Source organism: Collinsella aerofaciens, assembly GCF_020181355.1.
Classification (GTDB): Bacteria; Actinomycetota; Coriobacteriia; order Coriobacteriales; family Coriobacteriaceae; genus Collinsella.
The window spans coordinates 1,381,656-1,439,326 of the sequence record NZ_CP084004.1 but is presented as its reverse complement, the minus strand read 5'-3'; the positions used below and the strand labels follow the sequence as shown (position 1 = coordinate 1,439,326).

At 59.6% G+C, this 57,671-nt stretch carries 40 protein-coding genes, 1 tRNA gene and 3 rRNA genes (2 of these 44 cut by a window edge); 10 read left to right on the top strand and 34 right to left on the bottom strand.

The annotated features are described in order from the left end of the window. From LCQ44_RS06150 to uvrA, 5 genes are all read right to left on the bottom strand, one after another. Positions 1-836, bottom strand: partial view of an ABC transporter substrate-binding protein gene (locus LCQ44_RS06150; protein ID WP_225093363.1) — the 5' portion only. Its footprint begins 778 nt before the window's first position; only the first 836 of its 1,614 coding nucleotides appear in the window; its start codon is at positions 834-836; the stop codon falls past the left edge of the window. Positions 837-1,201: 365 nt separating this feature from the next. After that, positions 1,202-3,142, bottom strand: coding sequence for an excinuclease ABC subunit UvrC (uvrC, locus tag LCQ44_RS06145; protein ID WP_338149086.1), 1,941 nt, complete (start codon positions 3,140-3,142; stop codon positions 1,202-1,204). Between the two features lie 6 nt (positions 3,143-3,148). Continuing rightward, positions 3,149-4,729: a murein biosynthesis integral membrane protein MurJ gene (gene murJ / locus LCQ44_RS06140; RefSeq protein WP_225093361.1), complete on the bottom strand. Its 1,581-nt coding sequence runs from the start codon at positions 4,727-4,729 to the stop codon at positions 3,149-3,151. A 105-nt stretch (positions 4,730-4,834) separates the two neighbouring features. Next, complete coding sequence (gene ybaK, locus LCQ44_RS06135; protein WP_006236166.1) at positions 4,835-5,335, bottom strand: Cys-tRNA(Pro) deacylase; 501 nt, start codon at positions 5,333-5,335, stop codon at positions 4,835-4,837. 132 nt (positions 5,336-5,467) lie between these two features. Further along, complete coding sequence (uvrA, locus tag LCQ44_RS06130) at positions 5,468-8,347, bottom strand: excinuclease ABC subunit UvrA (protein ID WP_225093360.1); 2,880 nt, start codon at positions 8,345-8,347, stop codon at positions 5,468-5,470. 193 nt (positions 8,348-8,540) lie between these two features. Here uvrA and LCQ44_RS06125 point away from each other — a divergent pair, with 193 nt between their 5' ends. The 4 genes from LCQ44_RS06125 (at position 8,541) to LCQ44_RS06110 (ending at position 14,663) form a co-directional block, all read left to right on the top strand. After that, positions 8,541-10,694 carry an LTA synthase family protein gene (locus tag LCQ44_RS06125; protein WP_225093359.1) on the top strand — a complete coding sequence of 718 codons (2,154 nt, stop codon included), beginning with the start codon at positions 8,541-8,543 and terminating at the stop codon, positions 10,692-10,694. Positions 10,695-10,839: 145 nt separating this feature from the next. Further along, positions 10,840-11,670, top strand: a complete 831-nt coding sequence (locus LCQ44_RS06120) for an Mrp/NBP35 family ATP-binding protein (protein ID WP_117840028.1) — start codon at positions 10,840-10,842, stop codon at positions 11,668-11,670. Continuing rightward, positions 11,671-12,942, top strand: coding sequence for an NAD(P)/FAD-dependent oxidoreductase (locus tag LCQ44_RS06115; protein ID WP_225093358.1), 1,272 nt, complete (start codon positions 11,671-11,673; stop codon positions 12,940-12,942). It abuts the gene before it with no gap. Between the two features lie 80 nt (positions 12,943-13,022). Then, on the top strand, positions 13,023-14,663 hold the full coding sequence (locus LCQ44_RS06110) for an NAD(P)/FAD-dependent oxidoreductase (RefSeq protein ID WP_225093357.1): 1,641 nt from the start codon (positions 13,023-13,025) through the stop codon (positions 14,661-14,663). Positions 14,664-14,728: 65 nt separating this feature from the next. Here the strand turns inward: LCQ44_RS06110 and uvrB are convergent, their stop codons facing one another. The 15 genes from uvrB to recJ all read right to left on the bottom strand — a co-directional run bounded on the left by uvrB (position 14,729) and on the right by recJ (position 35,050). Beyond that, positions 14,729-16,969, bottom strand: coding sequence for an excinuclease ABC subunit UvrB (uvrB, locus tag LCQ44_RS06105; RefSeq protein WP_225093356.1), 2,241 nt, complete (start codon positions 16,967-16,969; stop codon positions 14,729-14,731). A gap of 51 nt (positions 16,970-17,020) precedes the next feature. Further along, positions 17,021-17,602 carry a lytic transglycosylase domain-containing protein gene (locus LCQ44_RS06100; RefSeq protein ID WP_225093355.1) on the bottom strand — a complete coding sequence of 194 codons (582 nt, stop codon included), beginning with the start codon at positions 17,600-17,602 and terminating at the stop codon, positions 17,021-17,023. Next, on the bottom strand, positions 17,595-18,236 hold the full coding sequence (gene coaE, locus LCQ44_RS06095; RefSeq protein WP_089573602.1) for a dephospho-CoA kinase: 642 nt from the start codon (positions 18,234-18,236) through the stop codon (positions 17,595-17,597). The genes LCQ44_RS06100 and coaE overlap by 8 nt, the downstream gene beginning before the upstream one ends. Before the next feature lie 193 nt (positions 18,237-18,429). Continuing rightward, positions 18,430-18,545: ribosomal RNA gene (gene rrf / locus LCQ44_RS06090) — 5S ribosomal RNA — on the bottom strand. A gap of 148 nt (positions 18,546-18,693) precedes the next feature. Next, positions 18,694-21,668, bottom strand: a 23S ribosomal RNA gene (locus LCQ44_RS06085). 400 nt (positions 21,669-22,068) lie between these two features. Next, positions 22,069-23,574 (bottom strand): 16S ribosomal RNA (locus LCQ44_RS06080). The 16S, 23S and 5S rRNA genes sit together here, the layout of an rRNA operon. Positions 23,575-24,112: 538 nt before the next feature. Continuing rightward, positions 24,113-24,472: a 50S ribosomal protein L20 gene (rplT, locus tag LCQ44_RS06075; RefSeq protein ID WP_022094123.1), complete on the bottom strand. Its 360-nt coding sequence runs from the start codon at positions 24,470-24,472 to the stop codon at positions 24,113-24,115. A 46-nt stretch (positions 24,473-24,518) separates the two neighbouring features. Continuing rightward, positions 24,519-24,710, bottom strand: a complete 192-nt coding sequence (rpmI, locus tag LCQ44_RS06070) for a 50S ribosomal protein L35 (RefSeq protein ID WP_006234422.1) — start codon at positions 24,708-24,710, stop codon at positions 24,519-24,521. Between the two features lie 32 nt (positions 24,711-24,742). Continuing rightward, positions 24,743-25,312 carry a translation initiation factor IF-3 gene (gene infC, locus LCQ44_RS06065; RefSeq protein WP_006234423.1) on the bottom strand — a complete coding sequence of 190 codons (570 nt, stop codon included), beginning with the start codon at positions 25,310-25,312 and terminating at the stop codon, positions 24,743-24,745. Positions 25,313-25,741: 429 nt separating this feature from the next. Next, a tRNA-Leu gene (locus LCQ44_RS06060) sits at positions 25,742-25,828 on the bottom strand. Between the two features lie 39 nt (positions 25,829-25,867). After that, on the bottom strand, positions 25,868-27,301 hold the full coding sequence (locus LCQ44_RS06055; RefSeq protein WP_225093354.1) for a transglutaminase-like domain-containing protein: 1,434 nt from the start codon (positions 27,299-27,301) through the stop codon (positions 25,868-25,870). A gap of 255 nt (positions 27,302-27,556) precedes the next feature. Beyond that, on the bottom strand, positions 27,557-28,423 hold the full coding sequence (gene fba / locus LCQ44_RS06050) for a class II fructose-1,6-bisphosphate aldolase (RefSeq protein ID WP_035137086.1): 867 nt from the start codon (positions 28,421-28,423) through the stop codon (positions 27,557-27,559). 201 nt (positions 28,424-28,624) lie between these two features. Beyond that, positions 28,625-29,302 carry an MBL fold metallo-hydrolase gene (locus tag LCQ44_RS06045; RefSeq protein WP_225093353.1) on the bottom strand — a complete coding sequence of 226 codons (678 nt, stop codon included), beginning with the start codon at positions 29,300-29,302 and terminating at the stop codon, positions 28,625-28,627. Positions 29,303-29,386: 84 nt separating this feature from the next. Next, on the bottom strand, positions 29,387-31,747 hold the full coding sequence (locus LCQ44_RS06040) for a RelA/SpoT family protein (RefSeq protein ID WP_225093352.1): 2,361 nt from the start codon (positions 31,745-31,747) through the stop codon (positions 29,387-29,389). A 15-nt stretch (positions 31,748-31,762) separates the two neighbouring features. Further along, positions 31,763-35,050, bottom strand: a complete 3,288-nt coding sequence (gene recJ / locus LCQ44_RS06035) for a single-stranded-DNA-specific exonuclease RecJ (RefSeq protein ID WP_225093351.1) — start codon at positions 35,048-35,050, stop codon at positions 31,763-31,765. Between the two features lie 274 nt (positions 35,051-35,324). On the opposite strand from recJ, the gene LCQ44_RS06030 reads away from it, so the two are divergent. After that, complete coding sequence (locus LCQ44_RS06030; protein ID WP_225093350.1) at positions 35,325-36,323, top strand: bile acid:sodium symporter family protein; 999 nt, start codon at positions 35,325-35,327, stop codon at positions 36,321-36,323. Between the two features lie 30 nt (positions 36,324-36,353). On the opposite strand, the gene LCQ44_RS06025 is transcribed toward LCQ44_RS06030, so the two are convergent. The 8 genes from LCQ44_RS06025 to LCQ44_RS05990 all read right to left on the bottom strand — a co-directional run bounded on the left by LCQ44_RS06025 (position 36,354) and on the right by LCQ44_RS05990 (position 43,335). Then, positions 36,354-37,151 carry a DUF4931 domain-containing protein gene (locus tag LCQ44_RS06025; protein WP_225093349.1) on the bottom strand — a complete coding sequence of 266 codons (798 nt, stop codon included), beginning with the start codon at positions 37,149-37,151 and terminating at the stop codon, positions 36,354-36,356. A gap of 3 nt (positions 37,152-37,154) precedes the next feature. Next, positions 37,155-37,832: a copper homeostasis protein CutC gene (locus LCQ44_RS06020; RefSeq protein WP_225093348.1), complete on the bottom strand. Its 678-nt coding sequence runs from the start codon at positions 37,830-37,832 to the stop codon at positions 37,155-37,157. A 174-nt stretch (positions 37,833-38,006) separates the two neighbouring features. Next, on the bottom strand, positions 38,007-38,720 hold the full coding sequence (locus LCQ44_RS06015; protein WP_006234438.1) for an ABC transporter ATP-binding protein: 714 nt from the start codon (positions 38,718-38,720) through the stop codon (positions 38,007-38,009). After that, positions 38,721-39,581, bottom strand: a complete 861-nt coding sequence (locus LCQ44_RS06010) for an ABC transporter ATP-binding protein (RefSeq protein ID WP_225093347.1) — start codon at positions 39,579-39,581, stop codon at positions 38,721-38,723. Further along, positions 39,571-40,650, bottom strand: a complete 1,080-nt coding sequence (locus LCQ44_RS06005) for a branched-chain amino acid ABC transporter permease (RefSeq protein WP_006234440.1) — start codon at positions 40,648-40,650, stop codon at positions 39,571-39,573. The genes LCQ44_RS06010 and LCQ44_RS06005 overlap by 11 nt, the downstream gene beginning before the upstream one ends. A gap of 9 nt (positions 40,651-40,659) precedes the next feature. Next, positions 40,660-41,541 (bottom strand): branched-chain amino acid ABC transporter permease, encoded by an 882-nt coding sequence (locus LCQ44_RS06000; protein ID WP_040358647.1) that lies wholly within the window; start codon positions 41,539-41,541, stop codon positions 40,660-40,662. Positions 41,542-41,680: 139 nt separating this feature from the next. After that, on the bottom strand, positions 41,681-42,868 hold the full coding sequence (locus LCQ44_RS05995) for an ABC transporter substrate-binding protein (RefSeq protein WP_006234442.1): 1,188 nt from the start codon (positions 42,866-42,868) through the stop codon (positions 41,681-41,683). A 215-nt stretch (positions 42,869-43,083) separates the two neighbouring features. After that, complete coding sequence (locus tag LCQ44_RS05990; RefSeq protein ID WP_225093346.1) at positions 43,084-43,335, bottom strand: hypothetical protein; 252 nt, start codon at positions 43,333-43,335, stop codon at positions 43,084-43,086. A gap of 251 nt (positions 43,336-43,586) precedes the next feature. Between LCQ44_RS05990 and LCQ44_RS05985 the strand changes: the two genes are divergently transcribed. Then, positions 43,587-44,930 carry a homoserine dehydrogenase gene (locus tag LCQ44_RS05985; RefSeq protein ID WP_225093345.1) on the top strand — a complete coding sequence of 448 codons (1,344 nt, stop codon included), beginning with the start codon at positions 43,587-43,589 and terminating at the stop codon, positions 44,928-44,930. 216 nt (positions 44,931-45,146) lie between these two features. After that, positions 45,147-45,896 (top strand): SDR family NAD(P)-dependent oxidoreductase, encoded by a 750-nt coding sequence (locus LCQ44_RS05980; RefSeq protein WP_195361634.1) that lies wholly within the window; start codon positions 45,147-45,149, stop codon positions 45,894-45,896. A 345-nt stretch (positions 45,897-46,241) separates the two neighbouring features. Here LCQ44_RS05980 and LCQ44_RS05975 read toward each other — a convergent pair whose 3' ends face one another. Beyond that, a complete protein-coding gene (locus tag LCQ44_RS05975) occupies positions 46,242-47,804 on the bottom strand; it encodes a cation:proton antiporter domain-containing protein (protein WP_225093344.1) in 1,563 nt (520 codons plus the stop codon). Positions 47,805-47,988: 184 nt separating this feature from the next. Between LCQ44_RS05975 and LCQ44_RS05970 the strand changes: the two genes are divergently transcribed. After that, positions 47,989-51,735: a phosphoribosylformylglycinamidine synthase gene (locus LCQ44_RS05970; RefSeq protein WP_225093343.1), complete on the top strand. Its 3,747-nt coding sequence runs from the start codon at positions 47,989-47,991 to the stop codon at positions 51,733-51,735. Positions 51,736-51,834: 99 nt separating this feature from the next. Continuing rightward, positions 51,835-52,770, top strand: coding sequence for a DMT family transporter (locus tag LCQ44_RS05965; RefSeq protein WP_225093342.1), 936 nt, complete (start codon positions 51,835-51,837; stop codon positions 52,768-52,770). 191 nt (positions 52,771-52,961) lie between these two features. On the opposite strand, the gene LCQ44_RS05960 is transcribed toward LCQ44_RS05965, so the two are convergent. The 4 genes from LCQ44_RS05960 to LCQ44_RS05945 all read right to left on the bottom strand — a co-directional run bounded on the left by LCQ44_RS05960 (position 52,962) and on the right by LCQ44_RS05945 (position 56,461). Then, positions 52,962-54,104, bottom strand: a complete 1,143-nt coding sequence (locus tag LCQ44_RS05960; protein WP_225093341.1) for a GGDEF domain-containing protein — start codon at positions 54,102-54,104, stop codon at positions 52,962-52,964. Positions 54,105-54,292: 188 nt separating this feature from the next. Beyond that, complete coding sequence (locus tag LCQ44_RS05955) at positions 54,293-55,315, bottom strand: 2-keto-3-deoxygluconate permease (RefSeq protein WP_225093340.1); 1,023 nt, start codon at positions 55,313-55,315, stop codon at positions 54,293-54,295. Positions 55,316-55,455: 140 nt separating this feature from the next. Then, positions 55,456-55,779 carry an AzlD domain-containing protein gene (locus LCQ44_RS05950; protein WP_225093339.1) on the bottom strand — a complete coding sequence of 108 codons (324 nt, stop codon included), beginning with the start codon at positions 55,777-55,779 and terminating at the stop codon, positions 55,456-55,458. Beyond that, positions 55,769-56,461 (bottom strand): AzlC family ABC transporter permease, encoded by a 693-nt coding sequence (locus LCQ44_RS05945; protein ID WP_225093338.1) that lies wholly within the window; start codon positions 56,459-56,461, stop codon positions 55,769-55,771. Before LCQ44_RS05945 ends, LCQ44_RS05950 begins: the two co-directional genes overlap by 11 nt. A gap of 137 nt (positions 56,462-56,598) precedes the next feature. On the opposite strand from LCQ44_RS05945, the gene LCQ44_RS05940 reads away from it, so the two are divergent. Continuing rightward, a complete protein-coding gene (locus LCQ44_RS05940) occupies positions 56,599-57,411 on the top strand; it encodes an HD domain-containing protein (protein WP_225093337.1) in 813 nt (270 codons plus the stop codon). Here LCQ44_RS05940 and LCQ44_RS05935 read toward each other — a convergent pair. After that, positions 57,408-57,671: the 3' end of an electron transfer flavoprotein subunit alpha gene (locus LCQ44_RS05935; protein WP_225093336.1), read on the bottom strand. The gene runs 942 nt beyond the window's last position; only the last 264 of its 1,206 coding nucleotides appear in the window; its start codon lies beyond the right edge, outside the window — the gene reads right to left on this strand; its stop codon occupies positions 57,408-57,410. The genes LCQ44_RS05940 and LCQ44_RS05935 overlap by 4 nt on opposite strands.

Sequence of the window (57,671 nt, the reverse complement as noted above, 5' to 3'; positions counted from 1 at the left end):
TTGTCGATCTTGCAGCCAGCGCTCTCGAGCTGGTCGACGGCGTCAGCGGTGACGAGCTCCATAACGAGCGTGGAGCCTTCCTGCTGGGCGGTAACGCGAGCGGTGGGGTCGGTCAGGATGCTGTACTGGATCTTCTTATCCTCGGCAGCATACTCACCGTTGTACTCGGGGTTGGGAACCAGGGTGATCTCGGTATCGGAGATAGAGTCGTACATCCAGGGGCCGGAACCGATCGGCTGCTTGGCGCGATCCTCCTCGGACTGAGTAGCCGGGGTAACACGGATGATGGCCAGACGATCCTTGAGCAGGGAGAAGTTGGGGACCTTGGTCTTGACCGTTACAGTGCTGGCATCCTTGGCCTCGATGGACTCGAAGGGCTGGAAGAACGGAGCATAGGTAGCGGAAGCGGCGCAAGCGGTGTAGGAGGCAACGACATCGTCAGCGGTGACCTCGGTGCCATCGGAGAACTTGGCGCCCTTGCGGATGGTGACCTCGAAAGTGGTGTCGTCCACAGACTTGGGATCGTCGGTGGCGAGCTCGTTGAAGGTGCTGTAGTCGTGGTAATCGATGCCGTAGAGGCCCTCGACGACGTGCCAGTTAGCACCCAGGCCCACAGCGGAGCCGGTGCTGGCGGGATCGAAGCTGGACGGAGCGTAAGCGGAACCAGCGGTGATCACGCCGCCGCCACGGTTGGCGGAATCGGTGGAGCCGGAAGCGGAACCCTCGTCGCTAGAGCTGCCACCGCAGCCAGTGAGACCAAGCCCTGCGACAGCAGCGACGCTGCCGGTGAGGCCGAGGAACGAACGCCTGGACATACCCTTGTTGATGATGGCCATGTCTTCTCCTATCAATAGAGAATCTTACTCGGGAGCACCTAGACTTGCCCCCGCGCAACTTGCGGACGATATATACCTTACCTACCGACGAACCCAACTGAGGTGCCGCGCTCGGCGACCGATACATACATACGCTTGAACGGTATTTACTACCGTTCACCGAATTCATTGACAAATGATTCGCCAGACAGTATGTATCGACGAGGTGAGATATCAGTCTTCGTCAACCCGCAGGATAGCAGGGTTGTTCACCATGACTAGTCAAACGTTTTAGCGTTAATAAAACCCGAAACCAGCATGCAATCATGGCGAAATAAATGGTTGAAAATCACGCAATCATGTATATCAGTAGTTTAGGCTCGTGTTTAGCTATCGGAATGGCCAGCCGCCGCCTCGGCGCGCTCGGCATTCCACGCAACGAGCGCCTCGTGGACCGCCTTGGCAACATCGGCAGGTATGCCGCGAACTTCCGCGATCTCTTGCTCGCTCGCCGCGCGCAAACGCTTCATCGAACCAAAATGGCGCATAAGGGCACGTTTTCTGGTGGGTCCCACGCCTGGAACGTCATCGAGTACCGAAACCGTCATGGCTTTATCGCGCAATTCGCGATGGAACGTGATGGCAAAACGGTGCGATTCATCGCGCACCTGTTTGATTAGATAGAGCGACGCGGACCCGGTCGGAAGCACGACGGGAGTCTCGTCCCAAGGCACAAAAACTTCCTCATCGGCCTTTGCCAAGCCACAAACTGGTATATCGAGCCCAAGAGCCTCAAGTTGCTTGATCGCAGCGGTCAATTGCGGCTTACCGCCATCGACAACGAGCAAATCGGGGCGCGAGCCAAAACGCTCGTCGGCCATGCGCTCGGGAGCATAGCGTCGTCCCAAAACCTCGGACATCGACACGAAGTCGTTTGCCTCGTCCAATTCGGCCTGAATTTTAAAACGACGGTACTGGCTCTTGTCGGCGCGTCCGTTGGTAAACACCACCATCGAGGCGACGGTAAAGGTTCCATGCAGCGTCGAGATATCGAAGCACTCGATACGCATCGGCGGCGCCGGCAGCGCCAGCGCGCTTTCGAGCTCCAGGAGCGCTTGATTGGTGCGGTCGTCAGCGTACCCCGTTCGCATCATGTAGCGCATGAGGGCATGGCGCGCATTTTTGGATGCCATATCGAGCAAACGGTGCTTTTCGCCACGCTGCGGCCTATGGAGATGGCAGGAACGCTCGCGCTTGCCTGCAAGCCACTCCCCCAGCGCCTCCGCATCCTCAAGCTCGACAGAGAGGTTTATCTCAGCTGGAATATCAGCCGTCTCGTCGTAATAGCGCTTAAGAAAGCCCGATTGAAGCTCCTCTTCGTCGACATCCAAACCCTTATCGAGAATAAACTCGCAGGTTCGAACCGTTCGACCCTCACGCACGACAAAGACGCAAGCGGCGGAGATGGTCTCCTCGCGATAGAAACCGATGACATCGATATCGACACTGGAGGGAAAAACGACTTGCTGACGGTCGTCCAGACCCCTGATGACCTCCAAACGACGTTTGACGCGTGCCGCGCGCTCAAAGTCGAGCGCCTCGGCGGCATCCGTCATCTCGGAGGTCAGCTCATCGACGACATCCTTGCGATGGCCCGACAAAAAGCGCTCGACACGCTTGACGTTCTTGGCATAGTCCGTAGGAGAAATCGCGCCGACACACGCACCTGGGCCGCGCCCGACATGGTAGTCAAAGCAGGGACGCCCGTTTTGCGCGCAAATCATATTGACGATGTCTTCCTCGCCCTTGTGGGACTCGACGATACGACGACAACGACGCCACTCCGCACAAGAAGCCGAGCAGATCGGGATCACCTTGCGCAGCGTGTCAATGGTCTCACGCGCCGCGCGGCTATCGGTATAGGGACCAAAATAACGCGTTCCCGGCTTATGACGCTCGCGCGTGTATTTGATAGCGGGATACAGGTCGCCCTTTGTAATGGCGATAAAGGGGTAGCTCTTGTCATCCTTGAGGTCGACGTTAAAGTACGGATGGTACTGGCCGATCAGGTTGCGCTCGAGTACAAGCGCCTCATGCTCGGTTTCGACAACGATGTAGTCAAAGCTCGCAACCAATTGCATCATGAGCGGTATTTTTTGGCGCTCATCCTGCAGCGTCACGTACTGGCGCATACGGGAACGCAGGTTTTTCGCCTTGCCAACGTAGATGACATCGCCCTTGGCATCTTTCCAAAGGTAACATCCGGGCTGCGTGGGAACGCGCGAAACCTGCTCGGCGAGTGTTGGAATGTTGTCGTGACCGGCCACACGCACCTACTTGCGACGAAGCAGCGCCGAGACCTCGGGCATCTTAAGAACGACGGCAAGGCCAAAGGTAACAGCAAGCGAGACGACACCCGCAACGCAAACATAGCCAAGAGTAATCAGAATCGAGCCGCCAAGTACCCCGACAAAGTGTTCAAGCGCCCACATGACGCCGGCGCCTGCGGCAGCCCCTAGGCCGCCGAGCAAAAGGCCAAAGAAACCGCCATACAGGATAGATTTGACCTGAAGGCCACGCAGGCGACGACGCAGCCACCACAGCGAACAGCCGACCAAGATCACGTAGTCGACAACATACGAAAGCGCGATTGCCGGCATACCGAAGCCCAGCACAACGCCAAACAGCAGAACCGAGCCAGCCTGGCCGATGGCGGAATACAGGCAATAGCGGCTATAGGGCTTCATGTCGAGCAAGGCAGAGAAGCTCTTCTGCATCAACACGACCACGCCGTAGAGCGGCAGCGAGAGCGCCAGGTAGACAAGGTACTCGGACACCAGCGCCACGCCGGATTCATCGAACTTGCCGGCACAGTAAATCATGTTGAGCGGACGTGCGAAGACAATCAGGTACAGTGCGAACGGAATCAGGAAGAACAGCATCTGGGCGACGCCACGCGAAATGCCCGTGCGAACGCTGTCGTAATCCTTCTCCTGTGCGTCATGAGAGAGCTCGGTATAGAGCGCCGTCGAAAGCGAGGCGGCAATCAGCGCGTAGGGCAGCGTGTACCACAGGCGCGCATAGGCGATGACGGAAGGACCCGTCTCGGGCTGGACCACCAGCGCGGCAGCGTTGGTGATAGAAGTCGAGACAAACATGCACACCGTGGCGAGCAGCGTCGGGATACCGAGCGCAATCGTCTGGCGCAGCGCGGGGTCCTTAAAGTCGATATGGATATGGGGATGCACGCCGTGCTTGCCAAGCGCGGGAATCTGACATGCCATCTGAACAAAGACACCGAGGGTCGTACCGGCCGCAATCAAGATGATGCCGGCACGTTCGCCAAACTGTGCGGACACGGGCGCAAAACCCATAAAGCTCGCAATGACGATCACATTGTTGAGGACCGGGGCAAACGTCGACCAGAAGTAGTCGCGGTGTGCGTTGAGAACGCCCGAGAACACCGAGCCCAAACCATAAAAGAGAATCTGGATGGCAAAGAAACGGAACATGAACGCAGCGGTATCCATGCTGCCGCCGTCACCCGAAAGGAACGATTGCGTCCAGATAAAGCCCGGGGCGAACACGGTCCCCAGCAACGAAATGCCACCCAGCACCAAAAGCAGAATGCCAAGCAGGTTGCCCACGTACTCGTTCGAGGCCTCGCGACCCTGCTCACGCCTCACGCCCATGTACACGGGCAAAAACGCCGTCACGAGCATGCCACCCATCACGAGTTCGTAGAGCATATTGGGCAGGTTGTTGGCGACCTGATAGGAGGACGAGAGTAGCGACATGCCGATAGCGGCCGCCATTGCCCACGTGCGGATAAAACCGGTGACGCGAGACACGATAGTCAGAATGGTCATAAGCCCGGCGGAACGACCAACCGTGGAGTAGTCCGACGAGCCCATGTCGTCAGTGTCATCTCGCGACGAAGAAACTTCGGATGAGGGTGTCTGAGGCGCAGATTCTTTTGCAAAATGAGCTCCGCGCTTTGATTCTTCCTGCGGCATCGCTCAGTCCTCTCTCGTAATCGCGGCAACCGTCGCCCCGCAAAATGCAATTAAATCATCGGGTGCAAGCTCGAGCTGATAACCACGCTTGCCTCCCGAAATAAAAATGGTATCCCAAAGGACACACGTCTCATCAATGAGCGTCCGGTAGCGTTTTTTCATACCGACCGGGCTGCAGCCGCCGCGAACGTAGCCAGTCGCCGCAAGCAAATCCTTCACATGCATCATGGCCAAGGACTTCTCCCCCGCGGCACGCGCGGCGGACTTTAGATCGAGCTCGTCGGCAACAGGGATACAGCACACGACATAGTCGTTGGACGGTGTCACGCAGACCAAAGTCTTAAATCCTTGACCGGGCTCCTCGCCAAGCTGCTCCGAAATCGCGACCCCCAGGCCCACCGACTCATCACCATCGTCTTCGTACGTATGTAGAACATAGGAAATGCCGGCGCTTTCCAGCTCGCGCATCGCATTGGTTTTTGGCGTCTTTACAGCCTTTGCCATGACATATCCTTTCCCTCGCATTCGGACGCGAGGATTAAGTATATGTCCAATTCGGCTGCATACGTCACTTCGACACAGCAAGCGCCATCGAATCACAAGGAGTCGATGGCGCCCATAAACTGAATCGCCTATTTATTGAGCATCAAGTTGAGCCTGACGCTCCCGGTCGCGCCTGAGCAACGGCGCCAAAAACTTGCCCGTATAACTCTGCGGACAGTCCGCAACCTGCTCCGGTGTGCCCGAAACCACAACGGTTCCGCCGCCGTTACCGCCCTCGGGACCCATATCGATCAGGCGGTCGGCAACCTTGATGACATCAAGGTTGTGTTCAATCACCAGCACCGTGTTACCCGCATCGACCAAGCGCTGCAGCACATCGAGCAGCTGGCGGACGTCCTCAAAATGAAGGCCGGTCGTCGGCTCGTCCAAAATATAGAACGTCTTGCCCGTCTGGCGTCGATGAAGCTCCTTGGCGAGCTTCACACGCTGCGCCTCGCCGCCCGAGAGCGTCGTGGCGGGCTGGCCCAGGCTCACGTAGCCCAAGCCTACATCGTACAGCGTCTGGAGCTTGCGCTTAATCTGCGGGATATTCCCAAAGAAGGCCAGCGCCTCGGTGACGCTCATGTCGAGCACGTCCGAGATGGTCTTGCCACGGTAGGTGACCTCGAGTGTCTCGCGGTTGTAGCGTTTACCGCCGCAAACTTCGCAGGGAACGTAGATATCGGGAAGGAAGTGCATCTCGATCTTGATCTGTCCGTCGCCCTTGCACGCCTCACAGCGCCCGCCACTCACATTAAAGGAGAAACGACCCGGCGAGTAGCCGCGCGCCTTCGACTCCGGCGTACTCGCAAACAGCGCGCGCAGATCATCCCACAGGCCAATGTACGTAGCAGGGTTGGAACGCGGCGTGCGGCCAATCGGCGACTGGTCGATATCGATAACCTTATCGATGCACTCGATACCCTCGAGCTTTTTGTACGGGCCCACAGGGCGCGTCGAACGGTGAATGGCATTCGTAAGGGCAGGCGCAATGGTGTCGGTAACCAGGGAGCTCTTGCCCGATCCCGACACGCCGGTAACAACCGTAAGCGTACCAAACTCGATCTTGGCGGTAACGTTTTTGAGGTTGTTGGCTCGAGCGCCCGTGATCTTAAGGCAGCCGCGACCGGGCTTGCGGCGTTCATCGGGAACCCGAATCATTCGCTTGCCGGTCAGGTAGGCACCCGTCATCGAATCGGGGCACGCCATGATATCGGCAGGCGTTCCCGAGGCGACCACGTGTCCGCCGTTCACGCCCGCGCCGGGGCCCATGTCGATCACATAGTCGGCGGCACGGATTGTATCCTCGTCGTGTTCGACGACGATAACGGTATTGCCGATATCGCGTAGGCGCTCAAGCGTCTTGATCAGGCGCTCGTTATCGCGCTGATGAAGACCGATCGAGGGCTCGTCCAGAATATAGAGCACGCCCATGAGACCCGCGCCGATCTGCGTTGCCAGTCGAATACGCTGGGCCTCGCCACCAGAAAGCGTCGCCGAGGCACGATCGAGGGTCAGATAGTCGAGTCCGACATCGACCAGAAAGCGCAGGCGCTCCAGGATTTCCTTGACGATACGGCCGCCGATAAACTGTTGGCGCTCGGTGAGTTCCAGGCCCTCAAAAAACTCGAGCGACTCGCGGCACGATAGGCAGCAGACCTCGTAAATGGACTTACCGCCTACGGTAACGGCGAGCATCTCGGGGCGCAGACGAGCACCATGGCAACTCGAGCACGGCTCCTCGCGGATGTACTTCTCCAAGCGCGCCTTGGTGTTCTCATTCGTCGTCTCGGTATAGCGCTCGTACAGGATATTGCGCACGCCCGAGAACTTGGTGTCCCACTGGCTGCGACGGCCGTCGAGCTTTTGGTAGTCGACCGAGATCTTCGTATCGCCCAGGCCATCCAAGAATGCACGACGCACGCGAGGGGGCAAGTCCTCCCACGGCGTATCGGTGCTCACCTTAAAGTGTTTGCAGACCGCAGCAAAAATCTGCGGATAGTAGTTCGAATTGCCAAACAGGCTACCAAAGACTCCGTCGGCAATGGACTTCGAGGGGTCCTCGATCAGCGCCTCGGCATCAACGGTTTTCTTAAAGCCCAAGCCGTCGCACTCAGGACATGCGCCATAGGGAGCGTTAAACGAAAAATCACGCGGCTGAAGATCGTCAATGGAGTGTCCATGCTCCGGGCACGCCAAGGCCAACGAATACTCCAGCAGCTCGCCCTCGGTCCCCTCGGGAGCATCACGATCGGGCAGCATGTACACGTTTACATTGCCGTGAGCCAGCGCGGTCGCCTGCTCAACAGACTCGGCGATACGGCCCAGAGAGTTCTCACGGATCACGATGCGATCGACCACGACCTCGATATCGTGCTTGAACTTCTTGTCCAGATCGATCGGATCGTCGAGCGAGCGCACTTCACCGTCGACACGCACGCGGCTAAAGCCCTCGGCGCGAAGGTCCTCAAACAGTTTGGTGTACTCGCCTTTTCGCCCGCGCACCACCGGTGCCAGCACAAACGCGCGGCGGCCCTCCCCCGCCGCCAAGACCTTGTCGGCAACCTGGTCGGTCGTCTGACGCTCAATGACGCGGCCGCATTCGGGACAGTGCGGGGTGCCCACACGGGCGAACAGCAGGCGCAGATAGTCATAAATCTCGGTTACGGTGCCAACCGTCGAGCGAGGGTTTTTAGACGTCGTCTTTTGGTCGATCGACACCGCCGGCGAAAGGCCGTCGATTGAATCCAAGTCGGGTTTGTCCATCTGGCCCAAGAACTGGCGCGCATAACTCGAAAGGCTCTCGACGTATCGACGCTGGCCCTCGGCATAGATAGTGTCGAATGCCAGCGAACTCTTGCCCGAGCCAGAAAGACCGGTAATGACCACGAGTTGGTCACGCGGAATGGAAACATCGATATCACGGAGGTTGTGCTCACGGGCGCCGCGAATAACGATAGAAGAATCAGACATGGAAGCTCCTTGCCTCCTATTGCATCGAATCATACTGCCGATGAGTTTAGCGCACTCGACGCGCACAGATGTTCGTAATACAAGATTCGCAGACCTTTAGCTTTGCGTATCGGGCGCTTTGTTTCTCGAAATGCCGTGGAAAGGTTACAGTAATCTAATACTGAACTTAATTTGCTGTAACAGAGGAACGTCCATGACCGAAGATATCCCCCTTGAAATCACTTCGAGCGACATGGCCAATCTGCCCATATTCATCGCCGTCCTTATCGTGGCCGCCGTCGTCGTGCGCGTGTATTTTTCAATCAAACGCAACGAAAAGCCACCCATTGCCCGCGTCTTTTGGTGCGCGACGCTCCTCATCCCGCTCGGCGTGGTAGCTGCATGGGTTACGAATCAATTGCTCGTAAATGAGGGCAGCTCCCTATGGGTCCTTTCTTATTCGGCGCTCGGTGCCGCCGCCGTCATGCTTCTTGTCGAGCCCTTGGTTTCGGGACTTATCGACCAAACCGACCTTGCGACGGGAACGGTTGCCTGTATTTGCCGTGACATCCTTGTCATCGCCGCTGTTTCAGCGCTCTCGTTCGTTTCACTCGAAATTGCCTGCAACGAAACGTTCTATCGCATTCCCGCCAACTCATTCGGGTTTTCCGTCGGGCTGCTCGCGACGGTTCTGCTCTCCCTTTATTTGCTGGGACAGCGTCATGGAGGCGTCATGGCCCTCGTGCCCGTCGTCTGTTGCATCCTTGGCATTGCCGAGCACTTCGTCATAACGTTTAAAGGCGAAGCCATCCTGCCGAGCGATATCTTGGCCCTTGGCACCGCAATGGAAGTGAGCGAGGGATACGAGTTTACCTTTACCGCCGGAATCGTAACCTCTCTCGCCCTGCTGGAGATTTCCCTGGGGCTTCTTTCGCTTATCCGACCGCGAAAGCTCCGTACGCCCACCCATGTCTTCCCCGCAATCGCCACTAACCTCTGCGCTTTTCTGCTAGTGACCGTTGTGGGGCTCTCGAGCTTTTCCAGCATCGACTTGGAGCAGGCGCTGGATTTTGGATTTGACCGTTGGCAGCCCATCACCACGTATGCGTCCCAGGGTTTTATCACTTCGTTCACCGAAATGGTCAACGAGTTGCCCATTGAGAAGCCCGAAGACTATACGCCCGATGAGGCGCAGGGCATCGAACAGGAGCTCGCCGCCGCCTACGACAGCACATATGGCTCGAGCGAGCAGCGCGCGGCGGCCGTTGCCCAGTTCAATGAAATCAAGCCGACGATTGTTGCCGTCATGAACGAGAGTTTTAGCGACCTTTCGTGCTTTGAGCAGCTCCAGGCGGCCGGGTACACCGGCCCCGCATTCTACAACTCGCTTCCCGACACACTTGTTCGCGGCACCATGCTCGCTTCGGTCGCCGGTGGCGGAACGGCGAACTCCGAATTCGAATTTTTGACCGGAGCGACAACGGCCTTTGTCGGATTAGGCAAAATCCCCTATCAGCTGTATCAGATGAATGGCGTCAACAGCCTGGCAAAGGACCTTAAAGAGCTTGGGTATACCACTACCGCCATGCACCCGCAAAACCCCGTCAACTACCATCGAGATAAAATCTATCAGCAGCTGGGCTTTGGAGACTTTCTTTCAATCGGCGATTTCGAAGGTGCGCCCTATTACCATGCCGGCGTATGCGACTACGCCACCTACGACAAAATACTCGACCTGCTTAGAACCGACGAAGCCCCGCAGTTCATCTTTGACGTCACGATGCAAAATCACGGCGGCTACGACTATGGCACCGTTCCCGCCGAAGAGCTGACAAACTATTGGGTCGAGGGAGCCAGCGAGGGTGCCAATAGCGCGCTCAACACCTATCTCACCTGCATCAACGCATCCGACCGGGACCTCGAGTACTTTATCAACGAGCTCCGCAATATCGGCAGACCGGTTGTTCTTGTCTTTTTTGGCGACCATCAGCCGAGTGCCGCAACGACTCTCAACGACGAGCTGTACCCTCAGGAAGATACGGCAAGCCACGCTTTCCGTATCTATCAGTCGACATATCTCGTCTGGGCTAACTATGAGATCGCCGGCAATACCGAGCTCAACGTCTACGATACCGTCGGGGCAAACGAGATTGCGGCCATTACCCTTAATAAGATCGGCGCCCCGCTCACCAACTATCAAAAGGCTCTGCTTGCAACAAGGTCAGATGTGCCCACCATCAATGTCGCCGGCTATCTCGGCGCCGACGGGCTGCGCTACGACTTGGAATCTGAAGACAGCCCATACGCCTCGACGATCGACAAGCTGCAGCGCATGCAGTACCTCGAGTTTGCTAGCAAAGTTCAGTAAGCCCGCCCATTCGCTTGGGCCCATCGTATTGTAAGCGCGCTCGGCCCAAACGCATCGCAAATGACTCCCGCTCGCAAACGAGGGTACAATGACGCTCGTGTCACATCACGGGGCCCCGGCCCCAACATTTACAAAGGAGTCACACATGGGTTGCGAGCACGCACAGGCCGCCGGCGGACAAACGTCGCCGTCGCAATTTGAGGAGAACACGCTGTCCGAGGTCAAACGCGTCATCGCCGTGCTTTCCGGCAAGGGCGGTGTCGGCAAGTCGTTTGTCACCGGTGCCATCGCCACCGAGCTTGCCCGTCACGGCCACAAGGTCGGCGTCCTCGATGCCGACATCACCGGTCCCTCTATCCCCAAGATGTTCGGTATGAGCGGACGCCACGTCCATGCCCTTGGCAACCTTATGCTGCCCGAAATCTCCGAGCACGGCGTCAAGGTCATGAGCTCCAACCTGCTGCTCCAAAACGAGACCGACCCCGTCCTTTGGCGCGGTCCGGTCATCGCAGGCGCCATTAGGCAGTTCTGGAGCGAGACCTCGTGGGGTCCCATCGACTACCTGCTGGTCGACATGCCTCCGGGAACAGGCGACGTCGCGCTCACCGTCTTCCAGTCGCTGCCCGTCGACGGCATCGTCATCGTCACGAGCCCGCAGGATCTGGTCTCGATGATCGTCGCCAAGGCGGTCAACATGGCCGAGAAGATGAACGTCCCCATTCTGGGAATCGTCGAAAATATGAGCTATATCGAGTGCCCCGATTGCGGCAAGAAGATCGAAGTCTTTGGCAAGAGCAAGCTCCCCGAGGTCGCCGAGCGTTACAACCTCGAGATCCTAGGGCAGCTTCCCATCAATCCGGCACTCGCCGAGGCCTGCGATAAGGGTGAAGTCGAGACCGCGCTGCCCGATGGCATGCTGCCCAAGGCCGTCTCTGCCGTCGAGGCCATTGCCCCGCACGAGACCGCCGAGGCCTAAGTGAACACAAACGCCTCCTATGACGTCTTGGTAATCGGCGGCGGGGCCTCGGGTCTCGCCGCCGCCATTACTGCCGCACGCGCAGGCAAAAGCGCCTGCATCGTTGAGCGCGATGTTGCCTGTGGCCTTAAACTCCTTGCGACCGGCAACGGCCGTTGCAACCTTTCCAACGAATCAATTGATTTCCAGCGGTACAACCACCCCGCATTCGTCGAATCCGTCATGGGCCCCCAACCCGAACAAGAGCTTATGGGTTTCTTCTCCTCGCTGGGTATCATGACAACCTCCGAGGAAGGCCGACTGTACCCGCGCTCCCTTCGCGCCGAATCGGTGCGCGACGCGCTTCTCAACGTTTGCGACCGCCTAGGTATCACCTTAATCTGCGGAGCCAACGTTGCCTCGGCGCACAAAGCTTCCGAAGGCTGGGCACTCCAAATAGACCGTCCAGCGCGGGTGCTCAAGGCAAAAAAGCACGACGACCGAAAATCGGAGCTCCGCTCGCTTCGGAAAGCGCTCGCCGATGTCCCTCGCAAGAACGAGGCCCTGCAGGCACATGCCGTAATTATCGCCACGGGCGGCAACCCCACCGGTATCGCCGATACGTTTCGCCTTCCCCTCACTTCGCTGCGCCCCATCCTCTGCCCCGTATCGGCAACGGTCGTTGGCGATCGGGCGGCACTCAAGACGTTGGACGGCCTGCGCGTCCGCGCCCGCTTGACGCTCGCCCGCAATCATAATGAGCTCTGGCACGAAGACGGTGAAGTGCTGTTTCGAACCTTCGGCATCTCGGGCGTCGCTGTCTTCAACCTCTCCCGTCGTATCCAGCGCGGCGATACGATCCTGCTCGACGTTTTCCCCGACCTCTCTAAAGACGAATTGCTCGAGCAGCTCAACCGGCGCATTGAGCTGCTCGGCGGCTTTTCACCCCGCGATCCCCGTTGGCTCGACGGCATGCTCGCCCCGCAACTCTCCCACGTCGTCTGCACAGCGTTCGAGCAGTGCCATCCAGGCTCCAACGATGTCATCCACCTGGTCTCGATTCTCAAGCACTTTAAGCTGTTTGCCGAGGGAACGACCGATGAGCGCTCGGCGCAGGTCACGCGTGGTGGCATATCTGTCGAGAGCATCTCGACACCCAGTCTACGCGTGCGCAGCGTTGTCGACGCCCCGCTTTACGTCTGCGGTGAAGCGCTCGACATCGACGCCGATTGCGGAGGCTTTAACCTTGCGTGGGCCTGGATCTCGGGCATTCGCGCTGCAAGCAGCCTGTAGCCGCGCAGTCTATAATCAAAAACGCATTCGGGCCGTCTGGGATACCGGACGGCCTCTTTCTTGCCTCTAAGGAGACCTCGATGATTGAAATCACCCAAGTCAACGCGTCGCTCGATGAAGCCGGCGATGAAAATGCCTGTCTCATTGTTGGCAAGCGAGTCGCCAAGCGCGTCCTACGTTGCAAGGACTCCGAGATCAAGTCCATCGAGCTCCACCGCAAGTCAATCGACGCTCGCAAAAAACGAGACGTCCATTTTATCCTGAGTTTTCTTGTTGAGCTGACTAGTCCCCACCTCGAGCGAGAAGCGGTCGACAGCGTTGCCGAGCGTGACCGCTCGCGCGTACGCGCGATAGAAGACGATGAGCCTTCATTCCCCTCCCCCGCCTCCGACGCGCCTCAAGAACGCCCTGTCGTTGTCGGCGCCGGATGCGCCGGCCTTTTCGCTGCGCTTACGCTCGCCGAAGCAGGTCTTAAGCCCTTGCTCATCGAGCGCGGCGACCCGGCATTTCGCCGCTCGCGGGCGATCGACCTCTTTCTAAAGGAGCGCATCCTCGACCCCGAGAGCAATATCCAGTTTGGCCTGGGCGGCGCGGGGACTTTCTCGGACGGCAAGCTCAATACGGGAACCAAAAATCCCGCCCATCGCCTTATCCTCGAAACCTTCGTCGAGGCGGGTGCGCCCCGCGATATTCTGTGGGATGCCAAGCCGCACATTGGCTCCGACATCCTTCCCACGGTTGTCACCGCTATATCCCAGCGCATCGAGCAGCTCGGAGGTGTCGTCCGTTATCGAACGAAGCTCGTCGACATTCGCATCGACGCGTCTGGCGCCATCACCGGTATTGATGTCCAATCGTCCCAAGACGCCGCTTGCGAGCCAATCGAGACAAAGCACCTCATCCTCGCCTGCGGGCATTCTGCTCGCGATATTTTTGAGCTCCTTAAGGACCACAACGTGGCCCTCGCACAAAAGACCTTTGCCATGGGCGTTCGCATCGAGCATCCGCAGCGCGACATCGACCGTGCCCAATACGGAGCCTCGGCGGGACATCCTGCCCTCGGAGCAGCCCCCTACAAGCTCGTCGCCCATCTTCCCAACGGCCGCAGCGTGTTCTCGTTTTGCATGTGCCCCGGCGGACAGGTTGTCGCCGCCTCTTCCGAACAGGGCCACCTGTGCGTCAACGGCGCCAGTCTTAATGCCCGCGACGGACGCAACGCAAATGCCGCCCTGCTCGTTAACGTCACGCCCGAGGACCTTCCCAACGATGACCCGCTCGCCGGCATCGAGCTCCAGCGTGCCTGCGAGGCGGCCGCTTATCGCCTGGGCGGTTCCAGCTGGAACGCACCGGCACAGCTCGTCGGAGATTTCCTCGCAGGACGCGCCAGCAAGGCGCCCGGAAAGGTAAAACCTACCTATCCGCTCGGTGTGACCTGGACGGCAATTGACGAAGCCCTGCCGCAGCATATCGTCGAGTCGCTCCGTCTGGGACTTCCCCTACTCGGAAAAAAACTACGAGGCTACGACCGCCCCGATGCCGTTCTTACCGGCGTGGAGACTCGCTCGAGCTCACCGGTCACCGTCACCCGAGACCGAACATGCCATGCCGTGTCGACCCCGGGCCTCTACCCTTGTGGTGAGGGAGCTGGATATGCCGGCGGCATCATGAGCGCGGCCACCGACGGCATCCGTTGTGCCGAAGCCCTGATCGCAGACCTCTAACGCACGAATTCCAGCGCGCAAAAGACACAGGCCCCAAGCTCCACAGGGAACTCGGGGCCTGTTCGCTATTTCTTAAACCGTGCACCCTGGCGTTTTCTGCCCGATGCGAACGTGGAACCCTTGCGGGCCTGCGAACGTAAACGCTCAATCGTCTCGTCCTCAGACGCGCCCTCGAGCATCGCCCGAATCTGAACGACGGCATCGCGCAGGCGCGCCGCCTCCTCAAAGTCCATGGCGGCAGAAGCGTTACGCATATCCTCTTCCATGGTTTCGACAATCCGCACAAGCTCGTCATGCGGCAGTTCTTCCAACTGCTCCGCAAGTGTCTGCTCGGGCGCCACCGTTTCCGGCACGCCACCCTCGCCCGACTCATCGGGCGTATAGAATGCGCCATGGCCAAGAGAGTCGCCCTTCGAGCGCCCCTTGGAACCCACGGTTTTTTCGGCCTCGGCAATAAAACTTGAGATGTCGTTGATGGCCTTGCGCACCGTCTTGGGCACAATGCCATACTCTTCGTTATATGCCATCTGAATCTCGCGACGGCGCTGCGTCTCCTCGATGGCCTCTTTCATCGAATCGGTCACAACGTCTGCATACATGATGACTTCACCATCGGCGTTACGGGCCGCGCGGCCAATCGTCTGAATCAGCGAACGGCGGTTGCGCAAGAAGCCTTCCTTATCGGCATCGAGAATTGCCACCAGTGAGACCTCGGGAAGATCCAAGCCCTCGCGAAGCAGGTTGATGCCAACGAGAACATCAATCTTTCCCTCGCGCAGCGTTCGCAGGATCTCGACACGGTCCATCGTCGCTGTATCGGAGTGCATGTAATTGACCTTAATGCCGGCATCAAGCAGATGGTCGGTCAGGTCCTCGGCCATGCGCTTGGTGAGCGTGGTCACCAGCACGCGCTCCTTGCGGGCAACGCGCTCGCGAATCTCGTCCTCAAGATCGTCAATCTGCCCACGAACCGGACGCACATCGATCTTGGGGTCGAGCAGACCGGTTGGACGAATAATCTGCTCAACGTCGTTTTGGCTCACCCGCAGCTCGTAGTCGCCCGGTGTGGCCGAAACATAGATAAACTGGGGTATCCTTGCCTCAAACTCATCGAAACGAAGCGGGCGGTTATCGAGTGCCGAAGGAAGGCGAAAACCATGCTCCACCAGCGTCACCTTACGCGAGCGGTCACCTTCGTGCATGCCGCGAATCTGCGGCACCGTCACATGGCTCTCATCGATGATGCAGAGCATATCCTTGGGAAAGTAATCGATTAGGGTAAACGGCGGCTCACCCGGCTTGCGACCGTCCAGATGACGCGAGTAGTTCTCGATGCCGTTGCAAAAACCCATCGTCTCGAGCATCTCAAGATCATAATCGGTGCGCTGCTGCAGACGCTGCGCCTCGAGCAACTTATCAGTCGCCTTGAGCTCCGCCACGCGCTTCTCGCACTCTTCGCTGATCGATTTCAGAGCCGCCTTGACCTTCGGCTTCTCGGTCACGTAGTGCGATGCCGGCCATACGGGGATGGCCTCGTACTCACGAAGCATCTCACCGGTAACCTCATCGATCTCGGCAATCAGCTCGACCTCGTCGCCAAAGAACTCAAACCGCAACGGATGCTCGGCATAAGGCGGATACACGTCGACAACATCGCCGCGCACGCGGAACGTGCCGCGCGCCAGGTCATAGTCATTGCGATCATATTGAATGTCGATAAGTGCATGGATAAAGTCATCGCGCTCGAGCGGCACCTTCTTGTCGACGTTTGGAGCCAGACCCGCATAGTCCTCAGGAGAGCCAATGCCATAGATACACGAGACCGATGCGACAACGATCACATCGCGTCGAGATAGCAGCGATGCGGTCGCCTGATGGCGCAGCATCTCGACCTCTTCGTTAATCGAGGAGTCTTTCTCGATATATGTATCGCTTTGCGGCACATACGCCTCGGGCTGATAGTAGTCGTAGTACGAGACAAAGTAGACCACAGCGTTGTTGGGAAAGAACTCTTTGAGCTCGCTCGCAAGCTGAGCGGCGAGCGTTTTATTGGGAGCCATGACCAGCGTCGGCTTCCCCAGGGCCTCAATAGTCTTAGCCATCGTGAAGGTCTTGCCCGAACCAGTCACGCCCAGCAAAACCTGATAGCGATCTCCGTCCCTCACACCCTGCACAAGCGACTCAATGGCCTTAGGCTGGGAACCAGCGGGCTCGTATGGAGACACGACCTCAAACGGCACCTCAGAGCCCTCAACGCCAAAACGTTTGAGCTCTCCTCCAACACGCTCAACTTCAAATTCCGCCATGGATACTCCTAACTCATATATCTGCAGTATACGCAGGCGGCAGGCATAGTCCTATACGAACCGATCGGGATAGAGGGTCTTGTAGCGAACCCAGGCATTATTGACACGAATCAGATACGCCTGCGTCTCGGGAAAGGTGATTGCATTATGAAGCGACGTGCTCTGCTGCGCCCATCCGTCGACATTGCCCATGCCGGCGTTATAGGCGGCAATGGCGCTGTCAGTCGACCCGTTAAAATACGTTAGAAGATACGAAAGATACGCACAGCCAAACTCGATGTTCGTAGCGGGATCGTTAAGGTTGTCGGCGGAATACTCGCTACCATCGACAAGACCCTTGGCAATCATATCCTGGGCAGTCTCGGGCATCAGCTGCATCAATCCCCGAGCGCCTTGATTCGACTCAGCCTCGGGATCCCAATTCGATTCCGACTTTATGACAGCACACACCAGATATGGATCAAGATTGTGCGAAATGCTCGATTGCTTTGCATACGCCTCGTAGTCAATTGGATACAAAGGCTTAAAGAAGGCGGCAGGAGCATACGAATAGACGAGCGAAATAAAGCCGAAGACGAGCACAACGGCAAGTGGCGCAACGCGATACCACGTAAAGAAACGTGTCTTAGGCATCGGCCTCCTCCTTATCCGTTACATCCCCGAAGCCATGGCGCACAAGCCATGCGTCCAGTTGTTCAAAGAGCGAATTATCGCCTCCCGCATTATCGATTACCGTCGTAGCGAGATTGCAAAGCGAAGCCTCATCAGGTTGGCATGCAGAGCGAGCATCAAAATCAGAGGACTCCATACCACGATGAATGGCACGCTCGCGACGAACTGCCAAAGGAGCACTGATAACCAGAATTTCATCAGCCAGGCCAAAAGCATCCTCAAAACCAGTCGGGGCAGAAACCTCGACAACCGCAAAGGGATAACGGGGGGACGAAACCGTACAACAAACCGGATCGAGAATCCTAAGCGAAAGCTGTTCAATGAGAACGGGGTGCACAAGGTCATTGAGCCGTGCGACCGAATCAGGAGAAGCGAAAGCTCGAGAAGCGAGGATGTTACGGCGAACGCCGCCCTCCTCGTCCAAAATATCCCAGCCAAATTCTTCCGCGAGGGCATTGACGATATCGGAGCCTGGCACATACAGCGATTTGGCAAGTTCGTCCAGATCGATGAGCATGGCGCCATGAGATTCGAGATAGCGGCAGGCAGTCGACTTACCCGAAGCAATATTGCCCAAGACAAAAACGGTAAACATCAAGTCCTCCCTAACGCCAATGGGAGTTATTATCGCGCAAATACAAAAGAAGGACTCAAAATACAGCCAAACAGTAAGACAAGCTAAGAGAAGGCGAGTTCTTGTATTACAGCTCTCTATAAAACGCAAAAAAGGGGGAGGCCGCGAGGCCTCCCCCTTTTTCAGTTTCGATGACGGCTCGGTGCCGTCCACCGGTCAGCGGCGCCCTGGCCTCCCACGGGCTGGCCCCGCAGTACTCTCGGCGCGATGGGGCTTAGCTTCCGGGTTCGGAACGGGGCCGGGCGTGCCCCCCATGCTCTGGCCGCTGACCGGTGGGCGGCGCCCACCGTTACGGTGTCCTGGGTCTCATCTACGTGCCCTGGGGGCCGCATGGCGCATAGGAAAGATCTGACTCGGGGGCATCCTCGTGCCCGGACCGCGCGCATGAGCGCTCAGTCCCGCGGGCCGCGAGGTGCGGTTCCGGAAGAGCTCGGGCGATTAGTGCGGCTCGGCTGAGGACGTCGCCGCCCTTGCACCTGCCGTCTATCGACCAGGTAGTCTACCTGGGCCCTTACCGGAAGGAGAACTAATCCCTGGAACGGCTTCCCGCTTAGATGCCTTCAGCGGTTATCCGCGCCGCACGCGGCTACCCGGCCGTGCCGTTGGTCGACAACCGGTTCACCGGAGGTGCGTCCACCCCGGTCCTCTCGTACTGGGGGCAGCCTCCATCGATTCTCCTGCGCCCACGGAGGATAGGGACCGAACTGTCTCACGACGTTCTGAACCCAGCTCGCGTACCGCTTTAAACGGCGAACAGCCGTACCCTTGGGACCTGCTCCAGCCCCAGGATGCGATGAGCCGACATCGAGGTGCCAAACCTTGCCGTCGATGTGGACTCTTGGGCAAGATCAGCCTGTTATCCCCGGAGTACCTTTTATCCGTTGAGCGACGGCCCACCCACTCGGGGCCGCCGGATCACTAGAGCCTGCTTTCGCACCTGCTCGGCTTGTGGGCCTCGCAGTCAAGCCCGCTTGTACTCTTGCATTCAAAAGGACGGTTGCCGACCGTCCCGAGCGGACCTTCGCGCGCCTCCGTTACCCTTTAGGAGGCGACCGCCCCAGTCAAACTGCCCGCCTGGCACGGTCCCCGAGCCGGTTGACGGCCTCGGGTTAGGACGCCGGTCGCGCGAGGGCAGTATTCCAAGGGCGGCTCCCCGGGGGCTGGCGCCTCCGGATCTGTGCCTCCTGCCTATCCTCTACACGCGGGACCAGCGGCCAATGCCAAGCTGCAGTGAAGGTTCACGGGGTCTTTCCGTCCTTCCGCGGGTAAGTCGCATCTTCACGACCAGTGCAATTTCACCGGGTCCATGGTCGAGACAGCGCCCAAGTCGTTGCGCCTTTCGTGCAGGTCGGAACTTACCCGACAAGGAATTTCGCTACCTTAGGACCGTTATAGTTACGGCCGCCGTTTACCGGGGCTTGGCTTCGGGGCTTCGCCGAATCGGCTAACTCCTCCGCGTGACCTTCCGGCACCGGGCAGGCGTCAGACCCTATACGTCGCCTTGCGGCTTCTGCAGAGTCCTGTGTTTTTGGTAAACAGTCGCTTGGGCCTCTCCACTGCGGCCCGCCTCCGCTCCCGGAGCAAGTCCGTTCACGTACGCGCGGGCACCCCTTCTCCCGAAGTTACGGGGCCATTGTGCCGAGTTCCTTGACCATGGTTGACCCGATCGCCTCGGTATGTTCTACCCACCCACCTGTGTCGGTTTGCGGTACGGGCGCGCACGCGCCTGCCTAGGGGTTTTTCTAGGGACCTCGGGCTCACTCGCTTCGCTCAGTCGCTTCGTCCGGAGCCTCGCCCTTCTGCGGACCGGATTTCCCTGGTCCGCGGGCCGCGCTCCATCACGGGGACGTCCAGAACCCCGCCGAGCCACCCCCATCCGTCGCCCCGTCGGTCGTAGCGCCGCGTGCGCGGTGCAGGAATGTCTGCCTGCTGCGCGTCGGCTACGCCTACCGGCCTCGCCTTAGCCCCCGACTGACCCTGGGAGGATTAGCCTTGCCCAGGAAACCTCGGGTTCACGGCGGACGAGTTACTCTCTCGTCTCTCGCTACTCATGCCAGCATTCTCACTCCCATGCGCTCCACCGTCGGTCGCCCTCCGGCTTCTCCGCCCATGGGAAGCTCCCCTACCGATTCTAATGAATTAAAATCCCGCCGCTTCGGTGTCCAGCTTAGCCCCGTGTATTGTCGGCGCATGTCCACTCGACCAGTGAGCTGTTACGCACTCTTTGAATGGATGGCTGCTTCTAAGCCAACATCCTGGTTGTCTGGGCGGACGCACATCCTTTGCCACTCGGCTGGAACTTGGGGACCTTAGCGGGCGGTCCGGGCTGTTTCCCTCTCGAGCACACAGCTTAGCCCACATGCTCTGACTGCCGCGCTCTGGGCCGCCGGCATTCGGAGTTCGGTTGGATTCGGTAGGCGGCGAAGCCCCCTCGTCCATCCGGTGCTCTACCTCCGGCGGTGAACGCGCGACGCTAGCCCTAAAGCTATTTCGGGGAGAACGAGATATCTCCGGGTTTGATTGGCCTTTCACCCCTATCCGCAGGTCATCGCCGCCGTTTTCAACCGACGTGCGTTCGGCCCTCCACGGGGTCTTACCCCCGCTTCAGCCTGCCCACGGATAGCTCACCCGGCTTCGCGTCCGCGGCGCGGGACTCAAGTCGCCCTGTTAAGGCTCGCTTTCGCTTCGGCTCCCTTTCGGTTAACCTCGCCCCGCGCCAGCGACTCGCTGGCTCATTCTACAAAAGGCACGCCGTCACACCATAAAGGTGCTCCGACTGCTCGTGGGCGCACGGTTTCAGGTACTGTTTCACTCCCCTCCCGGGGTGCTTTTCACCTTTCCCTCACGGTACTGGTGCGCTATCGGTCACAGGGTAGTACTCAGGCTTGGATGGTGGTCCACCCAGGTTCGGACCGGGTTTCACGTGCCCGGCCCTACTCAGGGACCGCGTCGCGCCGTCCGGTCTGGGTTCGCGTACGGGGCTGTCACCCGCTGCGGCCGGCCCTCCCATGCCGTTCCGCTCCCCAGCCGGACCTGCGCCCGGGGGCGGCAGCCCCCGGATGCGCGGCCCTGCAACCCCGTCGGCGGAACCCCTGCCGGGTATGCCCGCTCGACGGTTTGGCCATCGGTCCCCTTTCGCTCGCCGCTACTCGGGGAGTCTCGAGATTGATTTCCTCTCCTCCGGGTACTTAGATGTTTCAGTTCCCCGGGTTGTCCTCCCCACCCCTATGTGTTCGGGGTGGGGATATCCACACCGCTGTGGATGGGTTCGCCCATTCGGAGACCCCCGGGTCGAAGGATGTGTGCTCCTCGCCGGGGATTATCGCAGCTTGCCGCGTCCTTCATCGGCTCCCTGTGCCAAGGCATCCGCCGTGCGCCCGTGGTATCTTGCGGGACCGCATCGGGCCCGCGGGATATCCACGTGTCGCTAATTAAGTTAAATTAATCGATATCATGAATAGCGCTCGTATGTCGCAATTCGGGTATCTCATACCGCGGCACAGTCTTCACTGTGCTCGCGATCAGATGCTCCTCACTCATTTATAAGTGAATTCTTCTTGTTTGGATCGGATGAATGATTGCTATCATTCTGTCTGATAAATCGCAGAAAAGAATCGAGTCTGGAAGAATGATCTTCCATCTCTCTCCTATCGCTATGCGGCTCTCAAGGTACGCGGGTGCGACCCCGGGGACCGGGTGCTGCGGGGAATCATCCGTGGCGGGACATCTACCGGACGGGCTCCTGCCCTCTATTCGAGTTAAAGTTTGTCTCTCTAAGAATTAATCTCCCTAGAAAGGAGGTGATCCAGCCGCACCTTCCGGTACGGCTACCTTGTTACGACTTCACCCCCCTCACCCTCCACACCTTCGGCGCCTCCCCCCTTGCGGTTGGGCCGGCGACTTCGGGTGCAGACGACTCGGGTGGTGTGACGGGCGGTGTGTACAAGGCCCGGGAACGCATTCACCGCGGCATGCTGATCCGCGATTACTAGCAACTCCGACTTCATGGGGGCGGGTTGCAGCCCCCAATCCGAACTGGGGCCGGCTTTCCGGGATCCGCTCCCCCTCGCGGGGTGGCATCCCTCTGTACCGGCCATTGTAGCACGTGTGCAGCCCAGGGCATAAGGGGCATGATGACTTGACGTCGTCCCCGCCCTCCTCCGCCTTGACGGCGGCGGTCCCGCGTGGGTTCCCGGCATCACCCGATGGCAACACGCGGCGGGGGTTGCGCTCGTTGCGGGACTTAACCCAACATCTCACGACACGAGCTGACGACAGCCATGCACCACCTGTATGGGCTCCTCTCGGCCACGGGGTCTCCCCCGCTTCACCCATATGTCAAGCCCTGGTAAGGTTCTTCGCGTTGCTTCGAATTAAGCCACATGCTCCGCTGCTTGTGCGGGCCCCCGTCAATTCCTTTGAGTTTTAGCCTTGCGGCCGTACTCCCCAGGCGGGACGCTTAATGCGTTGGCTGCGGCACGGGGGGATCGTCCCCCCACACCTAGCGTCCATCGTTTACGGCTGGGACTACCAGGGTATCTAATCCTGTTCGCTCCCCCAGCTTTCGCGCCTCAGCGTCGGTCTCGGCCCAGAGGGCCGCCTTCGCCACCGGTGTTCCACCCGATATCTGCGCATTCCACCGCTACACCGGGTGTTCCACCCTCCCCTACCGGACCCAAGCCGCGGAGGTTCCGGGGGCTTCGGGGGGTTGAGCCCCCCGCTTCGACCCCCGGCCTGCCGGGCCGCCTACGCGCGCTTTACGCCCAATGAATCCGGATAACGCTCGCCCCCTACGTATTACCGCGGCTGCTGGCACGTAGTTAGCCGGGGCTTCTTCTGCAGGTACAGTCTTGACTCTTCCCTGCTGAAAGCGGTTTACGACCCGAAGGCCTCCGTCCCGCACGCGGCGTCGCTGCGTCAGGGTTCCCCCCATTGCGCAAGATTCCCCACTGCTGCCTCCCGTAGGAGTCTGGGCCGTGTCTCAGTCCCAATCTGGCCGGTCGGTCTCTCAACCCGGCTACCCGTTGTCGGCACGGTGGGCCGTCACCCCGCCGTCTACCTGATGGGCCGCGGAGCCATCCCCTCCCGTCGGGGCTTTAGCCGGGGTGCCATGCGGCACCCCGGGGTATCCGGTATTACCCGTCCTTTCGGGCGGCTATCCCGGGGGAGGGGGCAGGTTCTCCACGTGTTACTCAGCCGTTCGCCACTCGCTTCCCTCCGGAGAGGGGTGCCGTTCGACTTGCATGTGTTAGGCGCGCCGCCAGCGTTCATCCTGAGCCAGGATCGAACTCTCCGTCCAAAATAAATGGGCTTCGAGCCCGTCCGGTCCTCACAACTATTAGCTGATCGGTTCCGTTCGATTCATATGGTTCTAGTATAGGAAAAGGAATTTCTCGGGGCCGCCTCTCGGCGGCCTTGCGAAAAACAAATCCAAGTTAGACCATTTCAAATGGTTCGATGTCTGCCCGGATGCGACACTGAAGTGAGTGTCCATCCTCGCAGTATCCGGTTCTCAAGGTGCACGCCTGCGCTGGTTCCCGGTTGCACCGGGCCGCGCGGCAAGGAGATATATTGCCAGACCGCGAAGCGATGTGGGACGTCAATTCCACTCTTCACAAGTCCTACACAATACATCGCTTTCTATATAAGTAATAGAAAGGCTGGTGCAGAAATACTGCACGTATCAGATGATGACCCTTCGGTTAAGAGATATATAAAGATCGGTCACCTGTAAGTGTCTATCTACCCGCGCTTTTGCTATATAAACCAGCGCTGTAGATAAAAAGAGGGAGCGCCGCGCACAACGCGACACTCCCCTAGCGATTCAAGAGAATCAATTAGGCCTCGAGAGCCTTCTTGGCGATGGCAGCCAGCTCGTTGAAGGACTCGATGTCCTCGTAAGCCATCTGAGCCAGGACCTTGCGGTCGAGCTCGATACCGGCAACCTTCAGGCCGTGCATGAACTGAGAGTAAGAGATGTCGTTCAGGCGAGCGGCAGCGTTGATACGGGTGATCCAGAGAGAGCGGATCTCGCGCTTCTTGTTGCGGCGATCACGATACTGATACTGCAGGGAGTGCTGGACCTGCTCTTTAGCATGCTTGTAAGTACGCGAAGCGGCACCGTAGTAACCCTTCGCACGGTGCATAACGGTACGGCGCTTCTTCTTGGCGGCAACAGCGCGCTTAATACGTGCCATGTTCTATCAACTCCTAGACGGTTAAACGAAAAACGGGAACGCGAACTTAGGCGAGACGCGACTTGATGACCTTGCGGTCGGCAGCGGCGATCTCGGTCTCCTGACGGAAGCCACGCTTACGCTTGGTGGACTTCTTGCTCAGGATATGGCTCTTGAAAGCCTTGGCGCGCATAAGCTTGCCGGTACCAGTCTTGCGGAAACGCTTCTTGGTGCCGCTGTGGGACTTCATCTTAGGCATGAAATACTCCTTAATCGGTTACAGAACACTAGTTACTTAGTATCGCTTGCCGCTTTATCCTCATCAAAGGCGCCCTTAATCGGGGCGAGCAGCATAAGCATGTTACGGCCTTCCATCTTAGGCTTGGACTCGACCGTAGCGTAAGGCTTGAGATCCTCGGCGAGACGCTCGAGAACGTTAAGACCCTGCTCCGGGTGAGCCATCTCACGGCCGCGGAACATGATGGTAATCTTAACGCGTGCGCCCTTCTTGAGGAAACGCAGAACGTGGCCCTTCTTGGTCTCGTAGTCGCCAACGTCAATCTTGGGTCGGAACTTCATTTCCTTGACCTCGACCTTGGACTGGTTCTTACGAGCAGCCTTGGCCTTCATGGCCTGCTGGTACTTGAACTTACCGTAGTCCATGACCTTGCAGACCGGCGGCTCCGCGTTGGGAGCGATCTCGACCAGGTCGAGACCCTGATCGTCGGCGACACGCTGAGCATCGCGGATGGCGAACAGGCCGAGCTGAGAGCCATCGACGCCAATCAAACGGCACGAAGATGCAGTAATCTCGTCGTTGATGCGGGTGTCATCAGACTTAGCTATTTTCCCTACCTCCATTCATAAAAAAATAACCCGGCGCTTCTTTGCAACCAGGTCGTACACATAGACATCCTCGGCATGAGGAAGAGACTCTAAGTTGTATGACCAGTCAGCTGCTCGTTGGCGCCAAAAGGTGGGAACCCTCGGGTTCCTCTTTAGGGCATTGTGAGAACAACGCCTCGGAGATAATAACACGTACCGTGCGTTATCACATTACGTACACGAAAAAGGGGCCTTGACCCCCTTGAAGCGCAGGCGCATGTATGGTGCCCGAGGCGAGACTCGAAGGGCCTTCGCTTCGCGAAGCCCCGGGCTTCGGACACACGGCGCCCTCGCCACGCTCCGCTACAAACAGGCCGCTGGCCTGTTTGCCTAACGCTCCGCGCGCTCACGCGAGTTCGGCACGAAAAAGGGGGCCTTGACCCCCTTGACGCTCACTTGCATGTATGGTGCCCGAGGCGAGACTCGAACTCGCACGTTGTTGCCAACGGTGGATTTTGAGTCCACTGCGTCTGCCAATTCCGCCACTCGGGCACGTAATGCGTGAGTTAGTTTATCACAGCTTTCTGTTGATTAGTCCGAAAATGGAACTTCAAGCATTTCGATAAGCTCAATCTTACGCAACATCTCCCGCTGACGGCATCCACGTCCGTCAACCGAGGCCTCGCCCATCTGGTTGTCATAGGGATCCTCACGCATGCCATCAGATACAGGGAATAAGTCCGCTTGGAACTGGGAGTTTGCCACCATGCGCCACGGATCGAGGTTGCCAAAGTAATGCTGGCGACGCCACTCCTCCCCCATTCTGCGCGCAGAGGAACCAAACGAAATATCGGCGTTAAGCCAACCGGTCCGAGGTGTGTAGAACTCGGCCCAGTCGTGTGGCCCCACCGAATCGGGCGCGACATACAGGCCGCTCTGCCAACGGGCAGGCACGCCCGCGATGCGGCACATGGTGATAAACGTGAGCGCCATAACGCCGCAATCGCCGCGGAGCGAGTGTGCACAGTCATCGGCGATGGAACCCAAAAGCAGATATGGTGGCTGATAGCGATAGTCGATATGTTGCGTCAGATAATCATAGATGGCGCGAGCACGGTCGAGCGGATCCTCGAGCCCGTCAATAACACGCTCCGTCAACTGTCGCAGGTACGGCGTAAACGCAATGTGCGGACGGTCCTCGGAAGTGTCCTCGGGCAGCGGCGTGTCCATGCACGGGCGTTCGGGCAGCGCACCTCCATAAATGTCGCAGAAGGCAACATTAATGTGATAACGATAGGTTACCGAGAACGAGCGCTCGGTCGAAGAACACCATGAAGCGGTGCGCGCCGGCGCATCCTCGGGGGCAACATGCCCCTCCGGCGTCATATCGAGAACTTCGACCTGAGACTGTTGACGGCAGGCGGCAGCAACGGGAAGCCACGCGCGAACGGCCTCCCCCTCAAGAGCACCGGGAACAGACACGGACGCCTTAAGAGTAATGACGCGAGACAGCCCATTCTGCGATTCCATCTCCTTGAGCATCTGGTTGCGCAGCGCAATTCCGTCCGCAGGATCAGGACGCATGCCGGGGACCTCTTTGGGATACACGCGAAGCGAATTGAGGAAGTTATCGAGAACGAATAGCTCACCATCGATAAAGCGCCAGTCAATACGCTTGCGATCAATCAGGTCGTCAAACTGCTCTTCGGTAAACTCTGGCCACTCCTCGCGAATCATCGCAATGGCTCGATCACGCGGCACCGAAAAATGAAGCGGCGTCTCGAGCATGCGATACCGCTCGGCACGAACGCAGGCAGCAAGCGAGGAATCGGGATCTTGGGCAAGTAGGCGGTCGCAAGCCTCAATAGCCTGCGAAAGATACCCCGCGTCCTTTAAACGCAGGATCTCGGGTGGCAAGCCAATATCTAGAAAACAGAAGTCATCATTGCAAACATCAACAGAGCAACCAACCGGCCCCTCGTCAATAACCTTCCCATCCGAAGGCAGCACATTAATAACAGCCATGCCAAACTCCAAGTCATTAGAACTCTTGAAGTCCATTGTAGCGAGATAAAAAAGAAAGCCCCAACAAGGGAGCCATCAACACCGCCGAGCGGTAGTCAAAAAATGAATTCAGCCCAGTAACCCTGTAGCGAGTTAACGAAGGAAGCCCCGTTCACCCGGAGCTTTTCCCATTGCGCGACTTCTGGCAAAGCCAGGTGAGCGCAAGGGAAAAGCATAGGGTGAACGGGGCCTCCGACGGAAAAGTTAAACCGCTACTTACGCCTTGTTGACGGAACCAAACTCCTCCATGAGCTCCTTGGTGCGGGCAACGATGTTGTCGCGACCAGGCTTGAGGAGCTTGCGGGGGTCAAAGCCCTTACCCTGCTGATCCTTGCCAGCCTCGATGTACTCGCGGACGCCCTTGGCGAAGACGAGCTGCAGGTCGGTGTTGACGTTGATCTTGGAGATGCCCAGGGAGATGGCCTTCTTGATCTGATCCTCGGGGATGCCGGTACCACCGTGCAGGACGAGGGGCAGGTCGCCAGTCTGAGCCTTGATCTCGCCCAGACGCTCGAAGGAAAGGCCGGCCCAGTCGGCGGGATACACGCCGTGGATGTTGCCGATGCCGCAGGCGAGGAAGTCGACGCCCAGGTCAGCAATCTGCTTGCACTCAGCAGGATCAGCGAGCTCGCCGCTGGAGGTCACGCCGTCCTCGGTGCCGCCGATGCCGCCGACCTCGGCCTCGATGGACATGCCCTTGGAGTGGGCAAGCTCAACGAGCTCCTTGGTACGGTCGAGGTTAAGCTGGAAGGTCTCCTCGTGAGAGCCGTCATACATGATGGACGTGAAGCCGGCCTCGATGCACTTGAAGCAGTCCTCGTAAGAACCGTGATCGAGGTGAAGGGCGACGGGAACGGTAACGCCCGTGGCCTCGACGGCAGCCTTGACCATGTCGGCGCAGACCTTGAAACCGCCCATCCACTTAGCGGCACCAGCGGTGCACTGAAGGATCAGCGGAGACTTGGCCTCCTCGGCGGCCTGGAGAATAGCCAGGGTCCACTCGAGGTTGTTGGTGTTGAAGGCACCGAGACCGTACTTGCCGGCCTCGGCCTTCTTGAGCATGTCTGCTGCGTTGACGAGCATAAAAGAAACCTCCTGTAAGGTTGCTCCGATAACGCCTGAGATTTTACCACGGCGCACCCGAGCATAAACGTTCGTTTGTTCACGAATATCGTCCAAACAGACTTTTTTTGACCGTTTGCCCTACGGAATCGACCCGTTGGGGAAAAATAGCTTGACGTTTGGACGCTTCTCGTGCTTCAGAAGCTGACGATAAAGCTACACCTACATGAAAGGGTTCTGCATGAGTTCGCGTGCCATGGTGGTCGAATCGCCATGGCCGGTTAGGCAAACGGTATCGGGCGGGAGAAGCCGGGCGAGCTTGGAGAGCGAGCGAAGAATCGCCGTCTCGTCTCCTCCAGAAAGATCGGTGCGGCCGTGCCCACCCGGGAACAGGGTGTCGCCCACAAAGGCAATGTTCCCCTGCTCAGCGGCAGCAAACAAGACAATCCCGCCCGGCGTATGCCCTGGCGTCTCGATCACCTGCAGGCAGATATTGCCCACCTCAATGGTATCGCCCTCGGCGAGCAGGCGCGTCGGCTCCCCGGGATCGGGCGTCTCAATGCACCACATAGCTCGCTGTTCCTCGATGTTCGTATGCGGCACCGCCACATCCTTAGTACACAGCTCATACTGGCAGCCCTCGCCAACGGTGGTTCGCACGCCGGCAACACCACCAACATGATCGGCATGGCCATGAGTGCATACGGCGCCAAGCACGCGTACGCCGGGATGCTCGGCTCGAACATGCTCCACCAAGCGCTCGCCTTCCCACGCAGGGTCGATGATCACGCACTCATTGTTCGAAATAACTGCATAGCTATTGGTCTGAATGGGACCGTTTACGAGCGTCTCGATCTCGACCGATCCCTTGGGAGTTACATCCAAGGACACAGCACCCATGTCCCTCTCCTCTCTATAGAATTCGAGGCATCAAACGATGCCTCGAGTGTAGCGAATATCAATAATGTGGCACGTTCGTCGCGACTAAACGCGGCGCTTAAGCTGGGCTCCACCCTCGCCGGGCATCAGGCGGCGCGCGTCGTAGACGGAGTCAACGCTGCTGATAGAGGCCAGCAGCGGATCCAGACCACTCGCGTCCGAGATCTCGACCATAAAGCGCAGGGTTGCAATACCCTCGCGGTTGGTCGACGTAGCGGCAGAAAGGATATTGCCGCCCGCATCGCCAATGGCAATGGTGACATCCTTGAGCAGGCCCATGCGGTCCAGGCACTCGACCACGATCTCGACCTGGAAAAGCGTATCGGCAGCACCGTCCCACTCCACATCGATCATGCGCTCGGGATGCTCCATAAGACCCTTGACGTTGGGGCAGTTGGCGCGATGCACCGAAACGCCACGACCGCGCGTGATGAAGCCGACGATGTCGTCGCCCGTCACGGGATTGCAGCAATGGGCCAGACGAACCAGCAGGCCGCTGTTGCTCTCGCCCTTGACGATAATGCCGTTGCCGGCGCTCTTGCCGCGCTTTTGCGGCTTGCGGTTGGAGCCTCGGGCCGGCTGCTTCACGACCTCGGCGATAGCATCGGCCTTGGTGAGCTGCTCCTCGGGCTTGGGGTCCAAAATCTGCTCGACCTTGTTACCCACAGCGCGCGGGGCAACTTTGCCGGCGCCGACGGCGGCAAACAGGTCCTCGAGCTGCTTGTAGTTAAACTGCTCCGCCACGGCGTTGAGCGCACGCGTCGAACGCGGTGTAGAAATGCCATAGCCACGCTTGCGCAGGTCCTTGGCCAGTATATCGCGACCGGCGGCAGCGTCGTCGTCCTTGGTCGCGGCGGCAAAATAGCGGCGGATCTTTGACTTGGCGGAAGGCGTCTTAACGATCTTGAGCCAATCACGCGACGGCTTGGAACTCTTGTTGGTCAGGATTTCAACGCGGTCGCCCGTCTTGATCTCGTGCGTGAGCGGGGCCACCGCACCGTTGATCTTAGCGCCGACGCAGTGGTTTCCCACCTCGGTGTGAACGGCGTAGGCAAAGTCGAGCGGCGTGGAGCCGGCACGAAGCGCCATGACCTCGCCCTTGGGCGTAAAGACGAAGATCTCCTGATCGAAGAGGTCGACCTTCAGCGAATGTAGGTATTCCTTGGCATCGGTGATCTCGTCAGACGCAGCCCAATCGAGCGAATGTTTGAGCCAGTTAATCTGGTCGTCCAGACGCTGGGCATCATTGGTCTTAGACGCAGACGATCCGCCCGATTTCTTATACAGCCAGTGGGCGGCAATGCCGTACTCGGCCTGCTCGTGCATCTCGTAGGTACGAATCTGAATCTCGAGCGGACGAGCCGTGGGGCCGATAACCGTCGTGTGGAGCGACTGGTAGTTATTGACCTTGGGCATGGCGATATAGTCTTTAAAGCGCCCGGGCATGGGGTGCCACAGCGTATGCACCGCACCGAGCGTGGAGTAGCAATCGCGCACCGAATGCGTGATGACGCGCAGTGCCACCAGGTCGTAGATCTCGGAAAATTCCTTGCCCTTGCGCTTCATCTTTTGGTAGATGGACCAATAGTGCTTGGAACGGCCGTTGATCTGGAAGTCCTCCAGGCCAATGCGGTTGAGCTCGTCGGTGAGTGTCTTGATGGTCTCGGCCAGATAGCGCTCACGGACCTCGCGCGACTCCGCCACCATGCGTGCGATGCGCTGGTAGGCGTCGGGTTCAAGGTAGAAGAAGGACAGGTCCTCGAGTTCCCATTTAATGGAGCTCATGCCCAGACGGTCGGCCAGGGGCGCATACACGTCCATGGTCTCGCGGGCCTTAAACAGGCGACGGTCCTCACGCAGGGCCGCAAGGGTGCGCATGTTGTGCAGACGGTCGGCAAGCTTAACGATGATGACGCGGATGTCCTTGGACATGGCGAGGAACATCTTTCGCAGCGTGAGCGCCTGTTTCTCGTCCATGCTGTCGACTTCGATGTTGGTGAGCTTGGTCACGCCATCGACGAGCTCGGCCACCGTATCGCCAAACAGGCCGGAAACATCGGCAAGCGAGGTCTCGGTGTCCTCGACGGTATCGTGCAGCAGCGCGGCGCACACCACATCGCAGTCCATCTTGAGATCGGCCAAAATGATGGCCACCTCGACGGGATGGTTGATGTACATCTCACCCGAGCGGCGCTTTTGGTTGCAGTGCTTCTCGGCAGCAAAGCAATAGGCCTGCTCCACCTTAGAAAAGTCGTCCTCATTCATATATTTGAGGCACAGGCGCTCCAGCTTGTCGTAGCTGTCCGCCATAATCTCGGGCGGCAGCTCATCGGCATGCTTATAGTGCTCCATCTCCGAGAACGGCTGGAGGGCGGAATCATGGGCGGTACGGGCTGCGGCATCCATCGAGGTCCCCTTCCCCTAGGCCCGCGGTACGATCGGGCGGTTAACTTTGGCTAGCATATCAGAAGCGCACGAATCGAGCGCCCAACTCCGGAAAGCCGAGAACTCCATGCGCGAACGCAAGCCCTCCAAATAGCGAATTGACCTGCTCAATTGCACACGGCCGGGGTTTTCGGCCATCGCGATGCGACGGGTGTCGTCAAACCCCGAAACGCGACAGAAGCCAAGCTCTTCGAAGATTCCCAGGCCACTTTCCACCGAGCGCTCGTCGACCGGCGTGCGAGCATCGATGGCAAGGCACATCTGCGCGATGTCGATATCGCTCGCGCTAAAGGAATCGTCCCCGGTCTTGCCGCGGTTGGAGCGCCACATGGTTTGCAGCGCGCGATAGAGCGTGACGAGCTCGTCGCGCTCAGGCGCATAGCAGTCGAGTAGGCGCTCGTTAATGCGGGCGTCGCGCGACGAATAGAGCAGGTGAATCACGGCGGGCTGTCCATCGCGACCGGCGCGGCCACTCATCTGGTTAAACTCAATCGCGCCAAACGGCATGTGATAGAGCACGACATGGCGAATATCGGGAAGGTTGACGCCCTCGCCAAAGGCAGAGGTCGAGACGATGCAGCTGAGGCATCCGTCACGAAACGCCTCCTCTACGCGATGGCGGTCGGTGCGCGTAAGGCCCGCGTTGTAAAAGGCGATATGCGACGCGTAGTCGGGAACGCGTTTGCGTAGCGTCTTGGCAAGCGCCACGGACTGATCACGCGAGTTGACGTAGATGACGGTCTTCTCCCCCGTCGCGACGATGGACACCAGGCGGTTTTCGCGGCTCGCAAGATCGCGGTCGTCCTCGAGCCGCAAGTTCTCACGCACGGTCTCGTCGACCACCGTACGGGTAATCGGCAGCACGCGGGCGAGCTCGGCCACAACCGGAGCCGTTGCGGTGGCCGTCGCAGCCATAACGACCGGGTCGCCCAGGGCCTTGAGGATATCGGGCATGTCGAGGTATGCGCTTCGGTCGCCGCCCTTGGCAAGACCGGCATGGTGCGCCTCGTCAATAACGACAAATCCGATACGCCCCGAGCGCGCAAAGCGGTCGCGGTGAATAGACAGGAACTCAGGCGTCGTGAGTACGATGCCAGTGCGGCCCGAAGCCAGGCCGGCAAACACGTCATCGCGCGCTGCTTCCACGGTCTCGCCGGTCAACACGCCCACGCCAATCCCGAGCGCAGCCATCGTCGATGAAAGATGATAGGCCTGGTCGGCAACGAGTGCGCGCAGCGGATAGACAAAGATGCTCGCACGCCCTCGAAGGACCGCCTCGCGCGCGGCGTGCACATGGAAGATGAGCGACTTACCACGTCCCGTCCCCATAACGGCCAAAACGCTCTGGTGGTCGGCGAGCGCGTCGAGTGCCTCGACCTGCGCGCGATGTGGCTGGTTCGAGCCGATAAAGCTATGGATAAGCGAGCGCGTGAGCTCGGTATAAGAAAGCTGGGCGAGCGTCTCGCGTTTACGCGACTCCAGGCGCAGGCCAGAATCCGCCGGCTGCACGCCGCGGCGAAGCTCGCATGCCGGATCGTCGATATTGGACGCCGCGGTATCGCGCACCAAGACATCTTTGATCATGAGCTTGGGCTTCACGCGGCCCTGCCAATGCTCGGCCACGGCCTCGAACACCAAGTCGACGGCGCTGTCGCAATTGATGAGCCTATCGATCTGCGGCACGCGGAACATGATGGCCGGCACACTCGCGGCGCCATCGGTCGCCACAAAGCGCATGTGCTCGCCGGTTTTGCCCACCACGGCGCGATCGCACATCGTCACGCCCTCGGCAGCCAGAAGCGGCACCTTATTGCCCTGGCCAAACGGCTCAAGACGAGAAATCTGCTCGATAGTCTCGATATTCAGCTCGGAAAGGTCGACGGTGGCGGCGACCTCGTCGGTGTCTTCAAAGTCCTCGGCGGGAAGCTCCGATAGCACGGCGGAAAGGCGGCGGCGGAACTCATCGAGCTTGGATGCCTCGATGGTCACACCCACCGCACCGGCATGTCCGCCGCGACGAATCAGCAGGTCGGAACAACGCTCGACGGCGTCGAACAGGTTGACCTTGCCCACCGAGCGACCCGATCCGCGCGCAACGCCGTCCTCAATCGAGAAGAGCAGCGCCGGCACGTGATAACGGTTGGTCAGGCGGCTCGCTACGATACCCTTGACGCCCTCGTGCCAGCCCTCGCCACCCACGACGATTGCGCGACCGCCGTCATAGGTCTCCTCGACCTTTGCCATGGCGTCGCGTGTGAGCTCCGCCTCGATCTCGCGGCGCTGACGGTTGATTTCCTCGAGCTCGGCTGCCAGTGCACTTGCCTCGATAGGATCGCGGGCAAGCAGCAGGTCGAGCGCCAGCTTGGGATCAGCCATGCGGCCGGCAGCATTCAGACGAGGGATGAGCGAAAACGACAGGCCGTCGGCCGTAATGGTAGAAAGGTCGGCCTTGGCAAGTGCGGCAAGCGCGATATAGCCGGGACGGGCCGTCACGCGCATCTGTTGGATGCCCTCGGCGACCAGTGCGCGATTCTCGGGCGTGAGCGGCATCATGTCGGACACGGTGCCCAGCGCCGCGACCTCGATCAGCGAACGCCAATACGACGGCTTGCCCAAACGCTCGCCCAGGACCTGCACCAGCTTGAGCGCCACACCGGCACCGGCAAGCTCGCGCGAGGGACCCTCGTCCTCGAGCTTGGGGTCGGTCAGGGGCACGCCCTGCGGCACCTGGTCGGAGGGCTCGTGATGGTCCGTAACCACCAGATCGATTCCCAGGCTCTCCAGATAGGAAACCTCTTCCTTGGCGGCAATGCCGTTATCGACGGTCACGATCAACTGGGGGCGAGCGAGCTCGTTGACGCGGTCGAGCGCTGCACGCGAAAGACCGTAGCCCTCGTCAAAGCGATGCGGGATAAACGGCGTGACGTTGGCGCCAAACGAACGTAGCGCCTCGGTCAACAGACAAGTCGACGTAATGCCGTCGACGTCAAAATCGCCAAAGACGGCGATGCGTTCGTGGTTGCGAATGGCGCGCTCGACACGATCGGCAACAACCGACATGCCCGGAATGACGAGCGGATCGGCCCAATCACGGTCGAGCGAAGGCGTCAAAAATAGCTGTCCTTCCTCAATCGAGGCAATGCCGTGCGCAACCATAATGCGTGCCACCAGCCCGGGTATGCCCAGACCAGCCGAAAGCTCCTTTTCGAGCTCGGGATTTTGCTGAGCGACCGCCCAGCGATGCGTCGTCTTAAGCGATGACATAGGCGCCCACCCCCGATAGGGGCAGGTCGCCGCGATACCTCTCACGGTTCATAGCGATGAGTCCTCTGTGTATGCCCGCTTCGGCAGGCAGATCTGTTGAACGGATTTATTATACCGTGCGGCACGGACGCAGAACCTCGCAGCACGCCGTGGTTTCGGTAAACGATGACGGTAATAGCCTCGAAATAATCGAGCGTTTCTGACGCATGGACTCATGCGAGCGTCTAGCATATCCATTCAAACGAGTTCGCGGATAAAGGGAGTCACGGGGCATATGAAGCAATGGGTTGGACTGGGAAAGTTCCTCGCGGGGCACATGCAGGTCATCGTTCCGATTTGCGTAACGCTCGGCGTGCTCTTTCCCCAGCAGATCGGCGTACTCAAGCCCATCGTTCCCGCCCTCTTCGCCTTTATGACGTTCCAAGGTGCGCTCAGCAACACCTTCCACCAGGTCGCTGAGGTGTTCCGCCGTCCCCTGCACCTGATTTTGGCGCTGCTCGTCTCGGCGGTGCTTATTCCCATAGCAGCCTATGCCATGGGATCGCTGTTCTTTGGCTCCAATCCCAACCTTGTCTGCGGCATCGTGCTCGAGTACAGCGTACCCGTGGCGGTCACTGCCTTTATGTGGATTAGCATGTTCGGCGGCAACGGCCCGCTCGCGCTCACCATCATCCTGACGTCCTCGGTTATCTCGCCTGTGACGATTCCGCTCACGCTGAAGCTCTTGCTGGGTGCCACCGTCTCGATCGATGTGCTGAGCATGATGCAGGACATGGCCTTTATGATCGCCATCCCCGCCGTGCTCGGCATCGTGATCAACGAGCTCACACGTGGATGGGGACACGAGAAGCTCTCCCCCGCGCTCTCGCCCGCCTGCAAGTTCATGATGATGGGCATTATCGCCTCCAACTCCACCGCCATGAGCGAGTACGTCCTGCACATGAACGCGATGCGTCTGGAAGTCGCCCTCTTTATTTTGACCTTCGCCATCAGCGGCTTTGTCGTTGGTTTTCTGGTCGCCCGTGCGCTGCATCTGCCATATAGCGAGACGACTACCATGTGCTTTACCTGCGGCATGCGTAACATCTCTTCGGGCGCCGTCATCGCCACACAGTACTTTCCAGGCGAAGTCGTGTTTCCCGTCATGTGCGGAACGCTGTTTCAGCAGATACTCGCCTCGTTTATCGGGCATCTCTTTGAGCGTCTGACCGACGAGGAGCGCGCCGCCCAGCGCAAGCGTGTCGAGGCCGGCCGCGACGCCATGGCGCGCTAGACTGTCCGCATTACACGGGTGTTAATCTTGCTATACGAGCGTTTCCAGATGCGCACGCAAGCGCTCAGCATCGATATCGAGCGTTGTCTCGGCATTGACCTGGGCCAAACGATAACCGACAAAGTAGGGCGAAACCACCCAACGCGGCAGCGCCTTGGCAATGGTCCGACCGCCCAGGTGATAGAAGAACAAGTTGTACGACTCTGCGCGACCACCGTGGTGCTCGTTCAGGATATAGCGCAGAGCCACCTGGATCGCATCGGCGAAGAGATCTGCCTCGGCTTGGTCTCTTGTGTCATCGCTGGCGGCAATTCCCTGCGGGGCTGAAACGTTGACCTCAAAGAACCCCATGATCGGTTCGGTTGAGATGTTGGCCGCGATTCTCCCCTGTTGCCAGACATTGATGCCTTCGAAATTGGCGGAAGTCAACGAAGCATAGCCGTCTTCCTGCTCCAAACCCACAATCTGCATGTGCGGATGAACGAGACTACCGCCCGAGAGAGGACCCTTGTTCTTGTACATGAGCACGCTTCGATACTGCTGTGAATCGATCATCTGCTGCCAGCAATCCAGGGCAAACCTCATCACATGGTGGAGTTCATCTGGCTCATAGGTCGCCAGGTCGGCATCGTGATCGGCTGACTCGATCAGCACGGTTTGACGGGTGGCGCGCAGGGTTTTGAACTTATTCTCGAGCCAGATGCAGTCGCCGTCGCGCCGGATGATATTGGCGAGTCCCTCGGTATCGCAAAAGGGGCACGCGGTGCCAGGGCGCCGGTTGTCGTCGGGCTTGCCGCTCGCCTGCTGAACGTCAAATACCAGCGCCACGGGTTACGCCTCCAGCGGCACGATCTTGGTGCCATGGAGCTCGGAGACGCCCAATGCCGCCGCCACGGTATCGCGGTTGGCCGTGGAAATGCCGCCGCCGGGAAGGATGGTCAGGCGGTCGCCCGCATACTCGATCAAGCGGGCCAGGTTTTCGAAGTTGTCCTCGATCGGCGTACCGGCAGCGCCACCATGCGTCAGGATGCGTGTGATGCCGCAGTCGGCAAGTGTGTCAATCGCGTCGAGCTGAGCCTCGGGCGAGAGCTGATCAAACGCCATGTGGAAGGTGATGTCGATGGGCTCACGCTTGCATTCCTCGGTCGCGCAGCCCGCGGCCATCACGAGAGCGCCCAACGTAAGCTCGTCGAGCGCCCATCCGCCAGCGCAGGGCTTGCAGCTGCCAAAGACCAAGCCGTCAACGCCGGCGCTTACGGCAAGGCCCAGGTCCATCTCCATCATGCGCAGCTCGTCTTGGTTGTAATGAAAGTCACCGCCACGCGGGCGAATCATGCACATCACTCGCGCGTCATGCTCGTGAGCATAGCTGACTGTAGCGCTGATAACACCGGCCGAGGGTGTAGTGCCACCGACGGCAAGGTTGTCGCACAGTTCAATACGCCTTGCACCGGCATCGATAGCCGCCGGCACCCGCTCAAAGTTCTCGGCACAAAACTCGTACAGCATAGATAGACCCCCAAAGACAGCAGATGTTTTCCGACGGGCATTGTCACACATCCCCATGAAGTTGCGGTGGAATAGGGACTCATTTGGCCTCTGGAGCCCGTATTCAGTCCCTATTTCACCGCAACTAAAAAGGGGCGCTGACTGAGATAGTCAGCGCCCCTTTTGTTAGGTGGGTTAGCCTCCGAGGTAGGCCTTGCGGACGTTGTCGTCGTGCAGGAGCTCTTGGCCGGTGCCGGTCATGGTGATCTTGCCGGTCTCGAGCACGTAACCGCGTGTGGCGATGGAAAGCGCCATCTGCGCGTTTTGCTCGACCAGAAGCACCGTGGTGCCGGCCTTGTGCAGGTCCTCGACAATCTGGAAGATCTGTTCGATCAGAATCGGTGCCAGACCCATGGAAGGTTCGTCGAGCATAAGCAGTTTGGGGTTACTCATAAGGGCGCGCCCCATAACGAGCATCTGCTGCTCGCCGCCTGAAAGGGTGCCGGCGACCTGGCGACGACGTTCCTTCAGGCGCGGGAACTGCTCGTAGACGCGCTCCAGGCCCGGAGCCACCGTGGACTTGGGCTGCGTATAGGCGCCCATCTCCAGGTTCTCCTCAACCGTCATCTGCAAAAAGGCGCGACGACCCTCGGGAACCTGAGCCAGGCCCTTACCAACCAGCTTATCAGCGGGCGTATGGGTAATGTCCTCGCCCATAAACTTGATGGAACCGGTCTTGGAGCGAAGCAGGCCCGAAACGGTCTTGAGCGTTGTGGACTTGCCGGCACCGTTCGCACCGATCAGGGCCACGATCTCGCCCTCGTTGACGTTAAAGGAGATGTCCTTGATGGCGTGGATGGCGCCGTACCAGACGTTGATGTTGTAGACGGAAAGCATCGGCTCTGCCATTTAGTTCTCCCCCTTATTCTGCTTGCCCAGATACGCCTCGATAACGGCATCGTTGTTCTGGATTTCCTCGGCCGTGCCCTTGGCGATGACCTTGCCAAAGTTAAGCACGCAGATACCCTCGCAAATATTCATGACGAGCGACATGTCGTGCTCAATAAGCATGATGGCGATACCAAAGGTGTCGCGAATCTTAACGATGTTCTCCATGAGCTCGGCGGTCTCGGACGGGTTCATGCCTGCGGCAGGCTCGTCGAGCAGCAGCAGTTTGGGGTTGGTGGCAAGCGCGCGGACGATCTCCAGACGACGCTGAGCGCCGTAAGGCAGCGATCCGGCCTGCTCGTTTGCCAGATGCTCCATATCAAAGATGGACAGCAGCTCCATGGCGCGTTCGTGAGCAGCCTTCTCGTGCTTCCAGTACGTCGGCAGGCGCAGCACGCCCTCAAAACCGGAGTAGCGCTCCTGATTGTGCAGACCGACCTTGACGTTGTCCTCCACCGTCATGGTGTTGAACAGGCGAATGTTCTGGAATGTACGGGCAATACCCATGCGGTTGACCTGATAGACCGACTTGCCCGAGGTGTCCTCACCGTCGAGCAGGATGGTGCCGTGCGTGGGCTGATACACCTTGGTGAGCAGGTTGAAGACCGTGGTCTTACCGGCACCGTTGGGGCCGATCAGACCGGCGATCTCGGTCTTGCCGATAGTCAGGCTAAAGTCGTCGACTGCCTTAAGGCCACCGAACTCAATGCCCAGGTGGATGCACTCGAGTGCCGGGCGCTGACCCAGGTCGCGGTCGGGAACGATGGCGCCAGAAGGATACGGGACCATCTTGCCCTTGTTGAACTCAAATTTACTGGGCATCGGCTGCCACCTCCTTCTTGGAAGCAAAGCGATCCTTAATGCGTGCGAAGAACGCCTTGAGCTGTGGGTTGTTGGTAAAGACCATGACCAGAATCAACACGATGGCGTAGATGAGCATGCGGTAGTCCGAGAACTGACGGAGCAGCTCGGGGAGCACCGTGAGCAGCGCCGCGGCGATAACGGAGCCGCGCATGTTGCCCAGGCCGCCCAGGACCACGAACACCAGAATGAGAATGGACGTATTGAAGTCGAACTTAGTGGCGGAAAGCTGCGAGAAGTTACCGCCGAACAGAGCTCCGGCAGCACCGGCGAGGGCAGCGGAAACCACGAAGGCGATCATGCGGTACTGGGTGACGGAGATGCCCACAGACTCGGCAGCGATCTTGTTGTCGCGCACGGCAATAATGGCACGACCGGTACGGCTGCGAACCAGGTTGAGCACAATCACGAGCGCGACCATAACCAGGATTGCGCCGGCAAGGAAGGTCGAATAGGTCGACACGCCCGATGCACCCTGCGCGCCCTTGATGATGGCGGTGCCGTCCTCGAGCAGGTGCAGGTCGTCGATCGTGGAGTTACCCGTGATGTTAAAGATCACATGCAGGCCGCGGGAATCGACGCCCACAATGAGGCAGGTGACGACCTCTTTGATAATCTCGCCAAAAGCCAGGGTCACGATGGCCAGATAGTCGCCGCTCAGGCGCAGGACCGGGATACCGATCAAGAAGCCCAAGATGGCAGCGGCGATAGCGCCGACCACAATGCTGATGATCAGACGCATCGGATCAGACGGAACGGTGCTCTCCAGCGCGACGGCAGTGACGATGCCCGTATAGGCACCGACGCTCATAAAGCCCGCGTGGCCCAGCGACAAGTCGCCCGCGATGCCGACGACGAGGTTAAGGGAGATGGCCATGACGATATAGGCTGTGATGGGAACCAGCTGACCGGCGATCATGCGCGGGATCATGTGGTTGGACTGCATAAAGAACACGATGGCGAACGCCACAACGCACATGGCGTACGTGACAAAGTCGTGACGTGTCTGCTTGTCTTTAAGAAACTTCATAACGCTCACCTACACCTTCTCGGGGACGTACTTGCCCAAGAGGCCGGCAGGCTTGACGAGCAGGACGATGATCAAAACACCAAAGACGATGGAGTTGGCAAGGCTCGTGGAAATGTAAGCCTGCGCCATCGCCTCGATGATGCCGATGAGAATGCCGCCGACAAAGGCGCCGGGGATGGAGCCGATGCCGCCGAAAACGGCAGCGTCGAAGGCCTTGATGCCAGGCATGGCGCCCGTGGTGGGCTGCAGGACCGGCGAGTAGGAGCACAGGAGCACGCCGGCGATGGCAGCGAGGGCGGAGCCGATGGCGAACGTCATCGAGATGGTGCGGTTGACGTTGATGCCCATGAGCTGAGCGGCGGCCTTATCCTCGGACACGGCGCGCATGGCCTTGCCCATCTTGGTCTTACCTGTAAAGAACATCAGGCCGGCCATGATAACCAGGCAGGCGACGATGGTGACGAGCGAGACGGCGCTTACGTTAAACTTGGCCAAGAACTCCGGCACCGGGAAGGTGACGAGCGAAGTGAAGTTCTTGGGCGTGGCGCCCCACAGAAGCTGCGCGGCGTTCTGCAGGAAGTAAGACACGCCGATGGCCGTGATCAGAACGGCCAGCGGGCCTGCTTGGCGCAGCGGCTTATAGGCCAGACCCTCAATGAGAACACCGAGAACCGTGCAGACCACACAAGAGAGAACTACAGATGCCCAGCCCGGGAGGCCGAGATACGACGTGGCGCAGAACGAGACATAGGCACCGACCATGATGACATCGCCGTGAGCGAAGTTGAGCATCTTGGCGATACCGTAGACCATGGTGTAGCCCAACGCGATGATGGCGTAGACGCTGCCCATGGACAGGCCGTTGACCAGGTATTGGATAAAGACCGTCATGTTCCACATCCCCCTTTCGAATAGGTTTCCAGTTAATGTATGAAACAGGGACGTTACACTGTCCCTAGATACCAAGCAAGCAGGGAAGGCCAAAACCTCCCCTGCTTGGGATCAAAACCGCTCTATGTAAGGCGGCCAATTAGGCCTGTACGTACTTGCCGTCGGTGATGACGTACGCCGTGGGCTCCTTCTGGACCTGGCCCTTATCGTTCCAGGTGAGCTTGCCGGTCAGACCGTCAACGGTAATCTTGAGCATAGCCTTGGACAGCTTCTCGGCGACCTCGGTCGGATCGGCGTCGACACCAAGACCGGCCTCCTTGACGGCCTCGGCCACCGCGTGCACGCCGTCGTAGGCGTCGGCGGCAAACTGGTCGGGGGTATCGCCGTACTTATCCTTGTAAGCGTTAACGAAGTCGGCGTTCTTCTCGTCGTCGGCGGAGAACGGGGTCATGAGCAGCAGACCCTCAGCAAGAGAGGTATCGAAGCCCTCAACGCCCAGGATGCCGTCCATGCCGTCGCAGCCCATCATCTTGACGTCGTAGCCCATGTCCTTGGCGTTCTTGAGCAGGACGGACGCCGGCGTGTAGTAGATCGGCGCAAAGATCATGGTGGCGCCGGCCTGCTTGGCCTTGGTCAGCTGGTTGGTAAAGCTCGTGGCGGAGTCGTCCTTAAAGGTCTCCTCGTCAACAATCTCGAGCTTGGACTCAGCGGCCTGGGCCTTAAAGGAATCTGCGATGCCCGAAGAATAGGCGTCGCCGGAGTTATAGAACAGCACGAACTTCTCGTCCGCATACTTCTGCGCCAGGAACTTGGCAGCGTTGACACCCTGGTTGGGGTCGGTGAAGCAAACCTGGAAGACGCAATCCTTGCCGTCGGTGACGTCCTCGGAGGACGCGGACGGGGTGATCATGAACGTCTTGGGGTCGTTACCGCACTCGGCGGCAACGGCAACCGACGCACCCGTGGTGGTCGGGCCGACGAGGGCCTGCATGCCCCAGTCGAGCAGGGTGTTGAAGGCGTTGACGGCCTTCTCGCCGTCGGCCTGGTCATCCTCGGCCTTGCTGGCAAGCGGCAGCTCCTTGGTCGAGAAATCCTTGCAGCCAAGCTCGACACCCTGGGTAACGGACTTGCCGTAGGACGCGTTGGCGCCGGTCAGCGGGCCGATGGTACCGATCTTAAACGAAGCGTCGCTCGAAGCGGAACCGCTGTCGCCGCCGTTGGAGGAGCAGCCAGCTAGAATGGACATCGCCCCCAGACCTGCTGCGCTCGCGATAACGCTCCTGCGATTCATAACAGGGTTCAATGACTTACCGGTGAGGCTCGACATGCGGCTCTCCTCTCAAATCTCGTCGGGTTTCGGCTACCCGACAGGCCATCCTTCGCCGTGTTCGGCGTTCGCAAAATACTAGACGCTTTAGTTAAGGAAAGTGGCGATTATTTCAACTTTTCTTTGGATTTGTTCATTTATCCATAATTCTGCGTATTTCTATTACTTTATGCAGTAATGCCACTTTATTGTGTGAAAGTAATGTTTCCGTTCTGTTACAGGCGTCCCTGCCCTGAATAAAACGGCCTCACCGGTCGCGCTTTATGCGCACTTAGGCGGCGATGTACTTGCCGTCCTGGATCACATAGGCTGTCCATGCCGTCGACACCCATTAGTGTCATGTCGTAGCTCATGTCCTTGGCGTTCTTGAGCAAAACGGACGCTGGGGTGTAATAGATCGGGGCAAAAATAAGCGTGGCTCCAACAAGGAAACTCCTGCGGTTAAGTACGTTGTTGATGCTAAACATGGTGTCCCCCTTTTTCGCTGGCCGCAGCGCGGCCGTCTTGCGGTACGGGGCAAACCTTATGGCGCAAACGTTGACAGTTTGTTACGGAGTTCCGTTTGTAGCGAGCATGTTTCCAATGTTTCCGCAGCGTTTCGGGGGTGCCGTTTTGTGCGACTCCTGTTGCCTGGCGAGCACGCGCCCTCGGTTCACGCTAGAATGCACTCAACCTTTAAGCGGTTAATCCATCCATAAGATGCACGAAGGAGCTATCTATGAGCGAACCCCTGCGCACCGTGAACGTCGGTCTGATCGGTCTGGGAACCGTCGGCGGCGGCGTGGCCCGTCTGATCAACAGCCACCACGATGAGTACCTGGCAGCCTACGGCATCGACCTTAAGCTGACCCGCGCCTGCGCGCTTGCTTGGGAGCAGGCCGAGGCGGCAGGCATTGAGCGCGAGGCCTTTACGAGTGACTGGCACGATGTCGTCAGCGACCCCGCCGTCGACATCGTCGTCGAGCTGATCGGCGGTGAGCATCCCGCAACCGAGATCTTCACCACTGCCTTCGAGAACGGCAAGCATGTCGTCTCTGCCAACAAGGCCCTGCTGGGCCGTCATGTCGAGACGCTCGCCGAGAAGGCGCGCGCGTGCGGCGTGCAGATTAAGTGCGAGGCCAGCTGCGGCGGCGGCATCCCCATCGTGAGCACGCTCGAGCACGACCTGGTGGGCAACAAGATCCTGACCATCGCCGGCATTCTCAACGGTACCACCAACTATATCCTGTCGCGCATGGACGCCGAGGGCGCCGATTACGCCGACGTGCTTGCCGACGCACAGGCCAAGGGCTATGCCGAGGCCGACCCGTCCGCCGACGTCGACGGCTTCGATGCCGCCAGCAAGACGGCCATCCTCGCCTCCATCGGCTTTGGCACCCGCGTTACCACCGACGATGTGTACCAGCAGGGTATCCGTACCATCGGTGCCGAGGACATCGCCCAAGCCCGCGAGCTCGGCTACACCATTAAGCTGCTCGGTATCGCCCGCAACACCGACACCGGTGTCGACGTCCGTGTGCATCCCACGCTGATTCCCGCCGACCATATGCTTGCCAAGGTCAACGGCGCCATGAACGCTGTCTACGTGGTAGGCGACGCCGTAGGCGAGACCATGTTCTACGGTGCCGGCGCAGGCTCCTTCCCCACCGCGAGCGCCGTCGTGGGCGATATCCTGTCGCTCTCCGAGCAGATCAGCCGCGGCGTGGCTCCGCTGCCCGAGATTGAGCCCTATGGCCACAACCTCGCCTTTAAGCCCATGGACGAGCTCCAGACCAAGTACTATGTGCGCCTGAAGGTCGCCGACCGCGTGGGTGCCCTGTCCGAGACGGTCAACATCTTTGCCAAGCACAACATCTCGATCTCGCTCATCAACCAGGTCGAAGACGGCAAGTCGGGCGTCAGCGATGCCTGTTCGGTCATCTTCCTGACGCACCGCGCGCTCGAGAAGGACGTCCAGGCTGCCGCTGCCGAGCTTGCCAGCGTCGACTGCGTGGCCGAGGTCGCCAACGTCCTGCGCATCGAGGACGTTGAGGCTTGGACCGAAGGCGTCATGGCGAACTAGTTCGGTTTACACCCCACAACGCATTTGCTCGAAGGGCTCCCGTCCGATGTGGGATGGGAGCCTTTTTGTCTCCTGCCCTAAGCACAACGACAGGGCACATTTGCGCGAGCCGCTCATCGGTAACGCGGGCTACCGTTCACCGATATGCAAACACGGCCGATTCCGGTTACGGCTACGCTGTGCTGCGAATGTCCGCCCGCGATGAGAGGAAATACCATGTTGCTCGAGGGCAAGAAAGCAATCATCACCGGAGGCACGCGCGGTATCGGCTATGCCATCGCCTGCCGTTTTATCGAGGAGGGCGCCTCCGTCACTGTCTTTGGCTCGCGTCAAGAGACCGCCGATGCGGCCGTTGAGAAGCTGACAGCCGCCTATCCCGACGCCAAGGTCTGGGGCCGCTCCTGCGACCTCACCTCACTCGAAGCCGTGACCGAGGCCTTTACCCAGGCTGCATCCGACATGGGCGGCTTGGACACGGTCGTCAACAATGCCGGTATCTCCCAGCGTTCACCCCTCTTGGACTACACGGCCGAGGAGTTCGCAAAGGTCATGGACCTTAACGTCGTCGCCGTCTTTAATGGCCACCAGGCTGCCGCCAAGATCATGACCGAGGCCGGCCACGGCGGCACCATCACTACCACAAGCTCGATGGTCGCCAAGTACGGCCAGCCCTCCGGCGTCGGTTACCCCACGTCCAAGTTTGCCGTCAACGGTATGGTCCAGTCGCTCTCGCGCGAGCTCGCCCCCGTGGGCATTCGCGTCAATGCCGTTGCACCCGGCGTAACCAAAACCGATATGGTCGCTAACCTGCCCGAAGAGGTTATTAAGCCCATCATCGCCACCATTCCGCTGGGTCGCATGGGCGAGCCCGAGGATGTCGCCAACGCCTTTGTTTTCCTGGCGAGCGACATGTCCTCCTACGTCACGGGCGCCGTGCTCCCCGTCGACGGAGCCGCCCGCTCTTAAGGGACCACAAGCCTCAGCTCCCAGCCTCAACATAGTCCAACAAAGAAGGCGCGCCGTCTGCATCAACTGCAGGCAGCGCGCCTTCTTCTGTTTGAAAGGGAAGCTGTGTCCCGCAGTCCCGACTCAGACCGGGACGCAGCTTCCCTCAGGGCCATGTTTCGGAAAGAGCGCCCCGTCTTGAACGCCGATTCTGGGATACCGTTTCCGCAACGGGTCTCTCGCGGAAACTGCATCCCACTCTGAGCGCCCATTCCGGGACACAGTTTCCCAACGGCCCCCGTTTCGGAAACCACATCCCGTTCCGAGCCTTCAAAGCGGGACGCGGCTTCCCCGAGAGAGTATCGACTACTTGCCGTCGTCGTCCTCGGCTTCTTCTCTTGCATAGAGCTCCAACATGCGGCGGCGGTATTCGCGCACGGCGAGCTTGGCGCGCTCCAGGCGGCGACGCTCGCGCGGGGTCAGCTCGGACGGGTCGACCTCATCACCATAGGTCTTATCGGCAAGAAGATGCGCCGCGTCCACGATGCGGGCATCGATGTGGCCGCTCGCCGCCTCGGCGGAAAGACGCTCGGCAATCGTATCGAGCGTAGGCAAGCCCTCGAATACGCGACCATGGCCATGCGAAGTCAGCAGCTCGTGCTCACGTGCGAGCAGGCTCGCCAAATCGTGATGGGCGCGCAGGATGTCGAGCGCATCGGATGGATGCTCGGCAACTTCTGCCACGGCGGCGACCGGCGCGGCGTCGACCACGCGGTAGAAGAGCTGCGCGAGCAACGGCATCAAGAACACCGTGATGGCACCGGCAGCAACCATGACCGACGCAATATCTTGCGACAGCGCGCCCGCGTTGACGGCAACGCTTGTCACGGCAACGATGATCGGCAGGGCCGTGGTGCAGTACAGGGCCACGGTAATGCGACCATACGCCGACACATCGCGCGTCGCAGGACAAATGCTCATAGAAATAAGAATGGGCACGGCACGAATAATCAACAACGCCACGATAAAGCCCACGAGCAGACCCGGGCGCGACGCCACGGCCGTCAGATCGATCTTTGCGCCCGATACGGTAAAGAATACCGGAATCAAAAAGCCGTAGGCCAGGCCATCGAGCTTGGTCTCGAGCGTATGGTTGCCCTCGGGGATGATATAGCGCAAGACAAAGCCGGCGGCAAAAGAACCCAACACGATGTCGAGATCAAAGACAGCCGAGAACGCCACGAGCGCGACCAGGATGAGCACCGTCAGGCGCACGAAGGTCTGCGACGTGGTATCGGCGCGTTCCTCGACAAACGCAAAGAAGCGACTGCCGACGCGCTTGGAGCGGCTCGGGACCACGGCCAGCAACACGCAGACCACCGCAAACAAGCCAAGGATTACAAGCGTTTGGATGCCGGTGCGGGCAGACAGCAGCACCGACATGGCAAGCACAGGGCCGAGCTCACCCCAGGTGCCATACGCGAGAATCGAGTCGCCCACGCGCGTGCCGGTGAGCGAGCGCTCACGCATGATGGGCACGAGCGTGCCGAGCGCCGTCGAAGTGAGGGCAAGCGTCACGGCGATACCGTCGAAATGACTGACCGAGAACCACGGGGTAAAGCGCACGGCAAGCCAGGCGATACCAAACGTGACGACCCACGTCGCCAAGCCGTAGCGCCCCTCGACGCCCGTGATGCTCTTGGGGTCGATCTCAAAGCCGGCAAGCAGGAACAAGAAGGCCAGGCCCAGCTCGGACACAAGCGAGACCTCGGCATCTACATGGATGACGCCGAGCATATGGGGTCCCAGCACCGCGCCGAGCACGAGCAAAAAGACCGTCTCGGGAACGGGTTTTCCGGGAATCGCCGAGGCGATAAAAGGACTCGCAAAGGCCACGAGTGCGATGATGGCGAGCGAAACGAATGCCATGTGATGCCTTTCTCTTGTTTGCGCTTCACTGTAGCACCCTCGCCGTCCTCAACGCGCCGCGAGCTGTCGTATCATGGTGAGGTTTACAAACATGTGGCTCAAGGCGACCGCAGGGCAGACCCCGCAAACCGACCGCTGCCGCATACCGTACCGTACGCCCAACCGATCAGGAAGGCAGGAACCAATGGTCTCTCGTATCTACGTGGAGAAGAAACCCGGGTTCGACGTCGAGGCTCAGCAGCTCAAGGGCGAGCTGACCGAAATTCTCGGCATCAAGGGCATCGAGGCCCTGAGGATCATCAACCGCTACGACGTCGAGGGCATCGACGAGGAGCTTTTCCGCTCCTGCGTGCCGACCGTCTTTAGCGAGCCCCAGGTCGATGTGACCTACGACGAGCTCCCCGCAAGCGATGGCGCCGTCTTTGCCGTCGAATTCCTGCCTGGTCAGTTTGACCAGCGCGCCGACTCCGCCAGCGAGTGCGTGCAGCTCATCAGCCAGGGCGAGCGCCCCGCCGTGCGCTCCGCCAAGGTCTATATGATCTCGGGCGCTCTGGACGAGGCCGCCATCGATGCCATCAAGCACTACGTGGTGAACCCCGTCGAGGCGCGCATCGCCTCGCTCGACCTGCCCGAGACGCTGTACATGGAGACCCCCGAGCCCCAGCCCGTCGAGGTGCTCGACGGTTTCCGCGAGCTCGACGAGGCCGGCCTTGCCGCCTTTATTTCCGAGCGCGGCCTTGCCATGGACGAGGCGGACATCGCCTTCTGCCAGCAGTACTTCCGCGATGAGAACCGCGACCCCACCATCACCGAGATCCGCGTGATCGACACCTATTGGTCCGACCACTGCCGCCACACCACCTTCGGCACCGTCCTGGACGACGTGACGATCGACGACGCCGTGGTGCAGCAAGCCTTCGACCGCTACATGGAGATGCGCCACGAACTCGGTCGCGACGCCAAGCCCGTCTGCCTCATGGACATGGGCACCATCGGCGCCAAGTACCTCAAGAAGACCGGCGTAATGACCGATGTCGATGAGTCCGAGGAGATCAACGCCTGCACCGTCAAGGTGAAGGTCGATGTCGATGGCGAGGACCAGGACTGGCTGTTCCTCTTTAAGAACGAGACCCACAACCACCCGACCGAGATCGAGCCCTTCGGCGGTGCCGCCACCTGCGTGGGCGGCGCTATCCGTGACCCGCTCTCGGGCCGCAGCTATGTGTATCAGGCTATGCGCGTCACCGGTGCCGGCGACCCCACCGTCCCGGTTTCCGAGACGCTCGAGGGCAAGCTGCCGCAGCGCAAGCTCGTGACCACCGCTGCCGCCGGCTACTCCAGCTACGGCAACCAGATCGGCCTTGCCACCGGTCAGGTTAATGAACTCTATCACCCCGGTTACGTGGCCAAGCGCATGGAAGTTGGCGCCGTCGTGGGCGCCACCCCGGCAAACCACGTTCGTCGCGAGTGCCCCGCCCCCACCGACAAGATCATCCTGCTGGGCGGCCGCACCGGCCGTGACGGCATCGGTGGCGCTACCGGCTCCTCAAAGACCCAGAACACCGAGTCCATCGAGACCTCGGGTGCCGAGGTCCAGAAGGGCAACGCCCCGGTCGAGCGCAAGCTGCAGCGTCTGTTCCGCCGCGGCGACGCCTGCCGTCTGATCAAGCGCTGCAACGACTTTGGCGCCGGCGGCGTCTCGGTCGCCGTGGGTGAGCTTGCCGACGGCCTGTATGTCGACCTTGACACCGTGACCAAGAAGTACGACGGCCTGGATGGCACCGAGCTCGCCATTTCCGAGTCCCAGGAGCGCATGGCTTGCGCCGTCGCCGACGGTGACGTCGAGGAGTTCATGGGCTACGCCGCCGAGGAGAACCTGGAGGCAACCGTTATCGCCGAGGTTACCGCCGAGCCGCGCATGCGCATGGCCTGGAACGGTGTCGCCATCGTCGACCTATCCCGCGAGTTCCTCAACTCCAACGGCGCGCCCAAGCACCAGATCGCCCACGTATGCGCCCGCAGCGTGTGGCAGCCCAGCTGGGCCGGCACCACGCTTGCCGAGCGCATGACCTCGCTTGTCACCGACCTCAACGTCGCTTCCAACAAGGGTCTTTCCGAGCGCTTCGACTCCACCATCGGCGCCGCGACCGTGCTCATGCCCTTTGGCGGCAAGACGCAGCTCACCCCCAGCTCGGCCATGGTCGCCAAGTTCCCCGTGGACGGCGAGACCACCACGGCGAGTGCCATGGCATGGGGCTTCAACCCCTATCTGATGGAGGCCGACCAGTTTGCGGGCGCCTACCTGTCCGTGGTCGAGTCCATTGCCAAGCTCGTTGCCGCCGGCTTTGAGCACAAGCGCGCCTATCTCTCCTTCCAGGAGTACTTCGAGCGTCTGCGCACCGAGGCCGAGCGCTGGGGCAAGCCCACGGCAGCCGTCTTGGGCGCCCTCATGGCCCAAGTCGACCTGGGTGCCGGCGCCATCGGTGGCAAGGATTCCATGAGCGGCTCGTTTGAGGACGAGACCGGCGAGCTCAACGTTCCGCCGACCCTGATCAGCTTCGCTGTCGCCGTGGGCAAGGCCGCCCGCGCCGTCTCGCCCGAGTTCAAGGGCCTCACGCACCGCGTCGTCCGCATCGCCCCCGCCACCTATGGCGAGGACTACCGCCCCGACGCTCAGCAGCTGCTCGCGGCGTTTGACGCCGTCGAGGCGCTCACTGCTACCGGCAACGCCCTGGCCATCTCCACGCCCGGCTACGGCTGCGGCGCCGAGAGCCTCTTTAAGATGTGCGTCGGTAACCAGATCGGTATCGAGCTTGCCGAGGATGTAGACGTAGAGAGCCTCTTCACCCCGCTCTACGGCAGCTTTATCGTCGAGCTCGCCGAGGACGCCGAGCTGCCCGAGGTCGCCGACGGCGTTGTCGTCGAGCCCCTGGGTACCACCGTCGAGGGCTATGTCATCGACACCGGCTCCGAGGTCATCGAGCTCGCCAAGCTCCAGGAGGCCTGGGAGAGCGGCATCGAGGGCGTCTTCGCCTACCGCAGCGCCGGCGAGACCCCCGAGGTCGAGACCATCGACTTCCGCGCCAAGGATATCCACGTGTACGGCGGCGCCAAGATCGCCCGCCCGCGCGTGATCATCCCCGTGTTCCCCGGTAACAACTGCGAGTACGACAGCGCCCGCGCCTTCCGTGCCGCCGGTGCCGAGGCCGACACCTTCGTGATCAACAACCTCACGCCCGAGGCCGTCGCCGAGAGCACCCACGAGCTCGCCCGCCGTATTCGCCAGAGCCAGATCGTCATGATCCCCGGCGGCTTCTCGGGCGGCGACGAGCCCGATGGCTCCGCCAAGTTCATCACGGCGTTCTTCCGCGCTCCCGAGGTCACCGAGGCAGTCCGCGACCTGCTCAAGGCCCGCGATGGCCTGATGCTGGGCATCTGCAACGGCTTCCAGGCCCTGATCAAGCTCGGCCTGGTGCCCTACGGCGACATCGTCGATGCCACGCCCGATGCGCCCACGTTGACGTTCAACACCATCGGTCGCCATCAGAGCCGCCTGGTGCGCACCCGCATCTCGTCCAACCTGTCCCCGTGGCTGTCGCAGTGCAGCCTGGACGACCCCTACACCGTCGCCATCAGCCACGGCGAGGGCCGCTTTGTCGCCAATGACGAAGTGCTCGCCCAGCTGATCGCCAACGGCCAGGTCGCCACGCAGTACGTGGGCGAGGACGGCAAGCCCAGCATGGATCTCTCCGTCAACCCCAACGGCTCCGCACTCGCCATCGAGGGCATCACGAGCCCCGACGGCCGCGTCCTGGGCAAGATGGGTCATGCCGAGCGCCGCGGCGACAACCTGTACCGCAACGTGCCCGAGCATGTCCCCGGCGATAAGTTCATGCCGATCTTTGAGAGCGGCGTGGCCTACTTCGCTTAAACCTTTCCCATCGGGTACAATCCCCTCGGGTAACAACACCCGCCACCGACACATCCGGTGGCGGGTTCTTTTTTGCTTCGCGCATGCAGGAAGGACATCATGGAAAGCCGCAAGCCGTATTTCGCCACCCTGCCCGGACTCATCCTGGGCTGTCTTGTTTGTTGCGCGCTCTGGGGATCGGCCTTTCCCTGCATCAAGATCGGCTACGCACTCTTTGGTATCCCGGCGCACGATAGCGCCTCGCAGCTGCTCTTTGCGGGCTTGCGCTTCACGCTTGCCGGCGCCCTGGTTATCGTTGGGATGAGTGCGGCCCAGCGCCGCCCCCTCATTCCGCAGGCTCGCGACATCAAGCCCATCTTTGTCTTGTCGCTCTTCCAGACTATCGGGCAGTACTTCTTTTTCTATCTGGGCCTCTCGCACGCCAGCGCCATGTCGAGCTCCATCATCGAGGCCAGCGCCAACTTCCTCGCAATCCTCTTTGCCGCCCTGGCATTTCACACCGAGAAGCTCAATACGGCCAAGGTGCTTGGCTGTGCGCTGGGCTTTACCGGCGTCGCGCTCGTCAACCTCTCGGGCGCAGATGGCACCTTTGGCTTCAGGCTCGATGGCGAAGGCTTTATCCTAGCCTCCACTGTCGCGGGTGCTCTTTCGACCTGCCTGATCGGCATCTTCTCGCGCAAGCATGACGGCGTCTTGCTCGCCGGCTGGCAGTTTTTAGTCGGAGGTTTGGTCCTTACCGCCATCGGGTTTTTGATGGGCGGCGCGCTCTCCCCCACCGCGATCATCCCCGCCATCGCACTCATTATCTATATGGCACTCATTTCCGCCGTCGCGTACTCGCTATGGTCGCGTCTGCTTGCCGTCAACCCCGTCAGCCGTGTGTCGGTCTTTGGCTTTATGAATCCAGTCTTTGGCGTACTGTTGAGCGCTCTGCTGCTCGGCGAGGGCGCTGGCACGAGCCCTGTTACCGTACTTGTTGCCCTGCTGTTGGTCTGCGGCGGCATCATCATCGTCAACAAACCCAAAAAAGCCTAGCGAGTTCACCTTTTTAGAGAGGATGTTCGCAAACTTTAGCTTAATGGAGCACACTGGTTCTCGTTGATTTCGTACCGAGTCGCGGCTGCAGACGCCCGTCTTGCCGCACCGCGCCTGGGCATTATGGCCGGTGGCCCCCACAAACGCAAAAAGGGGCGCACGACCATCGCAACGGTCGTGCGCCCCTTTTTCTAGCGAACCTTGATGCCGGATTTCTTTTTGGCATCCTTGATGCGATAGAGCTCCGCATCGGCAGCGCGCAGAAGCTCTTGCCACGTGTTGATCCCATCGCCGTAGCGCGCGTAGCCGATAGACATTCGAAGCGAGTAGGGTGTCTCGGCGCGCGAGAGCTCGTTATTGATCGCCGAACACAGGCGGATAATGTCGTGCTCCGTCACCCCCTTCTGCAGTACGACGAACTCATCACCGCCATAGCGCGCAATAAAGCCGCCGGACGGCGAACAGACGTCCTTGAGTACTGCGGAAACAACCTGAAGAGCATGGTCGCCCTCCACATGTCCATACTGATCGTTAATCTGCTTAAAGCCGTCGGCGTCCATCATGAGCAGATACACATCTTCGGCCTGATCCACATTTGAGAAGAGCGACAGCATATAGGTCTCAAAACGGTTGCGATTGTTGAGGCCAGTCAACGGGTCGGTCGAGATGAGCTGCTCCTGGCAGATGATATAGAGCAGCAACATGCTAATCATTATGCCGACACAAAGGCCAGGCACCGAGTATACGATCTGAAAGGTACCGCCCACCAGGGCCGGAATGGCGAAAAATGCCAAGGTTCGATAGACAGCCTTCGTCTGCAGGCTCTCGACCCTGCGAGATTGCACAAACGCATGCAGGGACGTATGTATAACGTAACAGTAGCTGACAATGGGCTGGATCATATAGGCAAAGCCGCGACGATACACGCCCTGCGAATCGATATAGAACAGGGCGTGCGTCCAGTAACTGGTAAAAGCCAGCACGACCACCAGAGCCGTAGGCAACGTTACAAGCACCACCCTATAGCGCGAGGTCACAAGGTGAGAGCCTTGCATCGTCTCGGAATAGATAAACCAAATGAGACACGCGATGGCGAAGAGCGAAAACGAAACCGCGTTGGAAATCCAGTTGGCTGCAATGCCCAACGTGCCGTCCGCACCATCCGAAAGCGTCCAGATCATATCGAAGAAAATGTAGGCAGCAGACGTGTAGCCCAGCATGCTAAACAAAAGCTGCTGGGTGCTCGAGAACAGGGAGCGACGGCTTCGTACGGCAAGCCCGATAAGAACAATCATGCATAGCAGGAATATCTCAATCTTGAGTGCCTTAACCACTAGACGCCCTCCCTTCAATATCCAAGTGGTCAGAATCGCCCGATTCGTGTCTGGGCAATAAACGCCCCTTTCTCCGCAGGGGTAAGGGGAATAATAGCAGAGCGCCCGAACGTCACTGCAAGACAGCTCTCGTTCGGGCGCTCAAACGGCGCGAGTTGCACGCCGGAATCATTGATGGGTATCGATTGCTACTCGCCATCGATGTCGGTCGCGACAGCCTCTTCGATGGCCTCGACACCGGCAGGCGACAGGTCTTCCTTGCCCTGGCAGAACTTCTTATCGACCCAGCCGGTCAGAATCGGGGCCATGATTGCCGTGATGATGACGGCAGTGGCGATCTGCGCATACGCGGTGGGCGCAAGCTCGGCATAGCGCGGAGCGACCTCGGCGAGGGCGACCGGCGTGGTCATGGCCGTGCCGGCAATGGTGGAACATGCCACAGCCGCCTTACCATTGCCGCCACACAGGCGCTCGAAGGCAAAGGTAATGGGACCGACGATAAAGAGCGTGATGAGGCCCAGCAGGATGCCCGAAATGCCACCGGCGATGAAGCTCGAAAGGCTCATGGACGCACCGAGCTGAAAACCAATTACAGCGATCGCGGGATTGGCGCCGGGAACCAACAGGTTCTTGATAAACGGGAACAAGTTGCCCAGGACCATGCCGATAACAAGCGGCAGGATGGATCCGATGATGGTGCCGACGGGGATGTTGGCGAGACCCGAAACACCAAGGATGATCATCGTGACGGCGGGGCCGGCCGTAAAGAACAGGATACCGACAGCGCCCTGCTCGGACTCGTCGCCGAACTCGCCCATGATACCCGTGTAGAGCGCCATGTTGCAAAACGTAATGCCGCCGATGATTGAGACCGAGCTCAGGCCCAAAAGGTTGTCGTTAAAGAAATACGCAACGCCCAGGCCCAGCGCGGCTGCCACCACAAGCTTAGGAATCAGCACGACGATGCCGGTCTTGATGGCACCCGGTGTGGACTTAAAGCTGATGCCGGCGCCCACAAACAGCAAGATCGCGGCAACGATGGTGTTGGAGCCGCCGCGGCAGGCTGCCGTAAAGAAGCCGCCGATCTCAAAGACCTGTGGGCAAAAGGTATTGAGCAAAAGGCCGACGATCATCGGGTAGATCATGATGTCACCCGGGGTGCGCGGTACCTTGAATTTCTTTTGCTCGTTGGCGGTCGCTCCCTGTGCCATGAAACCCCCTTTTCCGCTGACGCAGAACAAAAGCCCACGTCACGCTTTGCTACAGTAAAGTTTGACCATGGTACCAGAAGAAGCAGACCGCCTCGGTGGGAAATTGGATTCGTTGGCCGGAATGAAAACGCGTCCTGCTCTTATACGAGGCTCAAAACGATATAGAGCACGATGCCCGAAACACAGCACCATAGCATCGACTTTGTCTTGATTGCCACCGCCACGACGCCGGCAGCCGCAATCCAGGGAATCAAGCCCTGCCACAAGCCGGCGTCAAAAGCGCCAGGGCTTATCAAATCGTTAGCAACCAGTGCCGCGAAGGCGGCGGGCGGGATATAACCCAAGGCCTCGGTAACGCGGGGCGACAGCGTTCTCCCGCGCAAAGCAAACGCCGGGGCAATGCGGAAAAATGCGATAGCCGCCCATGACGACAGCCACAGGACCAAAAACTCATTAACGGGCATCGCAAGCGCCCCTTCCTTCGGCGAGAGCATCGCACGCAAGCGCCGCGACAACGCCGACGAGCACGCTTACCGGCACGGCGATATTCGTCCACCCCAAGAGCTTGCATATGGCGACGGACACCGCAGCCAAAACGGCAGCTACGATATTGCCGCGCGACAGTCGCTGCGAAAAGAGCAGGCAGATAAAGAGCGATGTGCAGACAAAACCCGCAATAGCGGTGGGAACATCGACAACGGCACCGACGATGGCGCCCGTCGTACACGAAACGCCCCATGTTGCGATGAGGATCACGTTGAGCACAAAGGACTCGAGCGGACCCCAATCCTCCCCTTCAACCAATTTGCCAAGCGAGATGCCATATGCCTCCTCGGTAAGTGTCGCGGCAACAGCCAGCGTCTGACGCTTCGAGGCACCCCTCAGATGCGGTGCGATCGATGCCGAGTAAAGTGCAAAGCGCGAGGAGATTGCGGCGACGCTCGCGACGATCGATGCCGCAGGCACACCTGCCAGCCACAGATTGCAGATCATAAACTGCCCGCTGCCCGTCACGAACGTGCTGCTCAGAGCAAAAACCATCCAGGGTTCCATTCCCGTCTGCGCCATGATCATTCCGCACGGCGCGGCTATCGCAACATAGGTAAGCATCACCGGCCAGATGGTTTTAACGATTTTGAGCACCATAGCGTTCCTCGTCCCGACAAGCTTTCCGAGCCGCATTCAACGACGCGGCAGAATCATCGCCCGGTGGCAATAAAGTTCGCCTACAATTGCCACCGGATCGAAAGACACAGAAAGACACAGCTTTTTAGGAAGTCATTATGACAGCTATCGATCGAACGACGGCAGTCGCGGCCTTCAAGACCTATACCGATGCTTACGATGCCGCCAATCCGCGTATCGCGCTCAAAATCGAGCATACGTACCACGTTGCCGAGGTATGCGATGCCGTGGCGCGCGAACAGGACTGGTCACCGCAGGACATTGACCTAGCGTGGCTTTGCGGCCTGCTACACGATATGGGTCGCTTTGAACAGTTGCGACGCTGGGACACGTTTAAGGATGCCGAGAGTATGAGCCATGCGGAGTTGGGCGTCGAGGTTCTCTTTGGCAAAAACCCTGCAGACGCGCCCGCGACAACAAGTATCCGCGACTTTATCGACGATCCGGCAGAAGACGAGCTCATCCGTGCAAGCATCGCCCACCACAGCGATTTTCGCCTACCCACGGAACTCGACACCCGCACGCGGAACTTCTGCGATATCGTGCGCGATGGCGACAAGATCGACATTATGCGCACCATCGCCGACAGCACCGTCGACACCATCCTCAAGGTTGATGAGGATACATTTCTTACCAGCCACTTCTCGGTACCGACGCTTGCCGCCTTTGACGAACACCGCTGCGTCGCACGCGATGAGCGCGATGAGCCCGCCGACTTCTTGGTGGGGCTTATCTGCTTTATGTTTGAGCTCGTCTATCCAGCAAGCCGCGCGCTGGCGCGCGAACAGGGCGATATCTACCGCCTGCTCGACGCGCCCTTTGGTATCGTGCGGCCCTTTACCGATCCCGCCACGCAAGCGACCTGGGAGCGCTTAAAGGACGAGATGCGCGACTGGCTGGCGCGCGCCTAGCGCTCGAGCTGGGCCAGGAGCTCCTCGACGACTTCGACGGCGTCGCCGACAACTTTGTACTGCGCAGCGCCAAAGATGGGAGCATCCGGGTCCTCGTTGACGGCGATGATGCACTCCGCGCCGCCGATGCCGGCTAGGTGCTGGATAGCACCCGAAACGCCGATGCTCACGAGGAGCTTAGGCGAAACCGACACGCCGGTCTGGCCAATCTGGTGGCGGTACTCCAGCCAACCCGCCTCCACGACGGGACGCGTGCAACC

What these genes read in the sequence shown, in the direction of transcription:
- LCQ44_RS05985 (WP_225093345.1), top strand. Translation starts at nt 43,587, where the DNA reads ATGAGCGAACCCCTGCGCACCGTGAACGTCGGTCTGATCGGTCTGGGA.
- uvrA (WP_225093360.1), bottom strand. Translation starts at nt 8,347, where the DNA reads ATGTCTGATTCTTCTATCGTTATTCGCGGCGCCCGTGAGCACAACCTC.
- LCQ44_RS06010 (WP_225093347.1), bottom strand. Translation starts at nt 39,581, where the DNA reads ATGCCCAGTAAATTTGAGTTCAACAAGGGCAAGATGGTCCCGTATCCT.
- LCQ44_RS06000 (WP_040358647.1), bottom strand. Translation starts at nt 41,541, where the DNA reads ATGACGGTCTTTATCCAATACCTGGTCAACGGCCTGTCCATGGGCAGC.
- LCQ44_RS06030 (WP_225093350.1), top strand. Translation starts at nt 35,325, where the DNA reads ATGAAGCAATGGGTTGGACTGGGAAAGTTCCTCGCGGGGCACATGCAG.
- LCQ44_RS05980 (WP_195361634.1), top strand. Translation starts at nt 45,147, where the DNA reads ATGTTGCTCGAGGGCAAGAAAGCAATCATCACCGGAGGCACGCGCGGT.
- LCQ44_RS05975 (WP_225093344.1), bottom strand. Translation starts at nt 47,804, where the DNA reads ATGGCATTCGTTTCGCTCGCCATCATCGCACTCGTGGCCTTTGCGAGT.
- LCQ44_RS06055 (WP_225093354.1), bottom strand. Translation starts at nt 27,301, where the DNA reads ATGGCTGTTATTAATGTGCTGCCTTCGGATGGGAAGGTTATTGACGAG.
- LCQ44_RS06045 (WP_225093353.1), bottom strand. Translation starts at nt 29,302, where the DNA reads ATGGGTGCTGTGTCCTTGGATGTAACTCCCAAGGGATCGGTCGAGATC.
- rplT (WP_022094123.1), bottom strand. Translation starts at nt 24,472, where the DNA reads ATGGCACGTATTAAGCGCGCTGTTGCCGCCAAGAAGAAGCGCCGTACC.
- LCQ44_RS05955 (WP_225093340.1), bottom strand. Translation starts at nt 55,315, where the DNA reads ATGGCACAGGGAGCGACCGCCAACGAGCAAAAGAAATTCAAGGTACCG.
- LCQ44_RS06005 (WP_006234440.1), bottom strand. Translation starts at nt 40,650, where the DNA reads ATGAAGTTTCTTAAAGACAAGCAGACACGTCACGACTTTGTCACGTAC.
- LCQ44_RS05950 (WP_225093339.1), bottom strand. Translation starts at nt 55,779, where the DNA reads ATGCCCGTTAATGAGTTTTTGGTCCTGTGGCTGTCGTCATGGGCGGCT.
- LCQ44_RS06020 (WP_225093348.1), bottom strand. Translation starts at nt 37,832, where the DNA reads ATGCTGTACGAGTTTTGTGCCGAGAACTTTGAGCGGGTGCCGGCGGCT.
- LCQ44_RS06015 (WP_006234438.1), bottom strand. Translation starts at nt 38,720, where the DNA reads ATGGCAGAGCCGATGCTTTCCGTCTACAACATCAACGTCTGGTACGGC.
- LCQ44_RS05940 (WP_225093337.1), top strand. Translation starts at nt 56,599, where the DNA reads ATGACAGCTATCGATCGAACGACGGCAGTCGCGGCCTTCAAGACCTAT.
- LCQ44_RS05970 (WP_225093343.1), top strand. Translation starts at nt 47,989, where the DNA reads ATGGTCTCTCGTATCTACGTGGAGAAGAAACCCGGGTTCGACGTCGAG.
- LCQ44_RS05995 (WP_006234442.1), bottom strand. Translation starts at nt 42,868, where the DNA reads ATGTCGAGCCTCACCGGTAAGTCATTGAACCCTGTTATGAATCGCAGG.
- LCQ44_RS06100 (WP_225093355.1), bottom strand. Translation starts at nt 17,602, where the DNA reads ATGCCTAAGACACGTTTCTTTACGTGGTATCGCGTTGCGCCACTTGCC.
- murJ (WP_225093361.1), bottom strand. Translation starts at nt 4,729, where the DNA reads ATGGGCTCGTCGGACTACTCCACGGTTGGTCGTTCCGCCGGGCTTATG.
- rpmI (WP_006234422.1), bottom strand. Translation starts at nt 24,710, where the DNA reads ATGCCTAAGATGAAGTCCCACAGCGGCACCAAGAAGCGTTTCCGCAAG.
- fba (WP_035137086.1), bottom strand. Translation starts at nt 28,423, where the DNA reads ATGCTCGTCAACGCAGCAGACATGCTCAAGAAGGCCGAGGCCGGCAAG.
- infC (WP_006234423.1), bottom strand. Translation starts at nt 25,312, where the DNA reads ATGGAGGTAGGGAAAATAGCTAAGTCTGATGACACCCGCATCAACGAC.
- LCQ44_RS06110 (WP_225093357.1), top strand. Translation starts at nt 13,023, where the DNA reads ATGATTGAAATCACCCAAGTCAACGCGTCGCTCGATGAAGCCGGCGAT.
- ybaK (WP_006236166.1), bottom strand. Translation starts at nt 5,335, where the DNA reads ATGGCAAAGGCTGTAAAGACGCCAAAAACCAATGCGATGCGCGAGCTG.
- LCQ44_RS05965 (WP_225093342.1), top strand. Translation starts at nt 51,835, where the DNA reads ATGGAAAGCCGCAAGCCGTATTTCGCCACCCTGCCCGGACTCATCCTG.
- coaE (WP_089573602.1), bottom strand. Translation starts at nt 18,236, where the DNA reads ATGTTTACCGTTTTTGTCTTGGGCAATATTGCTTCGGGTAAGTCGACT.
- LCQ44_RS06040 (WP_225093352.1), bottom strand. Translation starts at nt 31,747, where the DNA reads ATGGATGCCGCAGCCCGTACCGCCCATGATTCCGCCCTCCAGCCGTTC.
- LCQ44_RS05945 (WP_225093338.1), bottom strand. Translation starts at nt 56,461, where the DNA reads ATGGTGCTCAAAATCGTTAAAACCATCTGGCCGGTGATGCTTACCTAT.
- LCQ44_RS06120 (WP_117840028.1), top strand. Translation starts at nt 10,840, where the DNA reads ATGGGTTGCGAGCACGCACAGGCCGCCGGCGGACAAACGTCGCCGTCG.
- LCQ44_RS06125 (WP_225093359.1), top strand. Translation starts at nt 8,541, where the DNA reads ATGACCGAAGATATCCCCCTTGAAATCACTTCGAGCGACATGGCCAAT.
- LCQ44_RS05990 (WP_225093346.1), bottom strand. Translation starts at nt 43,335, where the DNA reads ATGTTTAGCATCAACAACGTACTTAACCGCAGGAGTTTCCTTGTTGGA.
- uvrB (WP_225093356.1), bottom strand. Translation starts at nt 16,969, where the DNA reads ATGGCGGAATTTGAAGTTGAGCGTGTTGGAGGAGAGCTCAAACGTTTT.
- recJ (WP_225093351.1), bottom strand. Translation starts at nt 35,050, where the DNA reads ATGTCATCGCTTAAGACGACGCATCGCTGGGCGGTCGCTCAGCAAAAT.